Below are 55,360 nucleotides of genomic sequence, written 5' to 3' on the forward strand. Positions count from 1 at the left end.
ACCTTTACGTGCTGTCGCTCATCCGGATTGGCCTACAGCACCCTGCCAGACTCAGTTGATTGCTACCCGGTGGCCGATCTCGACCATTTGCGAACCTTCGGCGTGAATGATCTCCAGCCGCTTCCACGAAGTCCCGCCTTCGCGCCTGAAGAATACCGGCTTCTGGGTCAGGACCTGCGGGTTGATGCCCCCCTTGTCCTCCAGTTTCAGCTGAAGCACTTCCCAGCCACCTTTGTGGCGAATCTTGGGCGCCACCAGAACGGGTTCGATGCCTGGGTGAGCAACGGTCACCGTTCCCTGAACTTCGAAGCAGACCGGTTCGCCTGGCACTTCGCTGTTGTACGCATAGAGGTTTTCGATTTTGCTCATGATGGATCCCTTTGCAGTTTGAGGTGTGCGCCAGCAGGCGCAGCGCTACTGTCTCTGCTCCAAAGGGGTAATGGGATCGGGCAGGCTTTCAGCCATGCCAATGGCTGCCGTGCCTGGCCAGCAGGCTGTTGGCCTGCTCCGGCCCGTTACTACCGGCGGCGTAATGGCGCGGGGCCTGAAAGTGCTCTTCCCAGCCTTTGATGATCGGGTCTATCCAGGCCCAGGCCGCTTCGACTTCATCGCGGCGCATGAACAGCGTCGAATCACCTTCCAGCACGTCCAGCAGCAGGCGCTCATAGGCTTCCCAGCGGCGGGTCTGGCCGAATACCTGGGCCAGGTTCAGGTCCAGGTCGACCGGCTCCAGGCGCATGCCCTTGCCTGGGCTCTTGGTCATCATGCGCAGGCTGATGCGCTCTTGCGGCTGTAGCTGAATCAGCAGCTGGTTGACCTGGCCGCCGTTGAACAGCTCATGCGGCACGGGCTTGAACTGAATGACGATCTGCGACGAGCGGCGCGCCATGCGCTTGCCGGTGCGCAGGTAGAACGGCACCCCGGCCCAGCGCCAGTTATCGACGTGAGCGTGCACGGCCACGAAGGTTTCGGTGTCGCTGTCGTTGTCCACGTCCTTCTCGAAATAGTAAGCGGGTACTTCCTGGCCGCCGATGTGCCCGGCACCGTACTGCCCGCGCACGGTCTTGTCCTGCACGTCCTGGCCGCAGATCGGCTTGAGCGCCCGCAGAATCTTCACTTTCTCGTCGCGCACGGCCTCGGCCTCGAACTGCGCCGGCGGCTCCATGGCCACCAGGCACAGCAACTGCAGCAGGTGGTTCTGCAGCATGTCGCGGGTCGCGCCGGCGCGGTCGTAGTAGCCGCCGCGGTTCTCAACACCCAGGGTTTCGCAGACGCTGATCTGTACGTGGTCGACCTGGCTGTTACGCCATACTGGCTCCAGCAGGGCGTTGGCGAAGCGCAGGGCCATCAGGTTCTGCACCGTCTCCTTGCCCAGGTAGTGGTCGATACGGAACACCTGGGCTTCTTCGAACACCGCTCCGATCGCCTCGTTGATGGCTGTGGCGGACGCCAGTGAATGGCCGATCGGCTTTTCCAGCACGATACGGGCTTCGGGGTCGGCCAGGCCGGCGATGCGCAGGTGGTTGGCGATGGGCACGAACAGGTTGGGGGCGGTGGCCAGGTAGAAGATGCGGGTCAGCCCGCCGGGCTCGCCGAGGTAGCGAGCCACCCGGCCGAAATCGGCACTCTGCGAGGCGTCCATCGGGAAGTAGTCGAGCCGGGCGGAGAACCGTTGCCAGACCTCTTCGTCGAAGTCGTTGCGCGCGATCTGCGCCCGGCAGTGGCGCTCGGCGAGCTTCAGGTAGTCGTTACGTGGCAGGTTGCGCCGCGCCAGGGCGATGATCCGCACCGCGTTGTTCAGACGAGCCTCGCGAAACAGGTGATAGAGCGCCGGGAGCAATTTGTGCAAGGCCAGATCGCCGGTGCCACCGAAGACCAGAATGTCGCAAGGAATAGTCAAACCACCACTCTCCACGTTCGTTTAACTGGGCGGGTTGGCGCCCATGTAGTATAACTACAAGAAAGCTACATCCCGGCCAGCCGATCATAACCGAGTCCAGCCCGTGAATCTGTTGCAACATATCGCCCAATCGCGCCACCTGCTGCGCAAATCGGAACTGAAAGTAGCCGACCACGTGCTGCTAGACCCGGCTGCCGTCATGCACAGCTCGATGGCCGACCTGGCGCACAACGTGGGTATCAGTGAACCGACCATCGTACGTTTCTGCCGGGCGATTGGCTGTTCAGGCTTTCAGGACCTCAAGCTGAAACTCGCGCAAAGCCTGGCCGCCGGGGCCAGCTTTGGGCAGTTCGCGATCCATGAAGACGACTCGGTAGCCGATTACAGCCTGAAGATCTTCGACACTACCTTGCATACGCTGATGGAGGTGCGCGAGCACCTCGACCCACAAGCGCTGCAGCAGGCCGTGAGCGCCATGGCCCAGGCGCAGCGGGTAGAGTTTTATGGCTTTGGCGCATCGGGCGCGGTGGCTGCCGATGCCCAGCACAAGTTCTTCCGCCTGCTGCTCAGCGCGGCGGCCTATTCCGACCCGCACATGCAGGCCATGTCGGCGGTCACCTTGAAGCCGGGCGACGTGGCGGTGTGCATCTCCCAGTCGGGCCGTTCCAAAGACCTGCTGATTACCGCCAACCTGGTGCGTGAGAGTGGCGCCAACCTGATTACCCTGTGCCCGAGCGCCACCCCCTTGGCCGAGCTTTCGACCGTCAACCTGGCCATCGATGTGCATGAAGACACCGAAATCTATACGCCGCTGACCTCGCGTATCGCCCACCTGGTGGTGATCGATGTGCTGGCCATGGGTGTTGCCATGGCGCGTGGACCGAGCCTGGTCAACCACCTCAAGAGCGTGAAGCGCAGCTTGCGCAGCCTGCGCCTATCGCCCAAGTCGATCAAAGCCACCGACGATTGACTTGCGGCGTCTGCGCGGGCCTCATCGCCTGCGCAGGCAGGCAAAATTCACCATTTTGTAACCGCCCTGGCGCAAAACCGTAAACTCCCGAAGCCAGTCTGAAACTCCCGCATCCTAACTGGGAGACAGGCAATGGCTCGTGACTTCGACGGTACGTACCAACCCAACGCCAAGGCTCGCAAGCAGCAGGAAAAGGATCAGCGCCGGATGGAGTATCGCCGCGCTATCGAAAGCTACTGCGACCAGCGTCAATTGCTCCGTGACTTGGTTGACTACCCTGAGCTGCAAGCGCTCACGGTGTGGCAGACTTCGGCAGCATCTTCCCCGAAAAACGCTCAACAATCGCGCTGATCAGCACCCGTTCGCTGCGGATGAACGCCAAGAATGCCAGGGCCACCGGCGACTGCCGCTTGGCCTTGGCCTGTACCACGCACCAACTGCGGTACAGCGGCAGTTCCTCCACCGGCAACTCTTTGAGCACGCCCGCAGCCAGCTCCATGTTCAAGGCATGGCGGGTGAGCAGGGCAATGCCCAAGCCGGCGATCACGCATTCGCGCTGGGCATCTGCCGATGCCACTTCGAGGGTCTGGGTGAAGTGCACGCGTTTGTCCTTGAAGTATTCCTCACAAGCCTTGCGCGTACCCGAACCTTGTTCGCGGACCAGCAGCGTATGAGGCTCAAGGTCTTGCAGGCGCAGGTGGTCGAGCTTGCACAGCGGATGATCCGGCGGGGCCACGGCGACGATCGGATTGTTCAGAAACGGCAGGAATTCCAGCCCCATGTCCTGCGGCACCATCGACATGATGATCAAATCGTCACGGTTGTCCGAAAGGCGCCGGATCGCCTGGGCGCGGTTGACCACCGTGAGTGTCAGGTTGACCTCCGGGTGGCGCTGCTTGAAGGCGGCGAACAGGTGTGGCACGAAGTACTTGGCACTGGACTCGATCGCCAGTTTCAACTGCCCTTGCAGTGAGCCCTGCATGTCCGACAGCTGCATGTCGAGGCTTTCCAGGCGGCCAAAGATATCCCGGCTGGCACGTTGCAGGGCTTCGGCTGCCTCGGTCAGGTAAAGCTTCTTGCCGACGTACTCGAACAGCGGCTGGCCGATAAGCTCTTCGAGCTGGCGAATCTGTAGACTAACGGCGGGTTGCGTGAGCGCCATTTCCTCGGCCGCACGGCTGTAGGAGCGTAAATCGCACACCTCATTGAAGATCTGCAATTGACGCAAAGTCATACGCATCAAGGACTTACGCATTTTTGTCGCGGCTCCGGCAAAACCTTGTTACGGCACTATAAGCTTTTGCTAATACTGACCCTAACAAATATTGATTTTTGTTTATCGACCTACAGCGCTAGGGTGAATGTGCGACTGGCCAGCAACGTCTGGTCACGCGCCGACCGGTAGAACCGGCTCGACTGTTCCTACGGCTTTGGGAAGACTCCAGTGATAAAAAAAATCCTGATCGCCAACCGAGGTGAAATCGCAGTCCGCATCGTGCGTGCCTGCGCCGAGATGGGCATACGCTCGGTAGCGATCTATTCCGACGCCGACCGTCATGCGCTGCACGTCAAGCGCGCTGACGAGGCCCACAGCATCGGAGCCGAGCCACTGGCCGGTTACCTGAACCCGCGCAAGCTGGTGAACCTCGCTGTCGAAACCGGTTGTGATGCCCTGCACCCAGGTTACGGTTTCTTGTCGGAAAACGCTGAACTGGCAGAGATCTGCGCCGAGCGCGGGATCAAGTTCATCGGCCCGGCTGCCGAAGTCATTCGCCGCATGGGCGACAAGACCGAAGCGCGCCGCGCCATGATCAAGGCCGGCGTACCGGTGACACCGGGCACCGAAGGCAACGTTGCCGATATCCATGAAGCCCTGAGCGAAGGTGACCGCATCGGCTATCCGGTGATGCTCAAGGCCACTTCCGGCGGTGGCGGCCGCGGCATTCGCCGTTGCAACAGCCGTGAAGAACTGGAACAGAACTTCCCCCGCGTGATCTCCGAGGCCACCAAGGCTTTTGGCTCTGCGGAAGTGTTTCTGGAAAAGTGCATCGTCAACCCCAAGCACATCGAGGCGCAGATCCTGGGTGACAGCTTCGGCAGCGTGGTGCACCTGTTCGAGCGCGATTGCTCGATCCAGCGCCGCAACCAGAAGCTCATCGAGATTGCCCCGAGCCCTCAGCTGACTCCCGAGCAGCGCGCCTACATCGGCGACCTCGCGGTGCGTGCAGCCAAGGCCGTGAATTACGAAAACGCCGGTACCGTGGAGTTCTTGCTCGCCGATGGCGAGGTGTACTTCATGGAGATGAACACCCGGGTGCAGGTGGAGCACACCATCACCGAAGAAATCACCGGCCTGGACATCGTTCGCGAGCAGATCCGCATCGCTTCGGGCCTGCCGCTGTCGGTCAAGCAGGAAGACATCCAGCACCGCGGCTACGCGCTGCAGTTCCGTATCAACGCTGAAGACCCGAAGAACAACTTCCTGCCCAGCTTCGGCAAGATCACCCGCTATTACGCACCCGGCGGTCCAGGCGTGCGCACCGACACGGCGATCTACACCGGCTATACCATTCCGCCCTTCTATGACTCCATGTGCCTGAAGCTGGTGGTCTGGGCGTTGACCTGGGAAGAAGCCATGGACCGCGGCCTGCGTGCCCTGGACGACATGCGCGTGCAGGGGGTGAAGACCACTGCTGCGTATTACCAGGAAATCCTGCGCAACCCGGAATTCCGTAGCGGCCAGTTCAACACCAGCTTCGTCGAAAGCCACCCTGAACTGACCAACTACTCGATCAAGCGCAAACCCGAAGAGCTGGCCCTGGCCATCGCCGCCGCCATCGCCGCCCACGCAGGCCTATGAATTCAGCTGCAAGCTGTAAGCGGCAAGCTACAAGTAAAAGCAGACCAGCTTTTCTTGGCGCTTGTAGCTTGAAGCTTGCCGCTATGAGGAGATAACAATGTCCAAGAAAATTCACGTAACCGACACGATCCTGCGCGACGCCCACCAGTCCCTGCTGGCCACCCGCATGCGTACCGAAGACATGCTGCCGATCTGCGACAAGCTCGACAAGGTCGGCTACTGGTCGCTGGAAGTCTGGGGTGGCGCCACCTTCGATGCCTGCGTGCGCTTCCTCAAGGAAGACCCGTGGGAGCGCCTGCGCAAACTGCGCGCCGCACTGCCCAACACCCGCCTGCAAATGCTGTTGCGCGGCCAGAACCTGCTGGGCTACCGCCACTACAGCGATGACGTGGTCAAGGCCTTTGTCGCCAAGGCTGCGGTAAACGGCATCGACGTCTTCCGTGTTTTCGACGCGATGAACGATGTGCGTAACCTGCGCGTGGCCATTGAAGCGGTCAAGGCCGCCGGCAAGCACGCCCAGGGCACCATCGCCTACACCACCAGCCCGGTGCACACCATCGAAGCCTTCGTTAACCAGGCCAAGCAGATGGAAGCCATGGGTTGCGACTCGGTGGCGATCAAGGACATGGCCGGCCTGCTGACCCCGTATGCCACGGGCGAGCTGGTCAAGGCGCTGAAAGCCGAGCAGTCGCTGCCGGTGTTCATCCACTCCCACGACACCGCTGGCCTGGCTGCCATGTGCCAGCTCAAGGCCGTGGAAAACGGCGCCGATCATATCGATACGGCAATCTCCAGCTTCGCCTGGGGCACCAGCCACCCGGGCACCGAGTCGATGGTCGCCGCGCTCAAGGGCAGCGAGTTCGACACCGGCCTGGACCTGGAACTGCTGCAGGAAATCGGCCTGTACTTCTACGCCGTGCGCAAGAAGTACCACCAGTTCGAAAGCGAATTCACAGCGGTGGATACCCGAGTACAGGTCAACCAGGTACCGGGCGGCATGATTTCCAACCTGGCCAACCAGCTCAAGGAGCAGGGTGCCCTCAACCGCATGAACGAAGTGCTGGCGGAAATCCCGCGCGTGCGTGAAGACCTCGGCTTCCCACCGCTGGTAACCCCGACCTCGCAGATCGTCGGCACCCAGGCGTTCTTCAACGTGTTGGCCGGCGAGCGCTACAAGACCATCACCAACGAGGTGAAGCTGTACCTGCAAGGCGGTTATGGCAAGGCCCCAGGCGTGGTCAACGAACAACTGCGCCGCCAGGCGATCGGCAGCGAAGAAGTAATCGACGTGCGCCCGGCCGACCTGCTCAAGCCAGAAATGACCAAGCTGCGTGGCGACATCGGCGCCTTGGCCCGCTGCGAAGAAGACGTGTTGACCTTCGCCATGTTCCCGGACATCGGGCGCAAGTTCCTTGAGGAACGCGAAGCCGGCACCCTGACCCCGGAAGCCCTCTTGCCGATCCCTGAAGCCGGGGCCATCGCCGCACCCGGCGGCGAAGGCGTACCGACCGAGTTCGTCATCGACGTGCACGGCGAAACCTATCGCGTCGACATCACCGGTGTGGGCGTCAAGGCAGAGGGCAAGCGTCACTTCTACCTGTCGATTGACGGCATGCCGGAAGAAGTGGTGTTCGAGCCGCTCAACGAGTTCGTCGGCGGTGGCGGCAGCAAGCGCAAGCAAGCCACCGACCCAGGCCACGTCAGCACCACCATGCCAGGCAACATCGTCGATGTACTGGTCAAGGAAGGTGACATGGTCAAGGCCGGCCAGGCCGTGCTGATCACCGAAGCCATGAAGATGGAGACCGAAGTGCAGGCGGCCATCGCCGGCAAGGTCGTGGCCATCCACGTGGCCAAGGGCGACCGCGTGACGCCGGGCGAGATCCTGATCGAGATCGAAGGTTGATGGAAACCTTCGTTTAACTAGCGGTTTACCTCTGGGGAGCGGATGCTCCCCTTTTTTATGCATTAGATTGCGTATAATGGAAGATAATTGTCAAAAATGTGCATTTTAATGCATATTTTTAGCGTTCAGAACGACTGAACGAACGGGGCGAGGGGAACCCTACCCTCAAATCAATGAATGCGGTACTTCGCCCGTTCGGCTTGCAGATAGGTGTGGTCAGGCGCCAGCGTCAGATCACCTGACCCTCACTGCTGATAGCCCTTGCCAAAGTGCCTTTCCAGCTTGGCCTGCACCAGCTCCAGCAGAATCGACAGCACCCAGTAGATCACCGCTGCAGTCGTCAGCATCTCCAGGTAGCGGTAGCTGGAGCGGCCGTAGGACTGGGCCAGGAACATCACTTCCCACACGCCCATCACCGAAATCAGCGATGAATCCTTGAGCATTGAAATGAACTGGTTCGCGCTCGGCGGGATGATGGTGCGCATGGCCTGGGGCAGGGTGACGTGCCAGAAGATCTGCGCAGGGCGAAGGCCCAGGGCCATTGCTGCCTGACGTTGCCCAGGCGCCACACCGAGGATGCCGGCGCGGAAAATTTCGCTGAGGTAGGCGCCATAGTTCAGCGACAGGGCAATGATGCCGGCGCTGATGGCCCCAGGGACCACGCCCAGCTGCGGCAGGCCCAGGTAGATCAACAGGATCTGGATCAGCAGTGGCGTGCCACGGAAAAACGACGTGTAGAAGCTGGCGATGCCCAACAGCACCGCGCTGCTCGACAGCCGTGCCAGCGCGGCGGCGAAGCCCAGTGCCACGGAAACCACTATCGAGCACAGGCACAGGAACAGGGTCAGTGCCGCGCCTTGCAAAAAGCCATTCGGCCCCAGCTTGAACCCCGCCAGATACGGGAACTTTTCGACAATGATCGAAAACTTCAAGTCAAAGCTGAGGAAGAACGCGGCAAACAGCACAAACAACCCGACCCAGGTCAGGTACAGGCGTGTGCGAAAGCCGAACAGTTGTGTGCCCGACGCTTTGGCGGCGGGACGCGGGGCAGGTTGTTGAGCACTCATTTACTGATATCGGCGCCGATCCATTTCTGTGACAGCTTGGCCAAGGTGCCGTCGGCCTTCAGCTCGGCGAATACCTGACGCAGCTTGGCATCCCACTCGGGGTCGCCTTTTTCAATCGCCACCGAATTGGGTTCTTCGTACAGCGGCGCACCGGCCAATTTGAAGCGCTTGTCCTGATCCAGGCGCGGCTGGGCGGTGACCAGGTTGGTCAGGATGGCATCCAGGCGCACACCTGCGCCCAGGCCCAGGTCCTGGAAGGCGACGTTGTCAGTGTCATAAGGGGCGATCTGCACCATCTCGAAGGGATAGTCGATCTTCTTGTCCTCATCACCCTCGATGACCAGGTTCTTGTTCAAGTAGCTCTCGTAGCTGGAGGCGCTGGTCAGGCCGACCTTCAGGCCGTCCAGGTCTTTGGCCGAATGGATGCGTTCGTCCTTGGCGTTGACCACGATCACCGCCGGCGAGGCGTAGTACTCCACCGGGAAGTCAAACACCTCGGCGCGCGCCTTGCTTGGGGTCATGGAGCACACACAAAGGTCATAACGTCCGCTCCAGCGCCCTGCAGCAATCACATCCCAGGAGGGTGTTTCCAGGCGCAGCTTGACGCCCAGCTTGTCGACGACGGCCTTGGCCACATCCACGTCGAAACCATCCAGCTGGTTCTGATCGTTCAGAAACGAGAACGGCGGATAGCTTTCCATCAGCACGTTGACCATTTCCTTGCGCGCTTGCACTCGGTCCAGCGTGGCACCGGCGAAGGCCTGAGTGGTGGCACACAGGGCGATGAGGCCGGTGCCGAGCAAGGGAAGCAAGCGCATGGAGGTACCTGAAAAAGTTGTTGGACAATCCGTTTCGGGTATTTAATAGTTATAACAAGTTACACACTAATGAATTTTATTTATAAACATATAAGTGATAGGCATATGGGCGAACGATCGCTGGTAATTCTGGATGGCGGTATGGGGCGAGAGCTGCAGCGTCGTGGTGCGCCGTTCCGGCAGCCCGAATGGTCAGCGTTGGCCTTGAGCGAAGCACCTGAAGCGGTGGTGGCGGTGCATGCGGCGTATATCGAGGCCGGGGCGCAGGTCATCACCAGCAACAGCTATGCGGTTGTGCCGTTCCATATTGGGGAAGCGCGCTTCGCCCAGGAAGGGCGCGCATTGGCCGCAACGGCAGGGCAACTGGCCCGTGCCGCAGCCGATGCGGCTGCCGTACCTGTTCGTGTTGCCGGGTCGTTGCCGCCGCTGTTCGGCTCTTACCGCCCGGACCTGTATCAGCCGGAGCGGGTCAGCGAAGTACTGACACCGCTCCTGGCAGGGCTGGCGCCTTATGTGGACCTGTGGTTGGCCGAAACCCAGAGCTCGATTGAAGAAGTGCGGGCCATCAGCTCGCACCTGCCGCAGGACGGCAGGCCGTTCTGGGTGTCGTTCACCCTTGAAGATGAAGGCGTCGTGGACGTGCCGCGCCTGCGCTCCGGGCAGACCGTTGCCGCGGCAGCCGAAGCGATTGCCGAGCTGGGTGTCAGTGCGTTGTTGTTCAACTGCAGCCAGCCCGAAGTGATCGGTGCTGCGCTGGATGTTGCGCGCGAGGCTTTCGAGCGCTTGGGCGTGGACATCGCCATTGGCGCTTACGCCAATGCCTTCCCCCCGCAACCCAAGGACGCCACCGCCAACGATGGCCTGGATGAGCTGCGCGAAGACCTCGACCCGCCGGGTTATCTGAGCTGGGCCAGCAGCTGGCGCCAACGCGGTGCCAGCCTGCTCGGCGGTTGCTGTGGTATCGGCCCGGAGCACATTGCAGAACTCAGGGCCAAGCTGGCCTGATCACGCGTTGCGGCAGGCTTCCAGCGTCCTGGCTTGCCCTTCAGGGCGTTGGTTGTCGGCACTCAGCCAGCGCTCGAACCCCGCCGCTACCGTTGGCCACTCGTCATCGGTGATCGAGTACCACGCGGTATCCCGGTTGTGGTCCTTGACCACCAGGTGTTTGCGGAACACCCCCTCATAGACAAAGCCGAACCGCTGCGCCGCGCGCTTGGAGCGGGCATTGGCGTTGTTGCACTTCCACTCGAGCCTGCGGTTGCCCAGCTCGAAACCCAGCTTGCCCAGCAGGTACACCGCTTCGGTCCCCTTTGGCGTGCGCTGCATGGCGGCGCCGAAGGCGATGTGGCCGATCTCGATGCGGCCATGGTCGGGCACGATCGACATCAGGCTGAGAATGCCTTGGGCCTGGCCGGTAGGGCGGTCGATAACGGTGTAGAACAACGGATCAAGGCTGGCGGCATGGCCTTGCAGCCAACGGTCGAAGGCGCCGCGTTCGGGGAATGGGCCATAGGGCAGGTAATCCCACAGGGCCGGGTCGGCTTGCGGGCCTTGCAAGACGTTCCACAGGTCGTCGCCGTGACGTGCCGGGTCGAGTTTTTCAAGGCGGATGAAGCGGCCCTCGATGGTGTCTGCCGTGGGTGCCTTGGCGGGTTTCCAGTTCAGTGCGTCGGTCATGTCGTGGCTACAACCCTTTGCGGAATTGAATGAAGCCCGGCCGCTCGGCAACCTGCTGGTACAGGCTGATGGCGGTGGCGTTGGTTTCGTGGGTCAGCCAGTGCACCTTGGCACAGCCGGCCGCCTTGGCGGTGGCGTAGACATGCTCGATCAGCTGGCGACCGATGCCCAGGCCGCGTTGCGTGCCATCCACATAGAGGTCCTGCAGGTAGCACGAGTTCTCGATGCTCCAGTTGGAACGATGGTAGATCCAGTTGACCATCCCCACTGCCTTGCCATCGACCCAGGCCAGGGCAGAGTGGGTCGGCTCGTGGCTGTCCAGCAGGCGCTGCCAGGTGCTGGTGCTGACCGCTTCGGGCAATTCGGTCTCATAGAAGCGCAGGTAAGCCTGCCACAGGGCAAGCCAGGCGGGATGGTCGTTGGCGCTGACGGGGCGCAGAGTGACGCTGGGCATGGGCTTTTCCTTCAGAGTTGGCGCATGTGCGCTGCAAGTTGGTTGTCCTGGTAGTCGGCACTGTCGCCGAGGCTTTGACGCACCCCGGCGATGTCCTCGGCCGAACGGTTCTGGCTGAGCTTGCGGGCCCCTTGCAGGCGCGTGATCGGCAGGCGAATGCCGACAATGGCGCGGAGCATGCCTTCAAGGTAGTCGCTGGGGGCGTCGGACACTTTCCAGGGTTCGCTGCGGCCGTGCTCATGGCGCTCGGTCAGGCGGCTGACGATCTGCAGCAGCGGCTCGGCCTCGTGTATGACTTCGACTGGGCCATAGGCGTGCACCGCCAGGTAGTTCCAGGTGGGGACCACCTTGGGGTTGTCGGCCTTGCTGGGGTAATAGCTCGGGCTGACATAGGCGTCGGCACCGGGGAACACCAGCAGCGCTTCAGCGCCTTGCTGCAGGTCTTGCCACTGAACGTTGGCCCGGGCCAGGTGCGCGTAGACCGTGCCAAACTCGCCTTGCTGGGTGTCGACCAGGACGGGCAGGTGGGTCGCCTGCAAGCCGTGTTCACCGTGGCTGATGAGGACGGCGAGGCGCGTATCGGCCATGTGCCGGTGCAGGCGTGCTAGGTCATGTTCCTGGTGGGGCTTGCTGTTGTACATGGCGGGTTCCTTGTCGAATGGCTCCATCCTAGGCAGGCTATTGGTTCTGTGTAAGATCCATTTATGGCTGATTTGATAGGTCCAATACGGTGAACAAGCGCCCCCTCATATTGCCTTTCGACCCGGCTGGCATCGTGCTCGACCGCCGCCGCGGGCTCAGCCAGCAGCTCTACCAGGCCTTGCGTGCGCGGGTGTTGGATGGGCGCCTGAGCAGTGGTACGCGATTGCCGGCCAGCCGTGACTTGGCGGCGATACTGGCGCTGTCGCGCAACAGCGTGGTGCGTGCCTATGACCAGTTGTATGCCGAGGGGTATATCGAAAGCCGGGTGGGCGACGGCACCTATGTGATTCAGCTTGAAAAACTATCCACACAACTGTCCACAGGGTTATCCCTAGGGTTATCAACAGGTTTATCCACATTTTCTTTAGAAAATGCTGAGGATTTATCCAGCTCTGAGCGCTCCAGCGAGGCGCTTGAGCGTCTGAAAAGTAACCACTTGCCCGTTCCTAGAAGTGGCGCCCCACGTGCGTTCAGGGTCGGCATCCCTGCCTTCGATCTGTTCCCGTTTGACGTGTGGGCCAAGCTGCAAGCGGCTTTCTGGCGTAACCCGGACCCTGCGCAGCTGGGTTACGGTGACCCGGCGGGTGAGCTGCAGCTTCGCGAGCTGATCGCGGCCTATCTGCGGCGTTCACGGGGCCTTTCGTGCACGGCTGAACAAATTGTGATCACCAGTGGTGCACAGCAGGCCATCAGCCTTTGTGCACAGTTGCTGTTGCAGCCTGGCGAGGGGGTAGCTGTGGAAAACCCTGGCTATCGGGCCGCTGGGCATACCTTTGCCGTGGCAGGGGGCAAGGTGATGGGCGTACCGGTGGATGAAGAGGGCATGGACTGTGAGCGCCTCGTACAACTGGCGGACTGCCGCCTGGCCTACGTCACGCCGGCGCATCAGTACCCCACCGGGGTGACCATGAGCCTGGCGCGACGCCTGGCATTGCTGGCCTGGGCCGAGCGCAACGATGGCTGGATCATCGAAGACGATTACGATGGGGAGTACCGCTACAGCGGTGCACCATTGGCACCGCTGGCGGCGCTGGACCGACAGGGGCGGGTGCTGTACGTCGGCACGTTCGGCAAAATTGCCTTTCCCGCGTTGCGTCTGGGCTACCTGGTGTTGCCTGCGCGCTTGGTACAGGCGTTCAGCCAAGGGCGGGCGCTGGCCATGCGGCATTCGGAAGTGGGCAGCCAGTGCGTGATGGCCGAGTTCATGGCCCAGGGGCATTTCCAGCGCCACATCCGGCGTATGCGCCGGGCGGCGTTGAGCCGGCGCAATGTACTCAAGGCTGGTTGGCCGCTGGATGTGCCTGGGTTGGGTGGTATGCCGGAAGTCGCGGCGGGGCTGCATGTGAAGGTGGATGTGGATAACTTTGCGCGCGAGCAAGAACTGGTCGCCACGGCAGAAGCGGTAGGGGTTGAGGTAAATCCGCTGAGTAGCTATTGGCTGGAGGACAGCCAGGTGGCTGTGGATAACCGTGCGGGGTTGGTGCTGGGGTTTGCCGCAGTGCCGGAGGCCGACATTGCCAATGCGCTGATGCGCTTGCGCCGGGCCTGGAAAAAGTGAGCGGGGCCGCCTAGCGACCCCGCCACGGCTCAGGTGCCGGACTTGATGCGGGTCCAGGCTCTGGTGCGCGCCCGTTCGGCATCACGTGGCAGTGGTTTGAGGGTGTACAGCTTGGCCATCGCCTCTGCCGTCGGGTACAGGTTGGGGTTATTGCGAATCGCTGGGCTGACCTTGTCGGTCGCGTCCTTGTTCGGGTTCGGGTACCCGACAAAGTCGCTGATCGGCGCTATCACCTCGGGGCGCAGCAGGTAGTTGATGAACGTGTGAGCCTCTTGCGGGTTGGCGGCGTTTTTCGGAATCGCCAGCATGTCGAACCAGATCGGCGCACCTTCCTTGGGCAGGCGCATGTCGACCACCACGCCGTTCTTCGCATCGTGAGCCCGATTGGCGGCTTGCGAGAAGCTGCCGCTGTAGCCCACCGCCACGCAGATATCGCCATTGGCGATGTCGGCCATGTATTTGGAAGAGTGGAAGTAGGTGATGTGCGGACGAATCTTGAGCAACAGCGCCTCGGCCTTCTTGTAGTCGTCGGGCTTGGCGCTGTTGGGGTCCAGCCCCAGGTACTTGAGGGCCAGCGGCAGAATCTCGGAAGGCGAATCGAGCAGGGCAACGCCACACTGCTTGAGCTTGGCGATGTTCTCTTCCTTGAAGATCAGGTCCCAGCTGTCCACGGGTGCGTTTTCACCGAGCGCCGCCTTGACCTTCGCCGGATTGAAGCCGATCAGCACGGTGCCGTACATGTAGGGCACGGCAAACGTGTTGCCGGGGTCGTTGGCTTCGATCAGCTTCATCAGGGCCGGGTCCAGGTGTTGCCAGTTCGGCAGCTTGCTGCGGTCCAGCGGCTGGAACACACCGGCTTCGATCTGCTTGGCCAGGAACACGTTGGACGGCACCACCACGTCATAGCCGGAGTTACCGGTAAGCAGTTTGGCTTCCAGCGCCTCGTTGGTGTCGAAAATGTCGTAGATCAGCTTCACGCCGCTGTCTTTCTGGAAGTCGACCAAGGTCTGCGGGGTGATGTAGTCGAACCAGTTGTAGACGCGCAAGGTACGCTGCTCGGCCTGGGCCTGCAGGGCACCGGTGAACAGGGTGGCAGCGATTAACGGGGCGAGCAGACGCTTGAGTCGGGCCATTACCGGGCTCCTGGCTGGGCGTGCTGGAAGCCTTCCAGCACATTGACCGCGTTGATACCGATTTCTTCCACAGCGTAGCCGCCTTCCATCACGAACAGGGTGGGCTTGCCGAGCTGGGCGATGCGCTTGCCCATCGCCAGGTAGTCCGGGCTGTCCAGCTTGAACTGCGAGATAGGGTCGTCCTTGAAGGTGTCCACGCCCAGCGATATCACCAGCACATCGGCGTCGTAGTCGGCGATGCGCTGGCAGGCGTCCTCCAGTGCGGCGCTCCAGGCTGCCCAGTCACTGCCGGCCGGCAAAGGGTAGTTGATGTTGCAGCCTTCGCCGGCCCCTTCGCCGGTTTCGTCGGCGTAACCGAGGAAGAACGGGAACTCGGCTTGCGGGTCGCCATGAATCGAGGCAAACAACACATCGTTGCGGGCGTAGAAGATGTCCTGGGTGCCGTTACCGTGGTGGTAGTCGACGTCGAGGATGGCGACTTTGCGGCGGCCCTGGTCAAGGAAGGCCTGGGCGGCGATGGCGGCATTGTTGAGGTAGCAGTAGCCGCCCATGACTTCGGCGGCGGCATGATGCCCTGGTGGGCGACACAGGGCGAATGCCGAATGAGCGCCTTGCTGGATCGCCGCCTGGGCGGTGAGTGCGACCTGGGCGGCGCTGTAGGCAGCCTGCCAGGTACCGGCGGTGATCGGTGCGCCTGCGTCGAAGCTGTAGTAGCCGAGTTCACCATGCAGGCCGGTGGGTTTTACCTGGCGCAGGGTGCGGGCTGGCCAGGTGAAGGGCAGCAGGTCGCCGTCGTGGCCCAGTGCGGCCCAGCGCGCCCAGGCGCCCTCGAAGAAGTCCAGGTAATCGGCGCTGTGGATTCGCAGCAGCGGTGCGCGGCCGAAGTCGGTCGGGCCCTGTACATCGCCGAGCTGGCGTTTGTTCACTTGATCGAGCACATGGTCGGCGCGCGAGGGCATTTCGAAGCAGGGCATCAGCTTGCCGTCGATCAGCTCGCAGCGGCCGTGGTGCAGGCGGTGGTCATCGGAATAGATCGTCAGCATTGTTGTTCTCCGGTTGAACTGGCGTGGGCCCATTTTCAGTGCAGGCCCTGCCTGGGAGAACGACGCAAACGGCCAAAAGGGGATCGATGTGGCCAAGCTCGCTGGCCACTTTTGCGGGCTTACCCGCGAAAATGGCTAGGCGCCACTCCGCTCCAGCGTTGGAAGGCATGGCGGAAGCTGGCCGTTTCGCTGAACCCCAAGGTTTCGGCAATGCGGTAGATCGGCATGTGCTCATCGGCCAGCAACTGCTTGGCCCGCTCGAAGCGCAGTTCATCGAGCAACTGTTGATAACTGCTGCCCAGTGCCTGCAGGTGCCGGCGCAAGGTCCGCGATGAGCAGTTCATCTGCCGCGCCAGGCCCTCAAGCCCGGGTGCTGCATCCAGTTGTTGGGCCAGTAGTTGGCGAATCCGCCCGAGCCAGGCCTGGCGCCCTGTGAACTCCAGGTTCAGGCGCCGGCAGCGCTCGCCCATGGCTTTATGGGTGATGGGGTCGGCCAGCGGTAGCGGCATGTCCAGCCAACGCCGTTCGAAGGCAAAGGCGTTGTCCTCGGCAGCGAAGCCGATCGGGCACTGGAAGGCACGGGTATAAAGGCTGTGGTAGCCCGGCCGGGCATGTTCGAAACGGGTGCCGAGCAGCGGCAGTGGGCGGCCAAGCAAGTCGTCGCAGATCACTTTCAGCGAGACCAGGCAGAACTCGGCGTTGAAGGCGGTCAGCGCGGGGCTGTCACGGTAGTCACTGGCGCTGAGCCAGACGCGCTGGCCATCGTCGATCAGGCGTAGCTCGAAGACTGTTCCCAGCAGTGCCGGAAAGCGCAGCGCCAGGCGCAGGGCGTCACCCAAAGTGGCACTGGAGAGCAGGGCGTAACCGAGCATGCCATAGCACGACACATGCATGCGCTGGCCCAGCTCCAGGCCGATGTCTTCACGCCGAGCAACGGCATTGGCACACACTTGCAGCTCTTGCTGGGTGGTGATGCGTGCGTCGGCATGCCCCAGGTCCGCCGGGCCGATGCCGCTGCCGGCCAGCAAGGCCGCCGCCTCGCAACCCTCTGCCTGGAAGACGTTGAGGATCAGCGAAACCGCGTTGAGGGTGGTCAGGTGGCTGTGCAGCATGCTCGGTATCCCGTTGGGTGGGATGCATTATGGAGCAAGTTGTGTGCCGGGATGCGCGGGTTGCACGGCGGCTCGAAACGCGCAGGCAAAAAAAAGGCCCGAAGCATGCGCTCGGGCCTTTGAAAGGTTGAGAGGTGTCTAGTCCCTCGACCTGGTGAGACAGGTGAAGCGGTCGGTTACGCCTTCAGCGGAACCAGACGCGGTGCGATCATGTTTTCCGGACGCAGGATGTCGTTGAGCATCTCTTCGTCCAGCAGCTTCTCTTCGCGCACCAGTTCCAGCACACCGCGGCCTGTTTCCAGGGCAACGCGGGCGATACGGGTGGCGTTTTCGTAGCCGATGTAAGGGTTCAGGGCGGTGACCAGGCCGATCGAGTGCTCGACCAGTTCACGGCAGCGCTGTTCGTTGGCAGTGATGCCGACGATGCAGTGCTCGCGCAGCATGTCCATGGCGCGCTGGAGCAGGCGGATCGAGTCGAAGATCTTGTAGGCGATCAGCGGCTCCATCACGTTCAGCTGCAGCTGGCCACCTTCGGCGGCGACGGTCAGGGCCAGGTCGTTGCCCATGATGGCGAAGGCCACCTGGTTGACGGCTTCCGGGATAACCGGGTTGACCTTGCCTGGCATGATCGAGCTGCCTGGCTGACGCGCTGGCAGGTTGATCTCGTTGATGCCGGTACGCGGTCCGCTGGACAGCAGGCGCAGGTCGTTGCAGATCTTCGACAGCTTGACCGCGGTACGCTTGAGCATGCCGGAGAACAGCACGAAGGCGCCCATGTCGGAGGTGGCTTCGATCAGGTCGGCAGCCGGTACCAGCGGCTGGCCGCTGATGGTCGCCAGGCGCTGAACAGCCAGCAGCTGGTAGCCAGGGTCGGCGTTGATGCCGGTACCGATGGCGGTACCACCCAGGTTGATTTCGGTCAGCAGCTCTGGCGCCAGCGAACGCAGACGGTTGAGGTCTTCGGTCATGGTGGTGGCGAAGGCGCGGAATTCCTGGCCCAGGGTCATCGGCACGGCGTCCTGCAGCTGGGTGCGGCCCATCTTCAGTACGTGGTCGAATTCCTTGCCCTTGGCAGCGAAGGCCTGGATCAGGCTGTCGAGGCTGGCGAGCAGGGCGTCATGACCCAACAGCAGGCCCAGACGGATAGCGGTCGGGTAGGCGTCGTTGGTCGACTGCGCCATGTTCACGTCGTTGTTCGGGTGCAGGTACTGGTACTCACCCTTCTGGTGGCCCATGGCCTCCAGCGCAATGTTGGCGATGACTTCGTTGGCGTTCATGTTGGTAGAGGTACCAGCACCGCCTTGAATCATGTCCACCACGAACTGCTCGTGGTAGTCGCCCTTGATCAGTCGTCCGCAAGCGGCGCTGATGGCGGCGTGCTTGGCATCGCTCAGGTGCCCCAGCTCTCGGTTGGCGTCAGCAGCTGCCTGCTTGACCATCGCCAGGCCGACTACCAGTTTCGGGTAGTGCGACAGCGGAACACCGGAGAGGTGGAAGTTGTTGGCAGCGCGCAGGGTCTGGATGCCGTAGTAGGCATCAGCAGGAACTTCAAGGGTACCCAGCAGATCTTTTTCGACGCGGAACGATGCAGCGGAAGACATGATGTATATCATCTCGAATTTGACCCGGCACATGCCGGAATGGCGCTAATCCTAGGCCTGAAGAGGATTTTGCGGCCAATGCTGTTGCACGCTAACCTATGCACAAACGGCATAGTGTTTCATGTGACGCCAATTGACATTCGAGCGTGTTCCATTTTGGTGCATGCCGGGAGATGTGCTTCGTGAACCTGGAAAGCAAATGGCTGGAAGACTTCAGCGCGCTGGCCGCCACCCGCAGTTTTTCGCAGGCGGCAGAACGGCGTTTCGTCACTCAACCGGCCTTCAGTCGACGTATTCGCAGCCTGGAAGCAGCCTTGGGCCTGCAGCTGGTGAACCGTTCCCGCACGCCGATTGAGCTGACCGAGGCCGGGCAGCTTTTTCTGGTCACGGCGCGTACCGTTGTCGACCAGTTGGGCGAAATTCTGCGCCATTTGCATCACCTTGAAGGTGGCCAGGGCGAAGTTGTCCAAGTGGCAGCAGCACACTCCTTGGCCTCGGGGTTTTTCCCGCGGTGGGTTGCCCAGTTGCGCAACGATGGCCTGAACATCGCCACCCGCCTGGTTGCGACTAACGTCGGGGATGCGGTGCATGCCCTGCGTGAAGGGGGTTGCGACCTGATGCTGGCCTTCTATGACCCGGACGCCGCGCTGCAGATGGACGCCGAAATCTTCCCCTCGCTGCACATGGGCAACACCGAAATGTTGCCGGTGTGTGCCGTCGATGCTGGCGGGCAGCCATTGTTCGACCTGGAAGGCGAGGGCAGCGTGCCGCTGCTGGCCTATACCGCCGGCGCCTTCCTCGGCCGGTCGGTCAACCTGCTGCTGCGCCAGCGCAACCTGCGCTACACCACCGTTTATGAAACCGCCATGGCCGACAGCCTCAAGAGCATGGCGCTGGAAGGCATGGGCATCGCCTGGGTGCCACGCCTGTCGATGCGCGGCGAACTGGAACGGGGCGAGCTGGCGATCTGTGGTGGCAGCCAATGGCATGTCCCCCTGGAAATCCGCCTGTACCGCTGCGCCCTGGTGCGCAAGGCCAACGTGCGCTTGCTGTGGCGCAAGCTCGAAGGTGCAGCGGCGGTTGACCCAAAAGTCAGCCAAAGCCCCGAAAAATAGGGCCGACAGTTGGTCGCCGGGGGTGCCAGCATCGCCCTGGGTTACGGTATACTGCGCGGCCTTTCGACCGGATAGCTCCGGTCCTGATCAGCAAACAAGCCACGCCGGTCGTCCCGCGTGGCTTGTTGTTTTTTGACGCGCCCAAGGGCGCACAAGCGAAGAGGCTCGACGATGAGTGCACTGGTTGGCGTGATCATGGGCTCCAAGTCCGATTGGTCCACCCTTAGCCACACCGCCGATATGCTGGAAAAACTCGGCATTCCCTACGAAGTGAAGGTGGTTTCCGCCCACCGTACTCCGGATCTGCTGTTCCAGTATGCCGAAGAGGCCGAAGGCCGTGGCATCGAGGTGATCATCGCCGGTGCCGGTGGCGCAGCCCACCTGCCAGGCATGTGCGCCGCCAAGACCCACCTGCCGGTGCTGGGCGTGCCGGTCCAGTCGTCGATGCTGTCGGGCGTCGATTCGCTGCTGTCGATCGTGCAGATGCCTGCCGGCGTACCGGTCGCGACCCTGGCCATCGGCCGGGCTGGCGCGATCAACGCGGCACTGCTGTCGGCGAGCATCCTGGGCGCCAAGTACCCGCAGTACCACGCGGCGCTCAAGCAGTTCCGCACGGAACAGACCGACACCGTGCTGGACAATCCAGACCCGCGCCAGGCTTGAGGCTGACCCCATGAAGATCGGTGTAATCGGTGGTGGCCAGCTCGGCCGCATGCTGGCTCTGGCGGGTACTCCGCTGGGCATGAACTTCGCTTTCCTCGACCCGGCACCTGATGCTTGCGCCGCGCCGCTGGGCGAGCACCTGCGCGCCGACTACGGTGACCAGGACCATCTGCGCCAGCTGGCCGACGAAGTCGACCTGGTGACCTTCGAGTTCGAAAGCGTTCCGGCCGAGACCGTAGCGTTTCTCTCGCAGTTCGTCCCGGTCTACCCCAGTGCCGAGGCACTGCGCATTGCCCGTGACCGGTTGTTCGAGAAGAGCATGTTCCGCGACCTGGGCATCCCCACCCCGGCCTTCGCCGACATTCTCTCCCAGGCCGACCTGGACGCGGCAGTCGCCAGCATCGGCCTGCCGGCCGTGCTCAAGACCCGCACCCTGGGCTACGACGGCAAGGGTCAGAAGGTCTTGCGCAGCGCTGAAGACGTGGTCGATACCTTCGCCGAGCTGGGCAGCGTGCCCTGCCTGCTGGAAGGCTTCGTGCCGTTCACCGGCGAAGTCTCGCTGGTGGCCGTGCGTGGCCGCGACGGTGAAACCCGCTTCTATCCGTTGGTGCACAACACCCACGACAGGGGCATCCTGCGCCTGTCGGTGGCCAGCGCAGCGCACCCGCTGCAGGCCCTGGCCGAAGACTACGTCGGCCGCGTGCTGCAGCAGCTGGACTACGTGGGCGTGATGGCCTTCGAGTTCTTCGAAGTCGACGGTGGCCTGAAGGCCAACGAAATCGCCCCGCGTGTGCACAACTCCGGGCACTGGACCATCGAAGGCGCCGAGTGCAGCCAGTTCGAGAACCACCTGCGTGCCGTGGCCGGCCTGCCGCTGGGTTCAACCGCCAAGGTCGGTGAGAGCGCCATGCTCAACTTCATCGGCGAAGTGCCAGCGGTGGACAAGGTGGTTGCCATCGGCGACTGCCACCTGCACCACTACGGCAAGGCTTTCAAGGTCGGGCGCAAGGTTGGCCATGCCACCCTGCGCTGCCATGACATGGCCACCCTCGAGCGCAAGATCGCCGAGGTAGAGGCTTTGATCGCCAGCTGATCGAACTTCTGCGTGCTACCTGCCCTCTGAAATGGCAACAAGTCAAAGCGCTGTCTAGGCTTTGGCTTGTTCCATTTTCACTGCAGAGGGATTGCCATGGGCATCATCGGGACCATCTTCATAGGCCTTATCGTCGGGCTGCTGGCGCGTTTCATCAAGCCAGGGGACGACAGCATGGGCTGGATCATGACCATCCTGCTGGGTATCGCAGGCTCCTTGCTCGCCACCTACGGCGGCCAGGCGCTGGGCATTTATCAGGCCGGGCAGGCGGCAGGTTTCTTGGGGGCACTGGTCGGTGCCGTCGTCCTTCTGGTGATCTACGGATTGATCAGAAAGCGCTGAATACCGTTTAGAATGCCCGGCAATTCATCCGAGTTGCCGAGCATTGCCATGCGTGCCTTTTTTCTCATCCCCTTGCTTCTGGCCAGCACCCTGGCCCGTGCCGAGCTGCCTGAAACCGACTGGCTGGAGCTGATGCCCAAGTCGGACCAGAAGGCTCTCGAACAGATGCCCGAAATCGATCACGACTCGCCGGAGGCCCTGGGCACCTTCACCGACAAAGGCGGCCTCAAGCAGAGCAAGGGCTTGCCGGCGGTGATGTACTCGACCAAGACCGTGGCGGCCATGAACGGCAAGGACATCCGCCTGGGCGGCTACCCGGTGCCGCTGGAAAGCGATGCCAAGGGCAACAGTACCTTGTTCTTCCTGGTGCCATACCCTGGCGCGTGCATCCATGTGCCGCCACCGCCACCGAACCAGCTGGTGCTGGTGCGTTATCCGAAGGGGCTGAAGATCGATGACATCTACACGCCGCTGTGGGTCAGCGGGGCGTTGAAGGTGGAGAAGGTCAGCAACGACCTGGCCGATGCAGCCTATGCCCTGGATGCGCAGAAGGTGAGGGTGGTGGAAGAAGCTGATCTCTGAGGTTGCCTGTACCGGCCTCTTCGCGGTGCGGCGATCCGACTTGCCCCGCGAAGAGGCCGGCAAAGTCACCGCAAGGCTCAGATGGCTTCACTGCCGATACTGACACTCAGCGAGCAAGTCGCCCCAGGCCTCAGTTCCACCACGTCATCCCACACATTGGCCGTCTCGATGCACAGCATCCGCTGCCATCCGTCATCGGCCATGTCCGCCAGCTCCTGGGCCCGCTCGGTCCACGGGTTCCAGATCACCGCCGAGCGTGAGCCGCTGCTGGTCAAGGTAATCCGCCGCTGCCAATGCGGGTCGACAATGCTCAGGGTTTGCGGGGTGGCGAGGTAAATTCGGTCGGTCTCCCCGGCAAACCCCAGCGGCCCTTGCTGCTGGCGCTGTTCCCAGTCAGCCAGGGTCTCGATATAGCCCAGCCCCTCGACCCCTTCGACCCGCGCCTGGCGCACATCGCTCACCGCAAAGTAGCTGTGCAGGGCCTGGCTGAGGGTGACAGGGGTATTGCCCATGTTGCGGCTGGTCAGGCTCAGCGCCAGGCGCTCGCCGAGTTCCACCACCAGTTTCAGCTGCACATCATGGGGCCAGCCGGGCAGGTCGCCCTGGGCTTCGGGCAGTTCGAACTCGATGCGCAGGCCATCGCCCACTTCCTCGATACCCAGCAACTGCCAGTCGCGCGCGCGCGCCAGGCCGTGGGCGGGCGCTTGCTCGCCGCGGTACATGGCCTGCACGGCCTGGGGGTTGCGCTGCAGGTTGCCGAACCAGGGCCAGCACACCGGTACACCGGCGCGTACCGATTTGCCCTGGCGGAAAATGGCCTGATCGCTCAGCCACAGCAGCGGCGGTTCGCCCACACGCTGGTAGCTGAGGATCTGCGCGCCCTGCTGGGCGATCAGTAGTTCGGCCCGCTCGCTGGTGATGCGCCAGCAGTTGAGTTCGCCGTGTTGCTCGGTGTCGACCTTGAAGGTAGCCATTGCGTTCGTCTCATTGATTGCCAGTGGGCCTTGGACCCGGGCACATGCAATGAGTTTACCGCTGGCCGGGCTTAGCGACGAGGCACAGAGCGGGTGCGGCCACTGCCATCGATGGCGACGAACACGAAGACCGCTTCGGTCACCTTGCGCCATTCGCTGGACAGCGGGTCGTCGCTCCAGACTTCGACCATCATCTGGATCGAGCTGCGGCCGATCTCCAGGGTCTGGGTATAGAACGACAGCTGCGCGCCCACGGCTACCGGGACCAGGAAGGCCATGCGGTCGATGGCCACCGTGGCCACACGGCCGCCAGCGACGCGGCTGGCCATGGCGGTGCCGGCCAAGTCCATCTGGGCAACCAGCCAGCCACCAAAGATGTCGCCGAAGCCGTTGGTCTCACGAGGGAGTGCGGTGATCTGCAAGGCCAGGTCGCCTTGCGGGATTGGATCTTCTTGTTCGAGCTCAATCATGCGATGGGGCCTCTGACCCGTGACGCTTTTCGTTGGTGTGGCGCAAAGGCCGGGTAAACGATTCAGCTGGAAACATACTACGCCGATTTCGTTTCACTGGGCGGCCGTAGGGAAACTCTGCGAAACCGCCTGACATAAAGACCGGCGTTTTCGCACAACATCCCACGCTAGGAGCAACCTTTTCCTACGAATGGCCAGTATATAGAGCATAACGGCCAGCGACGACCGCGCATTCATGAATATCTGTATGGATTTTGTATCGCTTTCGGCGCGGCTCGGCAATTTGCTATCTTCGCCCGTCTACCAATCCAGAAGTCGCGCACCCAGCGGCCTGCATGACCTACAAGAGAAAGACCGATGACCTCCGTGCCGAGCAGTATCGAGCAGCCTTCGCGGCCGCTGACCCGCAGCGACTACAAGACCCTTTCATTGTCCGCACTGGGCGGTGCCCTGGAGTTCTACGACTTCATCATCTTCGTGTTCTTCGCCACGGTGGTCGGCAAGCTGTTCTTCCCGGCCGACATGCCTGAATGGCTACGCCTGATGCAGACCTTCGGCATTTTCGCTGCCGGCTACCTGGCGCGGCCGCTGGGTGGCATCGTCATGGCGCACTTCGGCGACCTGCTGGGGCGCAAGAAGATGTTCACCCTGAGCATCTTCATGATGGCCCTGCCGACCCTGATCATGGGCCTGTTGCCCACTTATGCACAGATCGGCCTGTGGGCGCCGATCTTGCTGCTGTTGATGCGCGTGATCCAGGGCGCGGCGATTGGCGGTGAGGTGCCGGGGGCCTGGGTGTTCGTCTCCGAGCACGTCCCTGCACGCAATACCGGTTACGCCTGCGGCACGCTGACGGCCGGCCTGACTTCGGGCATCTTGCTCGGCTCGCTGGTCGCCACGCTGATCAACAGTGTCTATACCCCTGGCGAAGTGGCCGATTACGCTTGGCGTATCCCGTTCCTGCTGGGCGGTGTGTTCGGCCTGTTCTCGGTGTACCTGCGCCGCTGGTTGCACGAAACCCCGGTGTTCGCCGAGATGCAGCAGCGCAAGGCCCTGGCCGAAGAATTGCCCCTGCGTGCGGTGCTGCGTGACCACCGTGGCGCGATCGTCCTGTCGATGCTGCTGACCTGGCTGCTGTCGGCCGGCATCGTGGTGGTGATCCTGATGACACCGGCACTGCTGCAGAGCTTCTATCAGGTCAGCCCGACCGACTCGCTCAAGGCCAACAGCCTGGCCATCGTCCTGCTCAGCCTCGGCTGCATCGCTGCCGGCCGCCTGGCCGACCGCTTCGGCGCCGGGCGCGTATTCATCGTTGGCAGCCTGCTGCTGCTGGCCAGCTCCTGGACCTTCTACCACAGCCTGCCAACCCGCCCCGACCTGTTGTTCCCGCTGTATGCGCTGACCGGTCTGTGCGTCGGTATTGTCGGCGCCGTGCCCTACGTGATGGTCAAGGCCTTCCCGCCGGTGGTGCGTTTCAGCGGCTTGTCGTTCTCCTACAACATGGCCTACGCCATCTTCGGTGGGTTGACGCCGATGGTGGTAACCGCGCTGTTGAAGGTCAGCCCAATGGCGCCGGCTTATTATGTGGCGGGGCTGTGTGCCGTCGGGCTGGCCGTGGGCTTGTATCTGTTTGCCAACAAACGTTAATGGGTGAAGCCCTGCATACCGATGCGCCCATATAGCATCTGGGGCGGCTACCACAGCACTGTTGAACGTATTTAATGGGCTGAAATGAATTGAAATAAGCGATTCGATGTAGCGCTCTATGTAGTGCAGTTGCCTGAAACTTAACAGGCAACTTGAGCCATGCAGATAAGGAGACTCTGTATGGCTCAGAACACACTTAACGATAACTCGACGGGTGATGTGGTCATCACTCCAGGCTCTTCCGCCTCCAGCGGCGGCGGGGGAGGGTTTTTCAGCCTTGGCGGCGGCGGCGGTTTCGGCGGAGGCTTTGGCGGGTCCAGTCGGCGCCGCCGAAAAAACGAGCCAGAGCGCGCCGCTGCACTGGCTCGGGCAAGGGCTGAAGAACAGGCGCGCCAGGCGGCCGCGGCGGCGGCTCATGCCGAATTACTGGCCCTTGCACATCGCCAGCAGGTTGCGGCCTATGGCCAGGCACGAGAGACGCGCCGCGCGCAGCTTGATGCTCACTTCGCTGGCCGGATGCAAGGTCTGGCCCAAGCACTCCAGGAAGAGATCAACGCAGTACGCAGGCCTCCAAAGTCTGATGGCCGCGAGCGCTGGCAGCTGTACTTGATCACCAAGGCGCGAAACGAAACGATCGACCTGATTGCCGCCAAGCAGCTTGACCTGGCACGGCAGCAGGCTTTTGCCAAGGCCTTCGCCGGTCCGGACATGACGGCAGAAGCCTACGCCAACCTTGTTTCAAACCTTTCTTCGACTGTGCAGATGCAGCAACTGCATCGCGATTGGGAAGCCGCTTACGTGGCAACTCAGGAAGCACGGCTGCTGAGTGAGGCAATCGGGCAGCTTGAACAGCGTGCTGCAGCATTGGCCACCGAGCATGCCCAACAGCAGGTGCATTGGCGTGCCCTTGAGGCCAGATGGGAGCGTGAGCACCAGTACGCCGAGCAACGAGAGGCCCGGGTTCGCCACAAGCAACAGGCGGATCAAGACCGTCGTCTGCAGCGGCTGAGGCAGGCCGCTACGGTTACCGCCCCCGTTTCGGCTGCGCAGGCGGGCGGGGTACTGCTCAGCCAGGCGGGGGCGCAGGTTGCGGCAGACTTGGCTGCAGCCATAGAGCAAGCCATTGCCAGTGCTGCGAAGGAAGTACTAAGGGTTGCAGCGATTCGTCTAGGCCAGGCAGTCAGCCTGACGGCGACTGCCATGTTGTACGCCCCAGCGCTGGGTGATGGCGAGTTGACCGCCGCTCAGCGCAGGCGTCACCTCGAAGGCTTGGGTGTACGTGCAGACCTGATGGGCATCGCGGCCGGTCAGGACCTGCAGTCAATTGCGGATGCGGGCGGTTCAGCCCGCCTCGATAATCGCATCAAGATCGAGCACCTGGCGGGTGGCAGCGCCATCGCGGTGGCCTCCACCGGGTCAGGCATCGCAGCTGATGTTCGGGTCAGGAATGCTTTGTTCGATCCCCTTACCGAAACTTATCGGGTCAATGCCGAGACGCCCACCGGCAAATCCATCGTGCTGGGCAGCACGGCGGTGTCGGAAGAAAGCCCGCCAGGCGGCAGGGTACTGACGTTAGCGCCGCAGACAACTGAAGTAGGCGCAGGCGTCGACCTTCGCTTTGATGATTGCATTGTCTGCATCCCTGGTCAGCCAGCCCAATATTTCTCGTTTGCACTACCGACGGCGGGTACCGGCATCGTCAGCGGTAAAGGCGTGGCGGCTGATGCCAACTGGTGGTCCGTTGGCGGAGCAGCGGCCGGTGTTGGCTTGCCTGAACAGGTGGCAGACCAGCTGCGTAACCGAGTCTTCACGGCGATGCCGGCCTTCGAAAGCGCGGTATGGCGGGCGGTCGCGGCAGACCAGGTACTGCTTGGGCAATTCGATGAACTGAATCAGCGGCGCATTCTCAACGGCTTTCCTCCGGTAGCTCCGAAAGCAAGCTGGGCCGGTTCGCGAAGTGAGTTCGAACTGCGTCATCTCGCTGCAGCCGGGGTGGGCTCCGGGCTTTACGACCTCGACCAGCTGAGTATCCACAGCCCTGGGAGCACCCAGGGCGTTCTGACGGTCGTCCAGCCATTCGAACCCTGGTTCGCCAGCGGTGTGGCATTGGCGTTTGATGCTGGGATAGTGCAAGGCCAGCCCCCGCGTACATGGACGCCGCTGGTGGCGCCTGGGGCGCAGATGTTGGGTTCGACGCTTCTGCCCGTGGCGCCAGCCCTGCCGGATATCTTGCCCGGTTCACCGACTGATCCGCTGGGGCCAAGTATTGAAATACTTCCCGGCGAGAATCCTGGCGAGACTGGGGCCATAATTCCTGGGTTCGGAGGTGAGGGAAATCTACCTGAGCCGGGGCTGGTTAATAATGAGCCGGCAGAAATTACCGAAACGGGCGTCTATGGTGACTTGGAGCGTAGAAGTATTAGAGATGATATGGATGTGGACCATATTCCAGCACAAGGTGCGATAAAGCTTTGGGTCGATGATATTATGCCGGATTTATCACCTTATCAGCTCAGGGCATTACTTAGGCAGGCTCCTGCGGTCGTGATACCCACAGAGGTACATAGAAAGCATAGTGAAACGTATGGTGGGCGGAACACTAAAGCAAAACAAGCGCTAGATGCCGCCGATCTCTTTGCCGCCGTGGCGAGTAATGTCGAGGCGCTTAGGCCTGGACTTCCGCCTGAGCGAGTTGAGGGGGTCAAGGCAGAGCTTACGAGTTTGCTTAAAGACTTCATTAAACGGGTGAATCCATGAAAAGACGTGTCGAAGTCGAGCACTGGTTGAGATGTTTGAATAAGACTCATACCGTGCTACTTGATCTTGGGCTTGACCCGGGCTTGCCTATTATAACGCTCTACCCAGGAGACACAGAGTTTTACCTGGAGCCTGAGCCTGGAGTCAGCTATAAATTCGATGCAGAAACGAAAGTGATGAAAGCTGTTATCGTAACTGTCATCAAGCGTGTAGAATTCGAGCCCGTATTCAGCGACCTTTTGTCCGAGCCTTATAGCTGCCCAACTCAACGTTCTGTTCGAGATGTTTGGGGCAGTCCTGTTCGCTCTCGAGGCCCCGTCGCTTTGCCGCATCCCATAGGTAAAACGGGTGGTTGGGATGCGTACGGCCTCGCCTCCAAGGGCTTCGCAGACATCGAATTGATGTATCAATATACCGCTGAGTTACAAACGTCCGCAATTATATTGAGGACGAAAGAACATGAAGCTTGAAAATCTATTATCAGATTATGAAGAACACACTTTCTTGGCGCTTGTTAATGCGATATGGGGTATTGAAAGCCTGCGCGCTGAGCACAACGAGCTGATCGCCCACTTTGATCAGATAGTCAGCCACCCCGCCGGCAGCGACCTTCTGTTCTACTCAAACGCCGATGAAACCGGCAATACCAACTCCCCTGAACATATAGTTGCAACAGTTAAAGCCTGGCACCACCAAAACGGTCGTGCGGCCTTCAAAGGCCAGCCCTTGCAACCACCGCCGGTTCGCCAAACGCTGACCCGTGAACAGCGCGCCACCCAGTCCTCCACCCGCAATCTGGAGAAAGTGCGAAAACTGGTAGCCGATATCCACTCATGCGAGCAGGAGTCAGAGCAAAAGCTGGCCCCGCTGGAGCACCAGTTGACCCTTGCCGGGGCAGCACCAGCGCAGGAACTTACCGCCAGCGTGGAAGCGTTACGTGCTCTGGTACTGGCACAGCATCAAGCCAAACGCGCCGTCGACCAGCTTCAACGCTTGCAGATGTCGGTCAAGTTTGCGTTTGAGGGGGCCCATCGCGATGTCGCCAATTCATTTTTGGACAGTGCGATCCAAGCTGTTGTGCTCCAGGAGATCACCGTGGGCAGCCAGCGTCATGCTGTTGCCCTGGCCGCAGCGCAGGCGCGTCACCCCGCATTGTACGCCCGAGGCGTAACGCTGATAGAAAGCCTGGAGGGACGTATCGCCCAGTTGGCCAAAGCCAGTGCGTCCGGCCCAGGTCATGGTGCGCTTACATTAATGGCATCGGCACAGACGGCGAGCCTGCACCCTGCATTGTTGACTGCACAGGGCTTGAGCCGTGAAGTAGCCCAACAGCAACATCATTTGAACAAGACCTTCCGCTCGGCGGTGGCTGAGCTGGAGTGGCAGGTGGCTTCATTGGAAGGATCGCATCCGGGTTCTTTCGCAGATGTTGCCGAGTTCGTGCTGAGTACGCCAAGTGATGATCCGCGCTTTGCATTTACGGTTCCGCTGGTTGAGCTGTTCGACAGCGAGCCGCAGGACTGGGTGGCATTGGCGCAAGCGCGTGCTGAAATAGCTTTGCCGATGCGCCTGTGCTCCACCGTGCGCGGCGCCAATGGGGCCACAAGCACGGGCGTCAAGCCTTTCACTCGTTATTCCCATGTGATCATGACCCTCACTCAAGGCGGGGTTGTCCCATCGCGTGTGAAGGTGCGCAGCGCAGATTGGAATGCCATGCAACAGGCATACGTGTTCACCAGCGAAGGTGATTCGCCTGTGACGGTGGTGTGGCAGAACGGGAGCGCTCCGTATGCACCCAGGGATCTCGCGCGCCCTCCGAGCATTGGCTTCTTCAGAATGCCCAGGGTCCCGTTGATAGCGCCCTTCGAAAACTTGGCTCAGGTGCAGTTTGACGACTACATCGTGGTATTCCCGCCAGCGTCCGGTATGGCGCCTTTGTATTTGATGTTCAGAGACCGCCGGGAGCTATAGCGCGCGGCCGCCTCGCCCAGCAACATTTTGAAAAGGCCATCCCGGACAACCGGTGATGGCCTTTCATCCAATTGTCATATTGAAGTCATATCGTATTCATGCGGCCTGCAGATACTTGGGCCCGATCCATCCAACACCCCCAATATTCCTGCTAGGAGCAAGGCATGAAACTGAAGCGTTTGATGGCGGCCCTTACCTTTGCCGCCGCTGGCGTTGCCACCGCCAATGCGGTAGCCGCTGTCGACCCAGCAATCCCGACCTACACCAAAACCACCGGTGTATCGGGCAACCTCTCCAGCGTTGGCTCCGACACCCTGGCGAACCTGATGACGCTGTGGGCCGAGGCCTACAAGAAGGAATACCCCAACGTAAACATCCAGATCCAGGCCGCCGGCTCTTCCACCGCGCCACCCGCGCTGACCGAAGGCACCGCCAACCTGGGCCCGATGAGCCGCAAGATGAAAGACGTCGAGCTGCAGGCCTTCGAGCAGAAGTACGGCTACAAGCCAACCGCCATCCCGGTTGCCGTAGACGCCCTGGCAGTCTTCGTGCACAAGGACAACCCGATCAAGGGCCTGACCATGGCGCAGGTCGATGCGATCTTCTCGTCCACCCGCCTGTGCGGCGCCAAGGCCGATGTCAAAACCTGGGGTGACCTGGGCGTGACCGGCGACCTGGCCAACAAGCCAGTGCAGCTGTTCGGCCGTAACTCGGTATCGGGCACCTACGGTTACTTCAAGGAAGAAGCCCTGTGCAAAGGCGACTTCAAGCCTAACGTCAACGAACAGCCTGGTTCGGCTTCGGTCGTGCAGTCGATCAGCTCCTCGCTGAACGGCATCGGCTACTCGGGCATCGGCTACAAGACCGCCAGCGTCAAGACCGTCGCCCTGGCCAAGAAAGAAGGCGGCGAGTTCGTCGAAGACAACGAAGCCAACGCCCTGAACGGTACGTACCCGCTGTCGCGCTTCCTGTACGTCTACGTCAACAAGGCCCCGAACAAGCCTCTGGCCCCGCTGGACGCCGAGTTCATCAAGCTGGTGCTGTCGCAAGCTGGCCAGCAGGTCGTGGTGAAGGATGGCTACATCCCGCTGCCTGCCAAAGTGGTCGACAAGACCCTGGCTGACCTGGGCCTGTCCCACGCCGGTAACGTTGCAAAGAAGTAAGTAACTGAGGAAGAGGCCGGTACCGATGCCCGGCCTCCTCCACGAATTCTCAGTCCGAAGCCAGGATCCCTGCGCGTCGGGCTTTCTTGCGTCACTGCATTGTCATGTTTTTGTCATACGGGACCGCTAGGGTGTGCGCATGAATGATCTGGCCAACTCCACCATGACCCAAAATTCCCAACCCGTGCGGATTGATTTCAATACGCCGGAGTTGCAACGCAAGCGCCGCATGCGTGCGCTCAAGGACCGCCTGACCCGCTGGTATGTACTGGTGGGCGGGCTTGCCGTCTTGGCGGCAATTACCCTGATTTTCTTCTACCTGGCCTACGTGGTGCTGCCGCTGTTCCAGGGCGCCGAACTGACCAGCAAGAAGGCCCTGGAGCCGACCTGGCTGCAACAGGATGCCGGCAAGCCGCTGATGATCGCGCTTGAAGAGCAGAACCTGGTGGGCATGCGGGTTTCCGACAAGGGCCAGGCGCTGTTCTTCGACACCAAGACCGGTGCCGAGCTGCAGCGCGTCGACCTGCCGCTGCCGGCAGGTACCCAGGTGAGTTCGATCAGCACCGATCAGCCGGGTAGCCCGCTGGTTGTGCTGGGGCTGTCCAATGGTCAGGCGCTGGTGTTCCACCACACCTACAAGATCACCTACCCGGACAACAAGAAAACCATCAGCCCAGGCATCGACTACCCCTACGGCAAGGACGCGTTCGTGCTTGACGACCAGGGCCGCGCGCTGGAGCACGTGAGCGTCAACGTCAACGGCGAAAACCTGATGCTGGCGGGCTCCACCGGTTCGCACCTGCAGGTCACCCAGCTGACCCGCGAAGAGAACATGATGACCGGTGAGGTCACCAGCGAGCAGAGCCGTATCGACCTGCCGCAGATGACCGAGCCGGTCAAGGCCATCTACATCGACCCGCGTCAGCAGTGGCTGTATGTGGTCAACGGCCGTGCCACCGCCGACGTCTTCAGCCTGCGCGACAAAAGCCTCAACGGCCGCTACAAGCTGCTGGAAGATGGCAATGCCGAGATCACGGCCAGTGGCCAGCTGGTCGGTGGCATCTCGCTGATCTTCGGCGACTCCAAGGGTGGTTTGAGCCAGTGGTTCATGGCCCGTGACCCCGATGGCGAGTCGCGCTTCAAGTTGATCCGCAGCTTCCAGATGGGCAGCGCGCCGGTCGTCCAGATCGATGCCGAAGAGCGCCGCAAGGGCTTCATCGCCCTCGACGCCGACGGCAAGCTCGGTGTGTTCCACAGCACCGCGCACCGCACCTTGCTGGTCGAGCCGGCTGCAGAGGGTGCTGGCATCCTGGCCCTGTCGCCGCGTGCCAACCGCATCCTCATCGAGGAAGGTGGCAAGCTGTTGCCGCTGAGCCTCAAGAACCCGCACCCGGAAGTCTCCTTCAGCGCGCTGTGGGGCAAGGTCTGGTACGAGAACTATGACGAGCCCAAGTATGTCTGGCAGTCGACCGCGTCGAACACCGACTTCGAGCCCAAGCTGAGCCTGTCGCCGCTGACCTTCGGTACCTTGAAGGCTGCGTTCTACGCGATGATCCTGGCAGCACCGCTGGCCATTGCCGCCGCCATCTACACCGCCTACTTCATGGCCCCGGGCATGCGCCGCAAGGTCAAGCCGGTGATCGAGCTGATGGAAGCGATGCCAACGGTGATCCTTGGCTTCTTTGCCGGCCTGTTCCTGGCGCCGTACCTGGAAGGCCACCTGCCGGGTGTGTTCAGCCTGTTCCTGCTGATGCCGTTCGGCATCCTGCTGGCCGGTTTCACCTGGAGCCGCCTGCCCGAGTCGTTCCGCCTGCGCGTCCCGGATGGCTGGGAAGCGGCGATCCTGATCCCGGTGATCCTGTTCACCGGCTGGTTCGCCCTGACCATGAGCCCTTACCTGGAAACCTGGTTCTTCGGCGGCGACATGCGCCTGTGGATCACCAATGACCTGGGCATCACCTACGACCAGCGTAACGCCCTGGTGGTCGGTATCGCCATGGGCTTCGCGGTCATCCCGAACATCTACTCGATTGCCGAAGACGCCGTGTTCAGCGTGCCACGCAGCCTGACCCTGGGCTCCCTGGCCCTGGGTGCGACGCCGTGGCAGACCCTGACCCGCGTGGTCATCCTCACCGCCAGCCCGGGTATCTTCTCGGCGCTGATGATCGGCATGGGCCGTGCGGTGGGCGAGACCATGATCGTGCTCATGGCCACCGGCAACACCCCGGTGATGGAGATGAACCTGTTCGAAGGCATGCGCACCCTGGCCGCCAACGTGGCTGTGGAAATGCCGGAGTCGGAAGTCGGTGGCAGCCACTATCGCGTGCTGTTCCTGGCGGCACTCGTGCTGCTGATGTTCACCTTCGTCATGAACACCTTGGCCGAGCTGATTCGCCAGCGTCTGCGCAAGAAATACTCGTCGCTTTGATAGAAAGGTAGAGATCCGTGAAAAAGGATTCCCTCAAAGGCTGGTTCAAGAGCGGCGCCCCTGGCGTCTGGATCAGCGGTGGCGCGGTTGCCATGGCGGTGATCATGACCATCGGCCTGCTGTCGGTCATCGCCGTGCGCGGCCTGGGCCACTTCTGGCCGGCCGACCTGATCCAGGCCACCTACAAGGTGCCGGGCCAGGCTGATCACGTCGTCATCGGCGAAGTGGTGCAAAAAGAAGAGGTGCCCCGTGCCCGCCTCAAAGGTGCCGGCTTGCCGGTACCTGAGCAGGGCCCGGAGTTCATGACCCGTGAGCTGATCAAGGTCGGTAACCGCGACCTCAACGGCAGTGACTTCTCCTGGGTGGTGGGCGAGTGGCTGGTCGACGAGCAACGCCCGGCCGACCTGATGGCGCTGGAACGTCGCGAGTGGGGCAACTTCTACGGCTACCTGGTCAGCGTCAAGGAACAAGGCCGCGTGGTTGCCGAGGGCCCTGCCGCCTGGAACGAGCTGCAGGCCCGCCTCAAGCGCGCCAACCAGCTCAACGGCGAGCTGCAGCAACTCGAGAAAAAAGACATCGGCGCCATCAACCATGGCCTGGAGCGCCTGCGCCTGCACAGCCGCAAGCTGGAACTGGACGGCAAGCTCGACGCCGCCGCCCAGGCCGACATGGACGCCGAGCGTGCCGAGCTGAACAGCCGCTACAAGGCCATCGAAGACCGCCTCAGCGGCCTTCATCAGGCCTTCTCCCGCGACAGCCTGGTCGCGCGCGACGGCAACGGCCGTGAAGTGGAGATCAACCTGAGCAAGGTGGTGCACGCCATTCAGCCGAACGGCATGTCCGGCCTGACCAAGATGGGTACCTACTTTGCCAAGGTCTGGGAGTTCCTCAGCGACGACCCACGCGAAGCCAACACCGAAGGCGGGATCTTCCCGGCCATCTTCGGTACCGTGATGATGACACTGATCATGGCGGTGATCGTGACCCCGTTCGGCGTGCTGGCTGCAGTGTACCTGCGCGAATACGCCAAACAGGGCCCGGTGACCCGCCTGATCCGCATTGCAGTGAACAACCTGGCAGGCGTACCGGCGATCGTCTACGGCGTATTCGGCCTGGGCTTCTTCGTCTATGTGCTGGGTGGCTCGATCGACCGGCTGTTCTTCCCCGAATCGTTGCCGGCACCGACCCTGGGTACCCCGGGCCTGCTGTGGGCCTCGCTGACCTTGGCGCTGCTGGCGGTACCGGTGGTGATCGTGGCCACCGAAGAAGGGCTGGCGCGTATCCCACGTACCGTGCGCGAGGGCTCCCTGGCCCTGGGCGCGACCAAGGCCGAGACACTGTGGAAGATCGTCCTGCCAATGGCCAGCCCGGCCATGATGACCGGCATGATTCTCGCCGTGGCCCGTGCTGCGGGTGAAGTGGCGCCGTTGATGCTGGTGGGTGTGGTGAAACTGGCACCGTCGTTGCCGCTCGATGGCAACTACCCGTACCTGCACCTGGACCAGAAGATCATGCACCTGGGCTTCCACATTTATGACGTCGGCTTCCAGAGCCCGAACGTCGAGGCCGCCCGCCCGCTGGTGTACGCCACCGCGCTGTTGCTGGTGCTGGTGATCGCCACCCTCAACCTCTCGGCAGTGTGGATCCGTAACCACCTGCGCGAGAAGTACAAGGCCCTCGACCACTGATTGAAGCTTTAAGCCACAAGCGGCAAGCTCCAAAAGGAGTGCCGCTTTGCCCTAACTTGCAGCTTGCAGCTTAAAGCTTGCAGCTACAAACGGAGTGAGACCATGCAGCACGAATCCCATACCCACGGCATCGACATGTCTGCCCTGGGCCGCGACAAGCAGAGCCTGCGCCTGGCCGAAGAGACCGTGGCCATCGAAGTACCGGGCCTGAGCCTGTACTACGGCGACAAGCAAGCCTTGTTCGACGTCAGCATGAATATCCCCAAGCAGCGCGTGACCGCCTTCATCGGCCCGTCCGGCTGCGGCAAGTCGACCCTGCTGCGTACCTTCAACCGCATGAACGACCTGGTTGACGGTTGCCGCGTGGAGGGCGCCATCAACCTGTATGGCACCAACATCTACCGCAAGGGCGAGGACGTGGCCGAGCTGCGCCGTCGTGTGGGCATGGTGTTCCAGAAGCCGAACCCGTTCCCCAAGACCATCTACGAGAACGTCGTCTACGGCCTGCGCATCCAAGGCATCAACAAGAAGCGTACCCTCGACGAAGCGGTCGAATGGGCCCTCAAGGGCGCTGCCCTGTGGGACGAGGTGAAGGACCGCCTGCATGACTCGGCCCTGGGCCTGTCCGGTGGCCAGCAGCAACGTCTGGTGATTGCCCGCACCATTGCCGTGGAGCCGGAAGTGCTGCTGCTCGACGAACCGTGCTCGGCACTGGACCCGATCTCGACGCTGAAGGTCGAAGAACTGATCTACGAATTGAAATCCAAGTACACCATCGTCATCGTGACCCACAACATGCAACAGGCGGCGCGCGTTTCGGACTACACCGCGTTCATGTACATGGGCAAACTGGTCGAATTCGGGGATACCGATACCCTGTTCACCAACCCGGCGAAGAAGCAGACCGAAGACTACATCACCGGTCGCTACGGCTAGTCGGTCTGCCAGCCGCAGGCCGGGGGCCAAGGGATAACACGAACGACTTGAAGCTTGCGGCTTGAGGCTTGCAGCTTTTTCGCGGAGCGAAACGATGATCAACAAAGAAAGCCTTACGCATCACATCTCCCAGCAGTTCAACGCCGAGCTTGAAGAGGTGCGCAGCCACCTTCTGGCCATGGGCGGCCTGGTCGAGAAACAGGTCAACGACGCGGTTACTGCTCTGATCGAGGCCGACTCGGGCTTGGCCCAGCAAGTGCGCGAGGTCGATGAGCAGATCAACCAGATGGAGCGCAACATCGACGAGGAGTGCGTACGCATCCTTGCCCGCCGCCAGCCGGCGGCCTCCGACCTGCGGCTGATCATCAGCATCTCCAAGTCGGTGATCGACCTGGAGCGCATCGGCGACGAGTCGACCAAGATCGCCCGTCGTGCCATCCAGCTGTGCGAAGAGGGCGAGTCGCCGCGCGGCTACGTCGAGGTGCGCCACATCGGCGACCAGGTGCGCAACATGGTCCGCGATGCCCTGGACGCCTTTGCCCGCTTCGACGCCGACCTGGCACTGTCGGTGGCACAGTACGACAAGACCATCGACCGCGAGTACAAGACCGCCCTGCGTGAGCTGGTGACCTACATGATGGAAGACCCGCGTTCGATCTCGCGGGTGCTCAGCGTCATCTGGGCCTTGCGTTCGCTGGAGCGCATCGGCGACCACGCGCGCAACATCTCCGAGCTGGTGATTTACCTGGTACGCGGCACCGACGTCCGCCACATGGGCCTCAAGCGCATGAAGGCGGAAGTGCAGGGCACCCCCGTCGAAGAGGCTGAAAGCGCTAATGTTCCGGCTGAACCGGACGATAAATAGTACTGCTCCCGAGCATCAACGCCCGGCCTAGGCCGGGCGTTTTCGTTTGCGGTCGAGCAGCCACCAGGCACCCGCGAACGGTGTGAAGAAGTCCCGCTACACGCGCAGTTGTGGCAAATAGCCATTGCTTGCCGGTAGGCTAGTCGGGATTCAAGAGGAGTATCGATGAGTAAAGTCAATGTACTGGTCGTGGACGACGCCCCGTTCATCCGCGACCTGGTCAGGAAATGCCTGCGCAATGCCTTTCCCGGCATGGTCATCGACGATGCGGTCAACGGTCGCAAGGCCATGGCCATGTTGGGCAAGGAGCCGTTCGACCTGGTCCTGTGCGACTGGGAAATGCCGGAAATGTCTGGCCTTGAGCTGCTCAGCTGGTGCCGCCAGCAGCCTGCATTGAAGAGCCTGCAGTTCATCATGGTGACCAGCCGTGGTGACAAGGAGAACGTGATCCAGGCCATTCAGGCGGGGGTTTCCGACTTCGTCGGCAAACCGTTCACCAATGAGCAGTTGCTGACCAAGGTGAAGAAGGCCTTGGCCAAGATCGGCAAGCTCGACAGCCTGATGGCAACCGGGCCTGCGCGGGTGAATTCGGCGTTTGCCAATGACTCCTTGAGTGCTTTGACCGGCGGCAACCCTCAGGCGGCCAAGGTTGCGGCACCTGCGCCAGCGCCGGTGAAGCCTTTGGCGAAGGCACCTGCGCCAGCCACAACCGCACCGTCTGGCCGTGGCCAAGGCCAGCTGCGCTTGGCCAGCGGGATTCAGCCTTGCGTGATCAAGGCATTGAGCCTGAAGGAAGCGCTGTTGGTGGTACGCCGCAGCGAAGCGCTGCCGCAAGTGCTAGAGGGGGCGGTACTGGACCTGGAACAGGGCGAAAACGCCGAAGTTGCGCGGCTGAACGGTTACCTGCATGCCATCGCGGCGCTGGAGCCCAAGCCCGATAGCGACTGGCTGCAACTGACGTTCAAGTTCGTCGATCAGGATGCGCAGAAGCTCGATTACCTGTCGCGGCTGATTGCTCGCGGCACCGCGCAAAAGCACTTCACGCCCGGCGCCTGATAGCCACTGCCCTCCTGTGGGTGCGTGCGGCCTTGCGCGACGCAAGGCCGCTGCCACAGCGGACGATCACCATCCGACCAACTGTCATACTCACCGCAAAAGCCGCTGCTAGGCTTCGACAGATCATACCTGTCAAAAAGCCACTATCATGCCCGCCCGCCTGCTGCTGTTCTGTGCATTGCTCATGGCCTCGGCGTCGAGCCTGGGCGTGACCCTCTACCCGATCACCGATGCCGACGGTGTAGCGGCCTATTCCGACCGCCCAGGCCCCGGCGCCAAGCCACTGGAGCTGCGCGAATCCATGGTCGAGTACCAGGAAAGCCAGGTGCGGCTCAACGCAATTGTCTTCCAGGGTGGCGTCAGCTTTTCTGCGCGCAATGAGTCGCACGTGCCGGTGCAGGTCGAGTTGCACCTGGACAAGCTGATAAACGCGCAGGGCGGCAATGCCCCCCGTATCGTGCGCAGGGTGCTGCCAGGGCGTTCAACGCAGATGCTCAGCGTGCTCAGGGGCCGCCCCGGTACGTTGCTGGGTTACCGCTCGACGTTGCTGCAAGCGATGGGCGACCCGGGGCTGCGGCCGCAGGGCTTTCGCTACGCCTTCCCCTGGCTTGGCGGGCCATTCCGGGTGAGCCAGGGGCCCAACGGCCGTTTCAGCCACTTCGGCCCCAAAGGGCGCTACGCCATGGACATCGCCATGCCTGAAGGCACCACCATCGTTGCCGCGCGCGAAGGCGTGGTGGTGAGGGTCGAGAACAGCCAGACCGGGCGCGGCAGCAACCCCTCGGGCAATTTCGTCAGGGTGCTGCACGCGGACGGCACCATGGGCGTGTACCTGCACCTGATGCGCGGTTCGGTGGTGGTGGGCGAGGGGCAGCGGGTCAAACAGGGGCAGATGCTGGCCAAGTCGGGCAATACCGGCAACAGCAGCGGGCCGCACCTGCATTTTGTGGTGCAGCGCAACGTGGGCTTGGCGCTGGAGTCGATACCGTATCAGTTCGACAGGCCAATCAGCGGGTTGCCGGACTTCACCGCCGGCAACCCTTGAGCGGGCTGGGGCCGGAAGGCGGCCCCGCCTGAGGTCAATCCAGCTTCAGCACCTTGGCCAGGACGATCTTCGGCCCTTTCATCTTCTTGATGATGATGCGCAGGCCTTCGACCTCCAGCACTTCCTCTTCCTCAGGCACGCGCTTGAGGGTTTCATAGATCAGCCCAGCCAGGGTTTCGGCCTCGATGTGGTCAAGGTCGATACCCAGCAGGCGCTCGACCTTGAACAGCGGCGTGTCACCGCGCACCAGCAGCTTGCCCGGCTGGTAGGCGAGGATGCCGCGCTCGGTCTTGCGGTGTTCGTCCTGAATATCGCCCACCAGCACTTCCAGCACGTCTTCCATGGTCAGGTAACCGATCACCTTGCCATCGGCTTCTTCCACCAGCACGAAATGCGCACCGCCCTTGCGGAACTGCTCCAGCAGCTGCGACAGCGGCATATGCCGGGAGACGCGCTCCAGCGGCCGGGCCAGGTCTTCGAGGTCGATGGTTTCGGGCAGGTGGTCGAGCTCGGCCAGCTCCAGCAGCAGGTCCTTGATGTGCAGCAAACCGGTGAACTCTTCGCGCTCGGCGTCGTACACCGGGTAACGGCTGAACTTGTGGCGGCGCAGCAGTGCCAGGATCTGCTTGAGCGGGGCGTGGGCGTCGATGCTGACCATGTCCTCGCGGGAGTTGGCCCAGTCGACCACCTCCAGCTCGCCCATTTCCACCGCCGAGGCCAGCACGCGCATGCCTTGGTCGCTCGGGTCCTGGCCGCGGCTGGAGTGCAGGATCAGCTTGAGCTCTTCGCGGCTGTAGTGATGCTCGTGGTGCGGGCCAGGCTCGCCCTGGCCGGCAATGCGCAGGATGGTGTTGGCGCTGGCATTGAGCAGGTAGATGGCCGGGTACATGGCCCAGTAGAACACGTACAGCGGCACTGCCGTCCACAGCGACAGCAGCTCGGGCTTGCGGATCGCCCAGGACTTGGGCGCCAGCTCACCGACCACGATGTGCAGGTAAGAGATGACGAAGAAGGCGACGAAGAACGAAATGCCCTTGATCAGCTCCGGCGTGTCGACGCCCAAGTAGGCCAGCAGCGGCTCCAGCAGGTGGGCGAAGGCCGGTTCACCGACCCAGCCCAGGCCCAGCGAGGCGAGGGTGATGCCCAGCTGGCAGGCGGACAGGTAGGCGTCCAGCTGATTGTGTACCTTGCGCAGGATGCTGCCACGCCAGCCGTGCAGTTCGGCGATGGAATCGACGCGGGTGGAGCGCAGCTTGACCATGGCGAACTCGGCGGCTACGAAGAAGCCGTTGAGCAGTACCAGGAGCAAGGCAAAGATGATCATGCCGAAATCGGCGAATAACGAGGTGAGGCTGATACCAGGGGAAGGGTCCATGATGGATTTTTTACGGGGTCCGTCTTTGGGGAATGGAGAAAAAAAGTGCCAGCACAGGCTGGCACAGGGGATCCAATGTAGCGGTTGAAGCCGCAAAAGCAAAGGGTGATGGACGTGATGGGGCTGTTGGGCAGCCCACTCAACCCTTGCCGTTAGCCAATTGTGCTGGTGCAAAATGGCAGGTGAAGGTGCTCCCATGCCCCGGCACACTGCTGATCTCCAACCGCCCGCGATGGCGCAACAGCACATGCTTGACGATCGCCAGGCCCAGCCCTGTGCCCCCGGTATTGGACGCCCGGCTGGAGTCGACCCGGTAAAACCGCTCGGTCAATCGCGGCAAATGCTTGGCATCGATACCAATGCCAGAATCCTGCACGCTCAGGTGTGCGCCGTGCGCATCGGCCCACCAGCGGATGCGAATGCTGCCCTCGTCCGGGGTGTACTTGACCGCGTTGAACACCAGGTTGGAGAACGCACTGCGCAGCTCGGCCTCGCTGCCCTTGAGGCACACGCCGGGTGTGGCCTCCAGGCTGATGCGCTGGTTGCGCGGCCCGGACAGCGCCTGGGCATCACCCTTGATCGACTGCAGCAGGGCATCGACCGGCACTGGCAGGTTGTCGGAGGGGTAGTCGGTGGCTTCCAGCTTGGCCAGCAGCAACAGGTCGTTGAGCAGGGTCTGCATGCGCGAGCCTTGCTGGCTCATCTGCTGCAGGGCCCGGCGCCAGCGCGGGTTCACGTCCTCGACGTTGTCCAGCAGGGTTTCCAGGTAGCCGGTAATCACCGTGAGCGGTGTCCGCAGCTCGTGGGAAACGTTGGCGACGAAGTCCTTGCGCATCTGTTCAAGCTGGTGGATGCGGGTGACGTCGCGTACCAGCATCAGGTGCTCGTTGTTGCCGTAGCGAGTGATGTGCAGTTGCACGCGCATACGGTCATTGATCGGCGAGGGGATTTCCAGCGGCTCGACGTAGTTTTCCGCTTCGAAGTACTCCTTGAAGCGCGGGTGGCGTACCAGGTTGGTCACCTGCTGGCCGCCGTCCTGCGGGGTCTTGAAGCCCAGCAGGGTTTCTGCGGCGCGGTTCCACCACTCCAGGTTGCCGTCGCTGTCGAGCATGATCACCGCATCGCGCAGCGCGGCAGTGGACTCCTGGACCCGGTCGATCACTGCCTGCAGGCGGCCGCGCACGCGTTGGTCGCGACGTTGCAGGTGATAGATGCTGTCGAACACTTCGCCCCACAGGCCGTAACCGTCGGGTGGCGCCTCGTCGGGTTGGTGGTTGCGCAGCCAGTCATGCAGGCGCAGCAGTTGCTTGAGGGTCCAACCCAGGTACAGCGCCAGGCCGATGGCCAGGCTCCAGCCGTAATAGCCGCTGACCAGCCCGCCGACCAGGCAGACAGTGATCAGCAGCAGCAGGTGGCGAATCAGGGTCGCGTGCCAGTTCTGGTTCAATTGACGGTCCTTGTACAACGACGTGCAGCCAGGCGTGCAGGCTTGTCAGCTCTTGGTCGAGAAGCGGTAGCCAGTGCCGCGGACGGTTTGTACCAGATTTTCGTAAGCTTCACCCAGCGCCTTGCGCAGGCGGCGGATGTGCACGTCGACGGTACGCTCCTCGACATAGACGTTGCCGCCCCAGACCTGGTCGAGCAACTGGCCACGGGTGTAGGCGCGCTCCTGGTGGGTCATGAAGAACTGCAGCAGGCGGTATTCGGTGGGGCCCATCTCGGCGGGCTTGCCGTCGATGGTCACGCGGTGGCTGATCGGGTCGAGCAGCAGGCCGCCCACTTCAATCGGTGCCTCGCTGTCGCTCGGGCCGGTGCGACGCAGCACGGCCTTCAGGCGGGCGACCAGTTCGCGCGGTGAGAACGGTTTGGTGATGTAGTCGTCGGCACCCACTTCCAGGCCCTGGATCTTGTTGTCCTCCTCACCCTTGGCAGTGAGCATGATGATCGGGATGTCCCCGGTCAGCTCGTCACGCTTCAGGCGGCGGGCCAGCTCGATACCCGAGGTGCCCGGCAACATCCAGTCGAGCAGGATCAGGTCAGGCTTGCGGTCGACGATGATCGCGTGGGCCTGCTGGGAGTTTTCTGCTTCCAGGCAGTCGTAGCCGGCCATTTCCAATGCAACGGCGATCATCTCGCGAATAGGCGCTTCGTCGTCGACGATCAGAATGTTCCTGCCCACCATGCTCAAAACCTCTCCTGGAAAATCGTGTCTGGCCCGCATTAGATAACGGAATTATTGCAGCTGTGTGACAGGACATTGGCTGTTATGGCGACATTGCATGACTGGGCTAGGCTTCAAGGGGCCGCTGTGGCGGTTAGGCGAACTCTTTCCACCCCCGAATACATGGTGATTCCAATGACACGACACACGCTGAACTGGATGGCCCTTTTCGCTGCACTGGCGCTGCCGGGGGTAGCGTCGGCCCACCATGCGATGGAGAAGAACGGCATGTGGGTCGATCATGCCGGCATGACGCTGTACACCTTTGACAAAGACGCCGGTGGCAAGTCGATGTGCAATGGCGAGTGTGCCAAGAACTGGCCGCCATTGATGGTGAAAGCCGATGATGAGCCTGCCAAGGACAAGTGGTCGGTGGTAATGCGTGATGATGGCGCCAAGCAGTGGGCCTATGACGGCAAGCCACTGTATACCTTCATCAAGGACAAGAAAGCCGGTGACATGACCGGTGATGGCGTGAAAGACGTCTGGCGCGTCGCCAAGCCTTGAGGCACTTTGCATGACCTTGTGGCGGCGGGTAAACCCGCTCCCACAGGGTCTGTATTGACTGTCAGCGCAGCGCGTAGTCCAGGACTATGCCAATGAAGACCAGCAGCCCCGCCCAGTGATTGTGCAAAAACGCCTTGAAGCATGAATCCCGGTCCAGCTTGCGTGTCGACCAGAACTCCCAGGCAAAGCACACGGCAGCCCCCAGCAGCCCCAGGTGGAACCAGCCGCCCAGCTCGAAGCGGCTCCCCGCCAGCAGCAGGCAGCCCAACGACAGCAGCTGCAAGGTCAGGATGATCACCCGATCCGCTTCGCCGAACAGGATGGCCGTCGACTTCACGCCGATCTTCAGGTCATCGTCGCGATCGACCATGGCGTAATAGGTGTCATAGCCCACGGTCCACAGCAGGTTGGCGATGTACAGCAGCCAGGCGCTGGCCGGCAGCTCGCCCCCGGCCGCCGTGAAGGCCATGGGGATGCCCCAGGAATACGCGGCGCCCAGCACCACCTGCGGGTAATAGGTGTAGCGCTTCATGAACGGGTAGCAGAACGCCAGGGCTACCGCCCCGAACGACAGCCAGACCGTGCGGCTGTTGGTGCACAGCACCAGCAGAAAACTTACCGCGACCAGGATCGCGAACAGCGCCAGCGCCTCGCGTGGCTTGACCCGGCCGCTGGCCAGGGGGCGGTCGGCGGTGCGTTTGACGTGGCCATCGACCTTGCGGTCGGCAAAGTCATTGATGCAGCAACCTGCGGCGCGCATCAGCACAACGCCAAGGCCGAAGATCAGCACGTTGGCCAGGGTCGGCGAACCTTGCCCGGCAATCCACACCGCCGACAGGGTAGGCCACAGCAGCAGGTAGATACCGATCGGGCGGTCCATGCGGCTTAGCTGGACAAAGTCCCAGGCGCGCGGGTGCCAGCGGTTGAGCGACTTGAGCAATTGCAGGTACATCAGCGGGTTTCCTCCTTGGCCGCTTGCCACAAGGCTGGCAGGAATACCTCGGCCACCAGCAGGTCCAGGCCGTCCCGTTCGAAACGTGAGCGGCGGCCCCAGAGCCCGTCGTGCGTTGCTTCGGCCGGCAACCAGGCCTGTGGATAACTGCACACCTCGATTGGGTGGCGAATGAATGCCTGATCACAGAACAGCAACTCGCCCAGCGAGCGGCTGCCCAGGGTCTCGAGGTCCAGGCCGCCGCGCTCCAGGGCGCTGCGGCTGGCCACGCTGCGGGCGAATACCCAGGGCTGGCCATGGCCGCGCAGGTAGACTTCGCGCACCCAGCCTTGCGCCCCGGGCGCAATGCCCAGCGCCTGGCACTCGTCATCGCGCAGGGTCTGCCAGCCTTCAAGCAGCGGGGTCACGCAGAAGTGCTCGCGGGACAGGTGGGTGAGGCGGCGAGTCAGCGAGCCCTCGTCGAACAGCCAGCCCAGGGTCGGCTGGTCGAGCTTGGTCGCCAGCTGTGAATACGCCAGCCACGCGACAGCGGCTGCTTGCGGGGATTCGTACGACACGTCGGTATGCTTGTTACAGCCAGAGAGGCGGCGAGCTTAGCATGTTGCCCCGACTGCTTGCATACTGCTGGCAGGGCCAGTAAAAAGCCCCCAAAGATTGCGCGATGGCCCTATGTGCGGCTTGCCCGCGAAAAGCCCATCAGCAGCGACACAACGCCTGAACCGAGGAACCGCGTACCCATGAAGAAGTGGCAATGTATTGTCTGTGGCCTGATCTACAACGAAGCCGAAGGCTGGCCGGATGACGGCATTGAGCCCGGTACCCGCTGGGAAGATGTGCCGCAGGACTGGCTGTGCCCCGACTGCGGCGTGGGCAAGAGCGACTTCGAAATGATCGAGATTGGCTGATCACAACCCTGTTTCAACTGAGGAAAGCACGACATGACGTCCCCTGTAGTCATCATCGGTACTGGCCTGGCCGGTTACAACCTGGCCCGTGAATTTCGCAAGCTCGATGGCGAGACGCCGCTGCTGTTGATTACCGCCGACGATGGTCGTTCCTACTCCAAACCCATGCTCTCCACGGGCTTCGCCAAGCTCAAGGATGCCGATGGGCTGTGCATGGCCGAGCCGGGTGCGATGGCCGAGCAGCTCAAGGCCGAAATCCGCACCCACACGCGCATCAGCGGTATCGACCCTGGGCACAAGCGCCTGTGGATCGGCGAAGAGGCTGTGGCCTATCGCGACCTGGTACTGGCCTGGGGGGCCCAGACCGTGCAGGTGCCGATCGAGGGCGATGCTGGCGGGCAGGTTTTCCCGATCAATGACCTGGAGGATTACGCACGCTTTCGCGCCGCCGCTGCCGGCAAACAGCGCGTGCTGGTGCTGGGGGCCGGGCTGATCGGCTGTGAGTTTGCCAATGACATGAGCCTGGGCGGGCTCAAGGTCGATGTGGTGGCCCCGTGCGAACAGGTCATGCCGACCCTGTTGCACCCAGCCGCCGCCGCCGCCGTGCAGGCCGGGCTCGAAGGGCTTGGCGTGCGCTTTCACCTGGGCCCGGTGCTGACGCGTCTGCAGCGTGTGGCTGAAGGCCTTGAGGCGCATTTGTCGGACGGCAGCGTGATCGCCTGTGACCTGGTGGTGTCGGCTATCGGCCTGCGCCCACGTACCGATCTGGCCGCTGCCGCCGGCCTCAAGATCAACCGCGGCGTGGCTGTGGACCGCCAGTTGCAAACCTCCCACGACAACATCTACGCCCTGGGTGACTGTGCCGAGGTCGATGGCATCAACCTGCTTTATGTCATGCCGCTGATGAGCTGTGCCCGGGCCTTGGCGCAGACCCTGGCGGGCAACCCCACGGCCGTCAGCTACGGCCCGATGCCGATCACCGTGAAGACCCCGGCGTGTCCGCTGGTTGTCTCGCCACCACCGCAAGGGCGTGAAGGCAATTGGCAGGTGCAAGGGCAGGGCAGTGACCTCAAAGTGCTGTGCCACGATGCCGACGGCACGCTGCTGGGCTATGCCCTGACCGGTGCGGCAGTCATGGAGAAGCTGGCCCTGAATCGCCAGTTACCGCCTGTAATGGCCTAAATAGACGGCGTTCTGTCGGATTTACCCTGTTGTTGCCCACACAATGGCCGCCCAGATACTGGCGCGGCCTCGGTGGGCGTGCCATTCTCACTTCCGTCTGCCGCAGATTAGAGCCTGCGGTGCCTTGAGCGCTGCCCCCAGAGGCAGCACGGCATAACAACAAAAAATCCCGTCAAAGAGGCTTTACCATGCGCAAACCAGAACTCGCCGCTGTCATCGCCGATAAGGCCGATCTGACCAAGGAAAAGGCCAACGTGGTGCTGAATGCGATTCTCGACAGCATCACGGGTGCCCTGGACAAGGACACCGTGACCCTGGTCGGTTTCGGCACCTTTGAAAAACGTCACCGCGGCGCGCGTACCGGCAAGAACCCACAGACCGGCGAGCCGGTAAAGATCAAGGCCAGCAACACGGTAGCCTTCAAGCCTGGCAAAAACCTGCGCGACAGCGTCAACACGACTGCCAAGCCGGCCAAGAAAGGCAAATGATCCACACCTGACAACCCCCAGTGTCAGCCAAGCGGGCGCCCTAGGGTGCCCGTTGTGCTTTGTGTGGGGATATGTTGCGAACTTGCGTAAATCGTTCGAGAAGAGGATAAACTGCGCGACTCAGTCATTTTTTATTCGAGGCGCGTTGATGAAGTTCCGCTTTCTTCTCTGGGCCATGGGGCTGTTGATGGCCAGGGCCAGCCGTAACAACCCGGCGTTCAAGCAGCAGCTCAAGGACAAGGACCTGGTTTTCCAGATGCAGACTCTGGACGGCAAAATCGCCCGGCACTTCATCGTCAGTGACGAACGCATCAGCAGCAAAGGTGGCGTACACCCACAGCCGGCCTTCGCCATTGCCTTCAAGGATGCCGCTTACGGGTTCGCCACGTTGCAGGCGGGCAACAAGCAGCTGGCCTTCATGCAGGGGATTCAGGACAAGAACATCCAGATCAAAGGCAATCCGGCGCTGGTGATGTGGTTCCAGGGCTTGATGAAATACCTGAAGCCGAAGAAGAAGCGCTGAGGTCGCATGCCCTGTGTGGGCGGGTTAACCCGCCCACACAGGGCCAATATGCATCAATGCGGGGCGTGGAACTGCGAAGCCAGTTCGCGCAGCAAAGTCTCTGCCTCCAGCACCTTGTTCACCACATCCTCGGCCTTGTCCCGCGTTACCCCCAGCCGCTCCAGCAGCTCATCGGGTACTTCCTCCTGTGGCCCCGAGCCAATGCCGCGCGAACGCAGCAGGCGCGTCGCCAGGCATACCAGGTTGGGGAATGCCGCGTAGTCGCCGTCATAGGACGGGTCGTGCTGGAAGCGCAGCGCAGTCGAGAGCTCTTCGGGCATGTCCCACAGCTTCATCAGCCAGGCGCCGATCTGTTCGCGGTTGATACCCAGCAGGTGTTGTTCCACGTAGGTGTGGCACAGGTGCGGGTTGACCTCCAAATGGCGGCAGATCAGCGAGAAGTGGGGCGGGAACACATGCGCCAGCAGCAGGTAGCCAAAGTTGTGCAGCAGCCCGGCCAGGTAGGTCAGGCCAGCTTCGGGGCGTTCTGCCCGCGGCATGGCGCGGGTCAGGCCCTCGATGATGGCTGCGGTGTAGATCGACTGTTGCCAGTACGGAGTGGCTTGCTGCGGGTGGTCTTTGGGCAGGCTCAGGGTCTTGCCCAGGGCCAGCCCAAGGGCCAGGTTGATCACCAGATCGAAGCCCAGCACGCGCACGATGGCGTCTTCCACCGAGCGGATCTTGCCGGGTGAGGCGTAGTAGGGCGATGCCGCCCAACTCACCACCTGGGCAGCCAGTGCCGGGTCGGTCTCGACCACGCCGGTAATGTCATCGATGCTGGCGTTGGGGTCTACGCGCAGCTTGATGATCTTCTGCGCGGTGTCGGCCAATGGCGGGATTTCGATGGTTTCTTCAAGGCGCTTCTGGATGCGGCGTGCTGTGAAGGCCTGGACGGCCTGGCTGATCTCTTGGGGGTCGTCATGCGGCCGGTCGAGGTTAGGGCTGATGGCCTTGACCTCCTGGCCAAAGCTGCTGGCGCTGGCCTTGGTGAGCATGCGCTTGAAGTTCGCGCGGTCGATCTCCAGCAGCAGGCCGGCTTCACCAGACTGAATCAGCACGGTCTCGCAGTCGAGCAGGCTTTTTTCGTATTGGCACGGCGAGCTGGTCAGCGCCGGAATGCCCGGCAGGCGCTTGAGGTGGTGCTTGTCGAGCATCTGCTTGAGCCGTGGCACCGATACCGCCGTCAGCTTGCGACCGGTCAGCTCGCCCAGCCGATTGAGGTCAAGCAGCTGGCTCTGTGGGAACAACACCATCAGGGCGCCGATTTCGTCGTCGAGCAAGACCGCCTGCACCCGCGAGGCGGCGGGCAATTGCGCATGCTCGACCACTTCGCGGTAGGTGACGCCCACCTTATCGAGCAGCAGCCTGATGACAGAGGGGGCGTGTGGGGTTGCGGTGTCCAGGGCAACTTCAGTCATGGTCCGTATCCACTCGTTCTTTTAAACGCGAAGTATAACCAGTCCCGCCGCAAATCTGGATCCATTCTGGGACTGGCGTCACACTTGGCCATATTGCTGGCCATGGCGCAGCCAGCGGTCAAGCAGCGGGCTGACGTGGTCCGGCCAGCGCGCGATCAGGGCTTGGGCGGCATCACGCACGGCTGGCAGCAGGTCGGCATCGCGCATCAGGTCAGCGACCTTGAACTGTAGCAGACCGGTCTGGCGGGTCCCCAGCATCTCGCCAGGGCCGCGCAGTTCCAGGTCTTTTTCGGCGATGATGAAGCCATCGTTGGTTTCGCGCATGATCCCCAGGCGTTCGCGGCCGATCTGCGACAGCGGCGGGTGATACAGCAACACGCAATGGCTTGCAGCGCTGCCCCGGCCTACCCGGCCGCGTAGCTGGTGGAGCTGGGCCAGGCCCAGGCGCTCGGGGTTCTCGATGATCATCAGGCTGGCATTGGGCACGTCCACGCCCACCTCGATGACCGTGGTCGCGATCAGCAGCTGCAGCTCTGCGGCCTTGAACTGCGCCATGATCTCGGCCTTTTCCGCAGGCTTCATGCGCCCGTGGATAAGGCCGACCCGCAGCTCGCCCAGGGCGCTGCCAAGCTCCTCATAGGTGCTCTCGGCCGCCTGGCAGGTGAGCTCTTCGGATTCTTCGATCAAGGTGCACACCCAGTAGGCCTGGCGCCCTTCGGCACAGGCGGCGCGTACCCGCTCGACCACCTCGAAGCGGCGGCTGTCGGCCACCAGCACGGTGTTAACGGGGGTGCGCCCGGGTGGCAACTCGTCGAGGACCGAGGTGTCGAGGTCGGCGTAGGCGCTCATCGCCAAGGTCCGCGGGATCGGCGTGGCGGTCATGATCAGCTGGTGCGGGCAAAGCTCGCCGGCCACGCCTTTCTTGCGCAGGGCCAGGCGTTGCTGCACGCCGAATCGGTGCTGTTCGTCGATGATCGCCAGGGCCAGGTGCTTGAATTTGACCTCCTCCTGAAACAGCGCATGGGTGCCCACCACCATCGGTGCGCCGTTGGCGATCTGCTCCAGTGAACTGGCGCGGGCCTTGCCTTTGAGCTTGCCAGCCAGCCATGCCACCTCGATGCCCAGCGGTTCGAGCCAGCGCTTGAAGGTGATGTAGTGCTGTTCGGCGAGGATCTCGGTGGGCGCCATCAACGCCACCTGGTAACCGGCCTCCAGCGCTTGCAGCGCCGCCAGTGCAGCGACCACCGTCTTGCCGGCACCGACATCGCCCTGTACCAGGCGCATCATCGGCTCGGCCTGGGCAAGGTCGTAGGCAATTTCGTTGGCCACACGCTGCTGGGCACCGGTCGGCTTGAAACCCAGGTTGGCCAGGTACTGCGCCGGCAACCGGCTGGCCTTGGGTAGCACGGGGGCACGCAGGCTGCGCAGGCTCTCGCGCAGCCGTTGCTGCGACAGCTGATGGGTCAGCAGTTCCTCGAAGGCCAGGCGGTGCTGAGCCCAATGCTGGCCTTCGGCAAGCTCGTCGAGGTCGGCATCGGCCGGCGGGTTGTGCAGATAACGGATGGCGTCGTCCAGCGGTGCCAGCTGGTAGTCCCGGGCCAGCTCATCGGGCAGCCAGTCTGGCAGGCTGCGCGGGCCAAGCATGCCCAGGCTCTGTTGGCAGAGCAGGCGCAGACGTTGCTGGGTAAGGCCTTCGGTGGTCGGGTAGATCGGCGTCAGGGTCTGTTCTACCGGGGGTGGAGGCTCGTCGCCGTTCAGCGCCCGGTACTCCGGGTGATAAATCTCCAGGCCAGAGGCGCCAGGGCGTGCTTCGCCATAGCAGCGCAGGTGCGTGCCGCGTTTCAGGCCTTCTTTCTGCGCGTTGCTGAAGTGATAGAAGCGCAGGCTCAGCACCCCGCTGCCATCACCCAGGCGCACCACCAGGCTGCGGCGCTTGCCCATGGTCACGTCAGCGCCACTGACCACCCCTTCGATGACTGCGTCCTGGCCTGGGCGCAGGGCGCCGATGGGCACCACGCGGGTGCGGTCCTGGTAGCGCAGCGGCAAGTGGAACAACAGGTCCTGCAGGTTCTCCAGGCCGACCTTGGCGAGTTTTTCCGCCATGGCATCGCCCACGCCCTTGAGCACCGTGACCGGGACCTTCGACAGCTCACTCATGACTCAGGCCGGCTGTTCCGCAGAGGGTTTGGCGACCGAGCAGAGGCGGATCGAGTCGGCGAGGATCTCGATGGCCTTGGGCCGCGGGAAGCTGGCACGCCAGGCAATGGCTACGGTACGGAACGGTGCCGGTGCAGTCAGTGGGCGCACTTCGATGACACCCGGCGCGTAGTGGTGGCTGTGCACCGCCGACAGCGGCAGGATCGAGACGCCAAGGCCCGAGGCAACCATGTGGCGAATGGTTTCCAGCGAGCTCGACTCCACCGTGGTGTGCCGGGCGCCTTCACCGCCCTTGTTCAGGGTCGGGCAGGCTTCCAGGACCTGGTCGCGGAAACAGTGGCCTTCGCCCAGCAGCAGCAGGCTCTTGTCGTTGAGCATGGCGGTATCGATGGTTTTTTTCGCCGTCCACGGGTGATCGGCGGGCATCAAGGCGCAGAATGGCTCATCGTACAGCGGCAGGGTCAGCACGTCGGCTTCGTTGAACGGCAGGGCGATGATCACCGCGTCCAGTTCGCCGTTGCGCAGCTTTTCTCGCAGTACGTGGGTGAAGTTCTCTTCGATGTACAGCGGCATCTGCGGTGCCACGCGGTGCAGCTGCGGGATCAGGTGCGGGAAGAGATAAGGGCCGACGGTATAGATGGCACCGACCTTGAGCGGGGCGGTCAGCTGGTTCTTGCCGGCCTGGGCCAGTTCACGGATGCCCTGGGCCTGTTCCAGTACCTTCTGCGCCTGGGCAACGATGCTTTCACCGACCGGGGTCAGGCGAACCGCGCTCTTGCTGCGCTCGAAGATCAGCACGCCAAGCTCGTCCTCGAGCTTCTTCACACCGACCGACAGGGTCGGCTGGCTCACGTGACAACGTTCGGCCGCGTGGCCGAAATGCTGTTCCTGGGCGAGTGTGACGATGTAGCGTAATTCTGTGAGGGTCATAACGTGCGTCCATGAAGTTGCGAGCCCAGCATAGCGGCTGCAATCGATAGACGCACGTTATCAGACTTGCCGATTTGTGACAGAAACAAAAGCCTCAGCGGCGGTCCAGTGAGTAGACGAACGGCGCCACGACTTCGATCGTGCCGTTGTTCAGCAACTCCGGTGGCGGCTTGGGTACCGTGCCGGCGCGACGGATCATCTCCAGCGTTGCGCGGTCCAGTGCTGCACTCCCTGAACCACCCGCCATGGCGTACGACACTACCTTGCCTTCGGCATCGACCACGAAACGCAGGCGGTTGATGCCCTGCAGGCCGCGACGACGCGCGTCTTCCGGATAGCGTTTGTACTTGGCCAGGTGGCGCAGCAGGTCACTCTGCCAGGTAGGCAGGGCGTTGCTGTTGGACGCGATGCTCGGTGCCGGTGCTGCGGACTTCTGGGGCGGCGTATTGCTTGGCGGTGCATCCACCACCTCCTCGGTCGGAGGTGCTTCCTTCGGCGGCTCAGGCTTTTTCTCAGGCTTGGGCGGCTGTGGCTTGGCCTTCGGCTTGGGCGGCTTGGCGATGGCGATCTTGGGTTTAGGCGCTTCCACCAGCTTGGGCAACGGCAGTTCTTCGACCGGTGCCGGCGGCTGTGGGGCGGCTTTGGGAGGTGGTGGTGGCGCAGGCTCCGGCAACGGTGCCAGCTCGACCATCATCGCTGCCGGCGGCAGCTCGATGGCCTGAGGCACCGACCAGTTGAGCGTGAGCAGCACAGCGACGGCATGGACACCCAGCACAAGTGCCAGGCTGCCGCTGTAACGCGCCAGATTGTGCCGCGTCTTCGTCATTTCTTGGCTGCCGTCTCGAGACCTACCAGACCGACTTTGAGGTAGCCGGCCGCGCGCATGTTGTTCATCACTTCCATCAGGTCACCGTAATCCACGCCCTTGTCGGCCTGGAAGAAGATGGTCGTTTCCTTGTCGCCCTTGGTCTTGGCGTCGAGCATCGCGCCAAGTTGCGCGGGTGCAGGTACCTGATCGTCGCCGACATACAGCTTCTGGTCGGCCTTGACGCTGACGAACACGGGTTTCTCGGGCCTCGGCGCCGGCTTGGCGGTCGAGGCTGGCAGGTCGACCTTGATGTCGACCGTTGCCAAGGGCGCCGCCACCATGAAGATGATCAGCAGTACCAACATGACGTCGATGAACGGCGTAACGTTGATTTCGTGGTTTTCGGCGAGGTCGTCGCCACCTTCGTTGAGATGCAGGCCCATGGCTTACCCCACTTTCACCATGTGCGGGGCGGCGCGCTCGCTGCCTTGGTGGTCCAGGTCACGGCTGACCAGCAGCAGCACCTGGGCAGAAGCGTCGGACACCTGAGCCTTGTAGCCGGCAATGGAGCGGGCGAAGACGTTGTAGATGACCACGGCCGGGATTGCCGCAACCAGGCCCAGGGCTGTTGCCAGCAGGGCTTCAGCGATGCCGGGGGCAACGACTGCCAGGTTGGTGGTCTGGGTCTTGGCGATGCCGATGAAGCTGTTCATGATGCCCCATACGGTGCCGAACAGACCGACGAAGGGTGCGGTGGAACCGATGGTGGCCAGTACGCCGGTGCCGCTGCTCATGTTGCGGCCGCTGGCGGCGACCAGGCGCTCCAGGCGAAAGGCGACGCGTTCCTTGATGCCTTCTTTTTCACGCGTGTTGGCCGACAGGCGCATTTCTTCGAGGGCATCGTGGACCAGGGTGTGGGCCAGGGTGCCTTCCTTGTTGGAGACCTCGCTGGCCTCCTTGAGGCTGGCGGACTTCTTCAGCTGTGCGATTTCGCCGCGCAGACGACGCTTGGCGCCCATCAGCTCGAAGCCTTTGGCGATCCAGATGGTCCAAGTGATGATCGAGGCGATGGCCAGGCCAATCATGACGATCTTCACCACGATGTCGGCGTTCTTGTACATGCCCCATGGCGACAGGTCGTGGGCCATGCCCAAGGTAGTATCCTCGACCAGTGCTTCGACGCCCGGGTCTACGGCGACCGGTGCATCGACCGGGGCTGCGGCAGGCGCGTCGGCAACGGGCGCCGAGCCATCAGTGGCCGGGGCCGGGGCCGCGGCGGGAGTGGCAGGGGCGGCAGCGGCAGCAGGTGTGCTGGCGTTGGCGGTTGGCTCATCGGCCATGGCCACTGGGGCCAGCACCAGGCTGAACATCAGCGCGGCGATGGCACGCCAGGCGCGCGACGGGGTTGGCGAAGCGGAGGGTTGAGTACGTGTCATGCTAGCCGGACCTGATGAAGAAAAAGAGTGAACGTTCTCCAAGGCCTCGAGAGCGGCCGAGAACAGATAGGGGCGCCATTATTGCAAGTAATTCTTGTTAACAAAAGTAATCTCGTTGCTTTTTTCGCCTATCGTCTAGCCGCCCATCGTGTAGCGTGGCTGGTTTGATCCACTGGTCTAGGGAGTTTTGAGATGTTGGACCTGTCCGTAATGGTCGTAGGTTGTGGTGATGTAGGTGGCCGGCTTGCCCAGCAATTGCTTGCCCGTGGCTGGCAGGTGAGCGGCTTGCGCCGCTCGATCGCGCAACTGCCCGAGGGCGTTGTGCCGGTGGCTGCCGACCTGTCCGATGCGGCCATCCCCGCAGCGTGGCCGCAGCGTGCGCCGGATTATCTGGTGTATTGCGTGGCGGCCAGCCAGCACGATGAGGCGGGGTATCAGGCCGCCTATGTGGACGGCCTGCGCCATGTGCTGGCATGGCTAGCAGCGCGTGGGCAGCACCCGCGACGGCTGTTGTTCGTGTCCAGCAGCAGCGTGTTTGCGCAACAAGAGGGTGAGTGGATCGATGAGACGGCGGCCACTGAGCCTGAAGGGTACTCCGGGCGCGTAATGCTTGAAGCCGAGCGCCTGGCGCTGGCCAGTGGTATCCCGGCAAGCGTGGTGCGTTTGACCGGTATCTACGGGCCGGGCCGTGAGTGGCTGTTGAGCCAGGTACGCCAGGGGTATCGTGTGGCCGAGCAGCCGCCGCTGTATGGCAACCGCATCCATGCCGAGGATGCAGCCAGCCTGCTGGCCTTCCTGCTGCAGGCGGATGCCGACGGCGTGG

General features: G+C 62.4%; 53 protein-coding genes and 1 pseudogene (1 of these 54 only partly in view). 29 read left to right on the plus strand and 25 right to left on the minus strand.

The window, feature by feature from the left end; translation table 11 throughout:
• Window positions 1-51: 51 nt before the first annotated feature.
• Together HU770_RS11750 and zwf are read right to left on the minus strand one after the other, a co-directional pair.
• Window positions 52-369: a hypothetical protein gene (locus tag HU770_RS11750; RefSeq protein WP_186655559.1), complete on the minus strand. Its 318-nt coding sequence runs from the start codon at window positions 367-369 to the stop codon at window positions 52-54.
• A gap of 88 nt (window positions 370-457) precedes the next feature.
• Window positions 458-1,900 (minus strand): glucose-6-phosphate dehydrogenase, encoded by a 1,443-nt coding sequence (zwf, locus tag HU770_RS11755; protein ID WP_186663709.1) that lies wholly within the window; start codon window positions 1,898-1,900, stop codon window positions 458-460.
• 103 nt (window positions 1,901-2,003) lie between these two features.
• Here zwf and hexR point away from each other — a divergent pair, with 103 nt between their 5' ends.
• Window positions 2,004-2,870, plus strand: a complete 867-nt coding sequence (hexR, locus tag HU770_RS11760) for a transcriptional regulator HexR (RefSeq protein WP_027592102.1) — start codon at window positions 2,004-2,006, stop codon at window positions 2,868-2,870.
• A gap of 132 nt (window positions 2,871-3,002) precedes the next feature.
• Entirely contained in the window at window positions 3,003-3,221 is a 219-nt protein-coding gene (locus HU770_RS27050; protein ID WP_077068708.1) for a hypothetical protein, read from the plus strand.
• Here HU770_RS27050 and HU770_RS11765 read toward each other — a convergent pair.
• Complete coding sequence (locus HU770_RS11765; RefSeq protein ID WP_033702403.1) at window positions 3,163-4,125, minus strand: LysR family transcriptional regulator; 963 nt, start codon at window positions 4,123-4,125, stop codon at window positions 3,163-3,165. The genes HU770_RS27050 and HU770_RS11765 overlap by 59 nt on opposite strands.
• Before the next feature lie 189 nt (window positions 4,126-4,314).
• Here HU770_RS11765 and HU770_RS11770 point away from each other — a divergent pair, with 189 nt between their 5' ends.
• From HU770_RS11770 to HU770_RS27055, 3 genes and pseudogenes are all read left to right on the plus strand, one after another.
• Complete coding sequence (locus tag HU770_RS11770; protein WP_033702402.1) at window positions 4,315-5,730, plus strand: acetyl-CoA carboxylase biotin carboxylase subunit; 1,416 nt, start codon at window positions 4,315-4,317, stop codon at window positions 5,728-5,730.
• A 97-nt stretch (window positions 5,731-5,827) separates the two neighbouring features.
• Entirely contained in the window at window positions 5,828-7,636 is a 1,809-nt protein-coding gene (gene oadA / locus HU770_RS11775) for a sodium-extruding oxaloacetate decarboxylase subunit alpha (RefSeq protein ID WP_033702401.1), read from the plus strand.
• A gap of 140 nt (window positions 7,637-7,776) precedes the next feature.
• Window positions 7,777-7,878: pseudogene (locus tag HU770_RS27055) on the plus strand (transcriptional regulator); the annotation flags it as partial.
• A 3-nt stretch (window positions 7,879-7,881) separates the two neighbouring features.
• On the opposite strand, the gene HU770_RS11780 reads toward HU770_RS27055, so the two are convergent.
• Window positions 7,882-8,703: an amino acid ABC transporter permease gene (locus HU770_RS11780; RefSeq protein WP_186663710.1), complete on the minus strand. Its 822-nt coding sequence runs from the start codon at window positions 8,701-8,703 to the stop codon at window positions 7,882-7,884.
• Window positions 8,700-9,521: an ABC transporter substrate-binding protein gene (locus tag HU770_RS11785; RefSeq protein WP_186663711.1), complete on the minus strand. Its 822-nt coding sequence runs from the start codon at window positions 9,519-9,521 to the stop codon at window positions 8,700-8,702. Before HU770_RS11785 ends, HU770_RS11780 begins: the two co-directional genes overlap by 4 nt.
• Window positions 9,522-9,626: 105 nt before the next feature.
• Between HU770_RS11785 and HU770_RS11790 the strand changes: the two genes are divergently transcribed.
• Complete coding sequence (locus HU770_RS11790) at window positions 9,627-10,526, plus strand: homocysteine S-methyltransferase family protein (RefSeq protein WP_186655565.1); 900 nt, start codon at window positions 9,627-9,629, stop codon at window positions 10,524-10,526.
• Here the strand turns inward: HU770_RS11790 and HU770_RS11795 are convergent, their stop codons facing one another.
• From HU770_RS11795 to HU770_RS11805, 3 genes are read right to left on the minus strand one after another with little or no spacing between them, the layout of a single operon-like run.
• Window positions 10,527-11,198: a GNAT family protein gene (locus HU770_RS11795; protein ID WP_033702396.1), complete on the minus strand. Its 672-nt coding sequence runs from the start codon at window positions 11,196-11,198 to the stop codon at window positions 10,527-10,529.
• A gap of 7 nt (window positions 11,199-11,205) precedes the next feature.
• On the minus strand, window positions 11,206-11,652 hold the full coding sequence (locus HU770_RS11800; protein ID WP_047582522.1) for a GNAT family N-acetyltransferase: 447 nt from the start codon (window positions 11,650-11,652) through the stop codon (window positions 11,206-11,208).
• 11 nt (window positions 11,653-11,663) lie between these two features.
• The gene (locus HU770_RS11805) at window positions 11,664-12,293 is read right to left on the minus strand and encodes an FMN-binding negative transcriptional regulator (RefSeq protein WP_033702393.1); all 630 of its coding nucleotides are present in this window, start codon (window positions 12,291-12,293) and stop codon (window positions 11,664-11,666) included.
• 89 nt (window positions 12,294-12,382) lie between these two features.
• On the opposite strand from HU770_RS11805, the gene HU770_RS11810 reads away from it, so the two are divergent.
• Window positions 12,383-13,912, plus strand: a complete 1,530-nt coding sequence (locus HU770_RS11810) for a PLP-dependent aminotransferase family protein (RefSeq protein WP_186663712.1) — start codon at window positions 12,383-12,385, stop codon at window positions 13,910-13,912.
• Between the two features lie 29 nt (window positions 13,913-13,941).
• Here the strand turns inward: HU770_RS11810 and HU770_RS11815 are convergent, their stop codons facing one another.
• The 4 genes from HU770_RS11815 to aspA form a co-directional block, all read right to left on the minus strand.
• Window positions 13,942-15,045 (minus strand): polyamine ABC transporter substrate-binding protein, encoded by a 1,104-nt coding sequence (locus HU770_RS11815; protein WP_186663713.1) that lies wholly within the window; start codon window positions 15,043-15,045, stop codon window positions 13,942-13,944.
• A complete protein-coding gene (locus tag HU770_RS11820) occupies window positions 15,045-16,088 on the minus strand; it encodes a histone deacetylase family protein (protein WP_186655574.1) in 1,044 nt (347 codons plus the stop codon). Before HU770_RS11820 ends, HU770_RS11815 begins: the two co-directional genes overlap by 1 nt.
• Before the next feature lie 119 nt (window positions 16,089-16,207).
• Window positions 16,208-17,200: an AraC family transcriptional regulator gene (locus tag HU770_RS11825; RefSeq protein WP_033702385.1), complete on the minus strand. Its 993-nt coding sequence runs from the start codon at window positions 17,198-17,200 to the stop codon at window positions 16,208-16,210.
• A gap of 176 nt (window positions 17,201-17,376) precedes the next feature.
• Complete coding sequence (gene aspA / locus HU770_RS11830) at window positions 17,377-18,801, minus strand: aspartate ammonia-lyase (protein WP_186655577.1); 1,425 nt, start codon at window positions 18,799-18,801, stop codon at window positions 17,377-17,379.
• A 182-nt stretch (window positions 18,802-18,983) separates the two neighbouring features.
• Here aspA and HU770_RS11835 point away from each other — a divergent pair, with 182 nt between their 5' ends.
• The 5 genes from HU770_RS11835 (at window position 18,984) to HU770_RS11855 (ending at window position 22,596) form a co-directional block, all read left to right on the plus strand.
• Window positions 18,984-19,916, plus strand: a complete 933-nt coding sequence (locus tag HU770_RS11835; protein WP_077068706.1) for a LysR substrate-binding domain-containing protein — start codon at window positions 18,984-18,986, stop codon at window positions 19,914-19,916.
• A gap of 171 nt (window positions 19,917-20,087) precedes the next feature.
• Window positions 20,088-20,579, plus strand: a complete 492-nt coding sequence (gene purE / locus HU770_RS11840) for a 5-(carboxyamino)imidazole ribonucleotide mutase (protein WP_016489856.1) — start codon at window positions 20,088-20,090, stop codon at window positions 20,577-20,579.
• A gap of 10 nt (window positions 20,580-20,589) precedes the next feature.
• Entirely contained in the window at window positions 20,590-21,672 is a 1,083-nt protein-coding gene (locus HU770_RS11845; protein WP_186663714.1) for a 5-(carboxyamino)imidazole ribonucleotide synthase, read from the plus strand.
• 96 nt (window positions 21,673-21,768) lie between these two features.
• The gene (locus tag HU770_RS11850) at window positions 21,769-22,014 is read left to right on the plus strand and encodes a GlsB/YeaQ/YmgE family stress response membrane protein (protein WP_033702379.1); all 246 of its coding nucleotides are present in this window, start codon (window positions 21,769-21,771) and stop codon (window positions 22,012-22,014) included.
• Window positions 22,015-22,062: 48 nt separating this feature from the next.
• Window positions 22,063-22,596: a DUF3299 domain-containing protein gene (locus HU770_RS11855; protein WP_162181159.1), complete on the plus strand. Its 534-nt coding sequence runs from the start codon at window positions 22,063-22,065 to the stop codon at window positions 22,594-22,596.
• A 77-nt stretch (window positions 22,597-22,673) separates the two neighbouring features.
• Here HU770_RS11855 and HU770_RS11860 read toward each other — a convergent pair whose 3' ends face one another.
• Complete coding sequence (locus HU770_RS11860; RefSeq protein WP_186655580.1) at window positions 22,674-23,570, minus strand: D-hexose-6-phosphate mutarotase; 897 nt, start codon at window positions 23,568-23,570, stop codon at window positions 22,674-22,676.
• Between the two features lie 71 nt (window positions 23,571-23,641).
• Window positions 23,642-24,040, minus strand: a complete 399-nt coding sequence (locus HU770_RS11865; RefSeq protein ID WP_003253317.1) for an acyl-CoA thioesterase — start codon at window positions 24,038-24,040, stop codon at window positions 23,642-23,644.
• 357 nt (window positions 24,041-24,397) lie between these two features.
• Here HU770_RS11865 and HU770_RS11870 point away from each other — a divergent pair, with 357 nt between their 5' ends.
• The 11 genes from HU770_RS11870 to HU770_RS11920 all read left to right on the plus strand — a co-directional run bounded on the left by HU770_RS11870 (window position 24,398) and on the right by HU770_RS11920 (window position 39,596).
• Window positions 24,398-25,687, plus strand: a complete 1,290-nt coding sequence (locus HU770_RS11870; RefSeq protein WP_186655582.1) for an MFS transporter — start codon at window positions 24,398-24,400, stop codon at window positions 25,685-25,687.
• A gap of 180 nt (window positions 25,688-25,867) precedes the next feature.
• Entirely contained in the window at window positions 25,868-28,444 is a 2,577-nt protein-coding gene (locus HU770_RS11875; RefSeq protein ID WP_186663715.1) for an S-type pyocin domain-containing protein, read from the plus strand.
• Window positions 28,441-28,914 carry a hypothetical protein gene (locus tag HU770_RS11880; protein ID WP_186663716.1) on the plus strand — a complete coding sequence of 158 codons (474 nt, stop codon included), beginning with the start codon at window positions 28,441-28,443 and terminating at the stop codon, window positions 28,912-28,914. Before HU770_RS11875 ends, HU770_RS11880 begins: the two co-directional genes overlap by 4 nt.
• Complete coding sequence (locus HU770_RS11885) at window positions 28,904-30,415, plus strand: S-type pyocin domain-containing protein (protein ID WP_186663717.1); 1,512 nt, start codon at window positions 28,904-28,906, stop codon at window positions 30,413-30,415. The genes HU770_RS11880 and HU770_RS11885 overlap by 11 nt, the downstream gene beginning before the upstream one ends.
• Before the next feature lie 164 nt (window positions 30,416-30,579).
• Window positions 30,580-31,578, plus strand: coding sequence for a phosphate ABC transporter substrate-binding protein PstS (locus HU770_RS11890; RefSeq protein ID WP_033702371.1), 999 nt, complete (start codon window positions 30,580-30,582; stop codon window positions 31,576-31,578).
• 139 nt (window positions 31,579-31,717) lie between these two features.
• On the plus strand, window positions 31,718-34,006 hold the full coding sequence (locus HU770_RS11895) for an ABC transporter permease subunit (RefSeq protein WP_095063938.1): 2,289 nt from the start codon (window positions 31,718-31,720) through the stop codon (window positions 34,004-34,006).
• Between the two features lie 17 nt (window positions 34,007-34,023).
• Window positions 34,024-35,694: a phosphate ABC transporter permease PstA gene (pstA, locus tag HU770_RS11900; RefSeq protein ID WP_033702367.1), complete on the plus strand. Its 1,671-nt coding sequence runs from the start codon at window positions 34,024-34,026 to the stop codon at window positions 35,692-35,694.
• A gap of 102 nt (window positions 35,695-35,796) precedes the next feature.
• Window positions 35,797-36,630: a phosphate ABC transporter ATP-binding protein PstB gene (gene pstB, locus HU770_RS11905; protein ID WP_033702365.1), complete on the plus strand. Its 834-nt coding sequence runs from the start codon at window positions 35,797-35,799 to the stop codon at window positions 36,628-36,630.
• Between the two features lie 94 nt (window positions 36,631-36,724).
• Window positions 36,725-37,495 carry a phosphate signaling complex protein PhoU gene (gene phoU / locus HU770_RS11910; protein WP_033702363.1) on the plus strand — a complete coding sequence of 257 codons (771 nt, stop codon included), beginning with the start codon at window positions 36,725-36,727 and terminating at the stop codon, window positions 37,493-37,495.
• Window positions 37,496-37,660: 165 nt separating this feature from the next.
• Window positions 37,661-38,551, plus strand: coding sequence for a response regulator (locus HU770_RS11915; protein ID WP_033702361.1), 891 nt, complete (start codon window positions 37,661-37,663; stop codon window positions 38,549-38,551).
• A 148-nt stretch (window positions 38,552-38,699) separates the two neighbouring features.
• Window positions 38,700-39,596 carry a peptidoglycan DD-metalloendopeptidase family protein gene (locus HU770_RS11920; protein WP_186663718.1) on the plus strand — a complete coding sequence of 299 codons (897 nt, stop codon included), beginning with the start codon at window positions 38,700-38,702 and terminating at the stop codon, window positions 39,594-39,596.
• Window positions 39,597-39,630: 34 nt separating this feature from the next.
• Here the strand turns inward: HU770_RS11920 and HU770_RS11925 are convergent, their stop codons facing one another.
• From HU770_RS11925 to phoB, 3 genes are all read right to left on the minus strand, one after another.
• On the minus strand, window positions 39,631-40,971 hold the full coding sequence (locus HU770_RS11925; RefSeq protein ID WP_033702357.1) for a hemolysin family protein: 1,341 nt from the start codon (window positions 40,969-40,971) through the stop codon (window positions 39,631-39,633).
• 139 nt (window positions 40,972-41,110) lie between these two features.
• On the minus strand, window positions 41,111-42,418 hold the full coding sequence (gene phoR / locus HU770_RS11930; protein WP_047582536.1) for a phosphate regulon sensor histidine kinase PhoR: 1,308 nt from the start codon (window positions 42,416-42,418) through the stop codon (window positions 41,111-41,113).
• 45 nt (window positions 42,419-42,463) lie between these two features.
• The gene (phoB, locus tag HU770_RS11935) at window positions 42,464-43,153 is read right to left on the minus strand and encodes a phosphate regulon transcriptional regulator PhoB (protein WP_003253341.1); all 690 of its coding nucleotides are present in this window, start codon (window positions 43,151-43,153) and stop codon (window positions 42,464-42,466) included.
• Between the two features lie 174 nt (window positions 43,154-43,327).
• Here phoB and HU770_RS11940 point away from each other — a divergent pair, with 174 nt between their 5' ends.
• A complete protein-coding gene (locus HU770_RS11940; RefSeq protein ID WP_186663719.1) occupies window positions 43,328-43,699 on the plus strand; it encodes a hypothetical protein in 372 nt (123 codons plus the stop codon).
• A gap of 61 nt (window positions 43,700-43,760) precedes the next feature.
• Here HU770_RS11940 and ubiA read toward each other — a convergent pair whose 3' ends face one another.
• Both ubiA and HU770_RS11950 read right to left on the minus strand, forming a co-directional pair.
• Complete coding sequence (gene ubiA / locus HU770_RS11945) at window positions 43,761-44,651, minus strand: 4-hydroxybenzoate octaprenyltransferase (protein ID WP_047582538.1); 891 nt, start codon at window positions 44,649-44,651, stop codon at window positions 43,761-43,763.
• A complete protein-coding gene (locus HU770_RS11950) occupies window positions 44,651-45,208 on the minus strand; it encodes a chorismate lyase (RefSeq protein ID WP_186663720.1) in 558 nt (185 codons plus the stop codon). The genes ubiA and HU770_RS11950 overlap by 1 nt, the downstream gene beginning before the upstream one ends.
• A 180-nt stretch (window positions 45,209-45,388) precedes the next feature.
• Here HU770_RS11950 and HU770_RS11955 point away from each other — a divergent pair, with 180 nt between their 5' ends.
• The 4 genes from HU770_RS11955 to HU770_RS11970 all read left to right on the plus strand — a co-directional run bounded on the left by HU770_RS11955 (window position 45,389) and on the right by HU770_RS11970 (window position 47,749).
• A complete protein-coding gene (locus tag HU770_RS11955) occupies window positions 45,389-45,556 on the plus strand; it encodes a rubredoxin (RefSeq protein WP_033702346.1) in 168 nt (55 codons plus the stop codon).
• Between the two features lie 33 nt (window positions 45,557-45,589).
• Window positions 45,590-46,738: an FAD-dependent oxidoreductase gene (locus HU770_RS11960; RefSeq protein WP_033702344.1), complete on the plus strand. Its 1,149-nt coding sequence runs from the start codon at window positions 45,590-45,592 to the stop codon at window positions 46,736-46,738.
• A gap of 188 nt (window positions 46,739-46,926) precedes the next feature.
• Window positions 46,927-47,226, plus strand: a complete 300-nt coding sequence (locus tag HU770_RS11965) for an HU family DNA-binding protein (protein ID WP_186655592.1) — start codon at window positions 46,927-46,929, stop codon at window positions 47,224-47,226.
• Window positions 47,227-47,374: 148 nt separating this feature from the next.
• Window positions 47,375-47,749, plus strand: a complete 375-nt coding sequence (locus HU770_RS11970) for a helicase (RefSeq protein ID WP_033702341.1) — start codon at window positions 47,375-47,377, stop codon at window positions 47,747-47,749.
• A 53-nt stretch (window positions 47,750-47,802) separates the two neighbouring features.
• Here HU770_RS11970 and HU770_RS11975 read toward each other — a convergent pair whose 3' ends face one another.
• The 6 genes from HU770_RS11975 to exbB form a co-directional block, all read right to left on the minus strand.
• Window positions 47,803-49,206, minus strand: coding sequence for an aminoacyl-tRNA deacylase and HDOD domain-containing protein (locus HU770_RS11975; protein ID WP_186663721.1), 1,404 nt, complete (start codon window positions 49,204-49,206; stop codon window positions 47,803-47,805).
• Window positions 49,207-49,284: 78 nt separating this feature from the next.
• Complete coding sequence (gene recG / locus HU770_RS11980; RefSeq protein WP_033702337.1) at window positions 49,285-51,363, minus strand: ATP-dependent DNA helicase RecG; 2,079 nt, start codon at window positions 51,361-51,363, stop codon at window positions 49,285-49,287.
• A gap of 3 nt (window positions 51,364-51,366) precedes the next feature.
• The gene (locus tag HU770_RS11985) at window positions 51,367-52,293 is read right to left on the minus strand and encodes a hydrogen peroxide-inducible genes activator (protein WP_033702334.1); all 927 of its coding nucleotides are present in this window, start codon (window positions 52,291-52,293) and stop codon (window positions 51,367-51,369) included.
• 94 nt (window positions 52,294-52,387) lie between these two features.
• Window positions 52,388-53,119, minus strand: coding sequence for an energy transducer TonB (locus HU770_RS11990; RefSeq protein WP_033702333.1), 732 nt, complete (start codon window positions 53,117-53,119; stop codon window positions 52,388-52,390).
• Window positions 53,116-53,544, minus strand: a complete 429-nt coding sequence (exbD, locus tag HU770_RS11995) for a TonB system transport protein ExbD (protein WP_033702331.1) — start codon at window positions 53,542-53,544, stop codon at window positions 53,116-53,118. The genes HU770_RS11990 and exbD overlap by 4 nt, the downstream gene beginning before the upstream one ends.
• A 3-nt stretch (window positions 53,545-53,547) precedes the next feature.
• Window positions 53,548-54,537, minus strand: coding sequence for a tonB-system energizer ExbB (exbB, locus tag HU770_RS12000; protein ID WP_186663722.1), 990 nt, complete (start codon window positions 54,535-54,537; stop codon window positions 53,548-53,550).
• Between the two features lie 192 nt (window positions 54,538-54,729).
• Here exbB and HU770_RS12005 point away from each other — a divergent pair, with 192 nt between their 5' ends.
• Window positions 54,730-55,360 carry the 5' portion of an SDR family oxidoreductase gene (locus HU770_RS12005; protein WP_186655607.1) on the plus strand. Its footprint extends 227 nt past the window's final position, so only the first 631 of its 858 coding nucleotides appear in the window; the start codon lies at window positions 54,730-54,732; its stop codon lies off the right edge, out of view.

The sequence above is a fragment of the Pseudomonas sp. SWRI68 genome, from assembly GCF_014269165.1.
Taxonomy (GTDB): Bacteria; Pseudomonadota; Gammaproteobacteria; order Pseudomonadales; family Pseudomonadaceae; genus Aquipseudomonas; species Aquipseudomonas capeferrum.

Excerpts from the sequence above, each read along its gene's own strand:
- HU770_RS11825 (WP_033702385.1), bottom strand. The coding sequence starts at position 17,200 with ATGCTGCACAGCCACCTGACCACCCTCAACGCGGTTTCGCTGATCCTC.
- phoB (WP_003253341.1), bottom strand. The coding sequence starts at position 43,153 with ATGGTGGGCAGGAACATTCTGATCGTCGACGACGAAGCGCCTATTCGC.
- HU770_RS11920 (WP_186663718.1), top strand. The coding sequence starts at position 38,700 with ATGCCCGCCCGCCTGCTGCTGTTCTGTGCATTGCTCATGGCCTCGGCG.
- HU770_RS11965 (WP_186655592.1), top strand. The coding sequence starts at position 46,927 with ATGCGCAAACCAGAACTCGCCGCTGTCATCGCCGATAAGGCCGATCTG.
- HU770_RS11790 (WP_186655565.1), top strand. The coding sequence starts at position 9,627 with ATGGGCGAACGATCGCTGGTAATTCTGGATGGCGGTATGGGGCGAGAG.
- HU770_RS11960 (WP_033702344.1), top strand. The coding sequence starts at position 45,590 with ATGACGTCCCCTGTAGTCATCATCGGTACTGGCCTGGCCGGTTACAAC.
- HU770_RS11855 (WP_162181159.1), top strand. The coding sequence starts at position 22,063 with ATGCGTGCCTTTTTTCTCATCCCCTTGCTTCTGGCCAGCACCCTGGCC.
- HU770_RS11820 (WP_186655574.1), bottom strand. The coding sequence starts at position 16,088 with ATGCTGACGATCTATTCCGATGACCACCGCCTGCACCACGGCCGCTGC.
- phoU (WP_033702363.1), top strand. The coding sequence starts at position 36,725 with ATGATCAACAAAGAAAGCCTTACGCATCACATCTCCCAGCAGTTCAAC.
- HU770_RS11940 (WP_186663719.1), top strand. The coding sequence starts at position 43,328 with ATGACACGACACACGCTGAACTGGATGGCCCTTTTCGCTGCACTGGCG.
- HU770_RS11750 (WP_186655559.1), bottom strand. The coding sequence starts at position 369 with ATGAGCAAAATCGAAAACCTCTATGCGTACAACAGCGAAGTGCCAGGC.
- HU770_RS11895 (WP_095063938.1), top strand. The coding sequence starts at position 31,718 with ATGAATGATCTGGCCAACTCCACCATGACCCAAAATTCCCAACCCGTG.
- HU770_RS11805 (WP_033702393.1), bottom strand. The coding sequence starts at position 12,293 with ATGTACAACAGCAAGCCCCACCAGGAACATGACCTAGCACGCCTGCAC.
- HU770_RS11925 (WP_033702357.1), bottom strand. The coding sequence starts at position 40,971 with ATGGACCCTTCCCCTGGTATCAGCCTCACCTCGTTATTCGCCGATTTC.
- HU770_RS11975 (WP_186663721.1), bottom strand. The coding sequence starts at position 49,206 with ATGACTGAAGTTGCCCTGGACACCGCAACCCCACACGCCCCCTCTGTC.
- HU770_RS11765 (WP_033702403.1), bottom strand. The coding sequence starts at position 4,125 with ATGCGTAAGTCCTTGATGCGTATGACTTTGCGTCAATTGCAGATCTTC.
- HU770_RS11845 (WP_186663714.1), top strand. The coding sequence starts at position 20,590 with ATGAAGATCGGTGTAATCGGTGGTGGCCAGCTCGGCCGCATGCTGGCT.
- HU770_RS11985 (WP_033702334.1), bottom strand. The coding sequence starts at position 52,293 with ATGACCCTCACAGAATTACGCTACATCGTCACACTCGCCCAGGAACAG.
- HU770_RS11880 (WP_186663716.1), top strand. The coding sequence starts at position 28,441 with ATGAAAAGACGTGTCGAAGTCGAGCACTGGTTGAGATGTTTGAATAAG.
- oadA (WP_033702401.1), top strand. The coding sequence starts at position 5,828 with ATGTCCAAGAAAATTCACGTAACCGACACGATCCTGCGCGACGCCCAC.
- HU770_RS11865 (WP_003253317.1), bottom strand. The coding sequence starts at position 24,040 with ATGATTGAGCTCGAACAAGAAGATCCAATCCCGCAAGGCGACCTGGCC.
- HU770_RS11915 (WP_033702361.1), top strand. The coding sequence starts at position 37,661 with ATGAGTAAAGTCAATGTACTGGTCGTGGACGACGCCCCGTTCATCCGC.
- ubiA (WP_047582538.1), bottom strand. The coding sequence starts at position 44,651 with ATGTACCTGCAATTGCTCAAGTCGCTCAACCGCTGGCACCCGCGCGCC.
- HU770_RS11795 (WP_033702396.1), bottom strand. The coding sequence starts at position 11,198 with ATGACCGACGCACTGAACTGGAAACCCGCCAAGGCACCCACGGCAGAC.
- exbB (WP_186663722.1), bottom strand. The coding sequence starts at position 54,537 with ATGACACGTACTCAACCCTCCGCTTCGCCAACCCCGTCGCGCGCCTGG.
- HU770_RS11850 (WP_033702379.1), top strand. The coding sequence starts at position 21,769 with ATGGGCATCATCGGGACCATCTTCATAGGCCTTATCGTCGGGCTGCTG.
- HU770_RS11785 (WP_186663711.1), bottom strand. The coding sequence starts at position 9,521 with ATGCGCTTGCTTCCCTTGCTCGGCACCGGCCTCATCGCCCTGTGTGCC.
- HU770_RS11780 (WP_186663710.1), bottom strand. The coding sequence starts at position 8,703 with ATGAGTGCTCAACAACCTGCCCCGCGTCCCGCCGCCAAAGCGTCGGGC.
- HU770_RS11890 (WP_033702371.1), top strand. The coding sequence starts at position 30,580 with ATGAAACTGAAGCGTTTGATGGCGGCCCTTACCTTTGCCGCCGCTGGC.
- exbD (WP_033702331.1), bottom strand. The coding sequence starts at position 53,544 with ATGGGCCTGCATCTCAACGAAGGTGGCGACGACCTCGCCGAAAACCAC.
- HU770_RS11860 (WP_186655580.1), bottom strand. The coding sequence starts at position 23,570 with ATGGCTACCTTCAAGGTCGACACCGAGCAACACGGCGAACTCAACTGC.
- HU770_RS11815 (WP_186663713.1), bottom strand. The coding sequence starts at position 15,045 with ATGGCCCGACTCAAGCGTCTGCTCGCCCCGTTAATCGCTGCCACCCTG.
- pstB (WP_033702365.1), top strand. The coding sequence starts at position 35,797 with ATGCAGCACGAATCCCATACCCACGGCATCGACATGTCTGCCCTGGGC.
- HU770_RS11875 (WP_186663715.1), top strand. The coding sequence starts at position 25,868 with ATGGCTCAGAACACACTTAACGATAACTCGACGGGTGATGTGGTCATC.
- HU770_RS27050 (WP_077068708.1), top strand. The coding sequence starts at position 3,003 with ATGGCTCGTGACTTCGACGGTACGTACCAACCCAACGCCAAGGCTCGC.
- HU770_RS11870 (WP_186655582.1), top strand. The coding sequence starts at position 24,398 with ATGACCTCCGTGCCGAGCAGTATCGAGCAGCCTTCGCGGCCGCTGACC.
- HU770_RS11885 (WP_186663717.1), top strand. The coding sequence starts at position 28,904 with ATGAAGCTTGAAAATCTATTATCAGATTATGAAGAACACACTTTCTTG.
- HU770_RS11800 (WP_047582522.1), bottom strand. The coding sequence starts at position 11,652 with ATGCCCAGCGTCACTCTGCGCCCCGTCAGCGCCAACGACCATCCCGCC.
- HU770_RS11990 (WP_033702333.1), bottom strand. The coding sequence starts at position 53,119 with ATGACGAAGACGCGGCACAATCTGGCGCGTTACAGCGGCAGCCTGGCA.
- purE (WP_016489856.1), top strand. The coding sequence starts at position 20,088 with ATGAGTGCACTGGTTGGCGTGATCATGGGCTCCAAGTCCGATTGGTCC.
- aspA (WP_186655577.1), bottom strand. The coding sequence starts at position 18,801 with ATGTCTTCCGCTGCATCGTTCCGCGTCGAAAAAGATCTGCTGGGTACC.
- recG (WP_033702337.1), bottom strand. The coding sequence starts at position 51,363 with ATGAGTGAGCTGTCGAAGGTCCCGGTCACGGTGCTCAAGGGCGTGGGC.
- HU770_RS11955 (WP_033702346.1), top strand. The coding sequence starts at position 45,389 with ATGAAGAAGTGGCAATGTATTGTCTGTGGCCTGATCTACAACGAAGCC.
- HU770_RS11970 (WP_033702341.1), top strand. The coding sequence starts at position 47,375 with ATGAAGTTCCGCTTTCTTCTCTGGGCCATGGGGCTGTTGATGGCCAGG.